This window comes from Ornithinimicrobium jinqii (assembly GCF_045032595.1).
Taxonomy (GTDB): domain Bacteria; phylum Actinomycetota; class Actinomycetes; order Actinomycetales; family Dermatophilaceae; genus Ornithinicoccus.
The window spans coordinates 1-57671 of record NZ_JBJFZS010000001.1; the positions used below are offsets into that span (position 1 = coordinate 1).

The following is a 57671-nucleotide window of genomic DNA, read 5'->3' on the forward strand; positions in this document are numbered from 1 at the left end:
AAGGTAGCGTCAGGCACGTCGAGGTCTTCCGGATGGGCTGTGTGAGAACTCCCATCATCGGAAGGCCTCGACACTCATCCCGGTACCGACGCGCCAGCCCTCCCTACACCCTGATCTGTGAAGAGCCCTCAAAGACCTTCATTAATGACCCGATGTAGTCATTCATATTGGCAGTGACAAATTCCCCGACGGGCACGCCCAGCAGTGCAGATACCGACTTGGGCGCACGTTGCGAGTGAAGTTCTCTCTCGAAGTGCGGTACGACGCTCCGTGGCATCCAGTGCTGGCCCTCAGACAGCACGACTGAGTGTGAGTTGAGGAGAAGTCCGGCGTACCTCTTTGATCTCGCGATCTCTTCGCTGACCGCTTCAGGCAGGAGATCGAGGCGAATCGGGGAACGCAGTGATGCCCTCCCCGACCGTGCGCTCTCCGCGATTCCAAGGACGGCGTTGACGTCGAGCCGGAAGGTCGGGACCTTCTGCGAGGTGTGCACGGACACCAGCACACCCCGCGCGTAGATGTCGCGGAGGTCGCGCTCGAGCGGGGACGACGGCCGGACGGCCAAGATGCTGGTCCGGCCGCCCGCAGCTGCCGGGGCGTCAGCCAGGTCCTCCTGCTCCTCGTCCGCCGCTCCCTGGGTGTCGATGGGGAACAACGCCCACGGCGCCGACGGATCCTCTGCGGCAACCACGCCGAGGCTCGGTTCGTGCACGCCATCGACGTTCGCCGGGACACCCTCCTGCGCAGCGGGCTCGTCCTCGGCCCGCACACCCTCGACGAACCGGTTCCACCGGGCCGCCAACTCCGCGACGACCTCAGGCTCAACCTTCCCGAATACCGGCTGCTCCATCTCGCGAACACGACCCACGTCCGTCGACAGGTCCCACACCCGCACGAACCACTCGTCGACCGCCACCCCCATGTCCTGGTCGACATCGACGATCGCGGTGAAGGCCAGAGGGGACCCTGACCGCCCGGATCGACCGATCGCCAGACGGTATGCCCCGTCGGCCTGCCCGGCGTCCGCCAGAACCACGCTCGGGAAGCGGCTGTCGCCCCACGGCGCCGCCAGGACTCGTATGCCCGACCCGGTCGTCTGGAGCAGCGCTTCTTCCACCGCGAGCGCAACCTCGAGTCCGCGAACGAACCCGCTCCTGAGGACGATGACGACCTGCAGCGCGGTGTCGCGGAGCAGGTTGACGAGGTCGTGCTGGTGAACGCCCTCGGCGTCCACGACGGCGATCGCCTTCTCGGCCCGACCGAGGACCTCTCGCAGCGCATCCGCCGGTGGCGCAGCACCGGTCCCATCCTCAGCGACGTCGCCGATGAACCTGCTCTCGCGCACTCCTGGTCAGCCGTCCGCCAGGAGCGACGACCGCTCCCCCGACCACGACACCGCCAGCACGTCCCGCGCGCGGGTCGCGGCCACATACAGCAATGAGCGCTCCCTCAGCATCGCGTCCTGCAGGTCCGCCTCGCTCGTCTCGTAGTCCTTCATTCCCGCCGGCACGGCACCCTCCCGCACCCCGAAGAGCAGGACACGTGCGAACTCGGTGCCCTTGGCGCGGTGCATGGTCATCACCACGGGACGGCCCGCCCTGATCGACTCCCGGTCCACCGCGCGCACCTCAACGCCGCGCTCGGCCAGCCCGTTGACGACCCGGTCCCGCTGGAAGCGGTCGCGCACGAGCACGGCCACCGTCTCGGGCACCACCCCGTCCTCCGAGGTCCATCCGCCCACGAGCTCGGCAGCCTGGTCGAGCTCATCCGTCAGCGTGGCGCACGGCAGCACGCGCGGCACCGGCCCGGAGCGCGCCGAGCGATAGTCGTCGTGCTTCTCCTCCTCGCCCTCGAGGTCGCTGTAGTCCGCGCCGTCGAGGACACCCATCGCCCATCGGAGGTTCTGCTGGGTGGTGCGGTAGTTCAGCGTGAGCCGCCGTGACCGTCCGCGCGTCTCGATCCCGTAGTGCGACAGGGTGATCTTCTGCCCGTAAATCCGCTGGTGAGAGTCCTCGGCGATGAACAGGTCGTCGTCCCCCGGCGCGACGAGCGCGCGCAGCAGCTGCCAGTGTCCTGGCCCGAGGTCCTGCCCCTCGTCCACGAGGACGTGGTCGTAGGGCCTGGCGGCGTCCCCCCGCAGGTCGAGGTATGCCGCCGCGACGCTGGCGGCCTCCGCGAAGTCCAGGGTGCCGTGCGCCCGGGCCGCGGCACGGTAGCGCTCGACGACCGCCCACACCGCGGCGCGCTGTCCACGGCTCAGCGAGACACCACGTCCACGCCGCGGCACCCGGAAGTACTCGGCAGCGCTCGTGATCCGCCGCGGCAGCACCACGGTCGTGTACTCCGCCGCCATGAACGCGGGGCTGCGCAGATGCTCGGGCAGTTCGGCCCCGACCGCCTCTATCGCCTCCCGCCACGCGTCGTTGCCGGTCCGCTGGAGGACATCGACGGTGTCCGCCCCGAGGACCAGGCCCGCAGCCTGACCGACGTCACGCCCCGCCTCGACCAGGACGGAGCGCGCCAGCGAGTCGATGCCGGCCAGCCGCACGCCCGCCTCGCCCAACCCACCGGCGATGGTCACGTCCGGGTCCAGCCGTCCAAGGTCACGCTCCAGCGCCGCGGCCAGGTTGGTCGTGAAGGTGGTGAGCAGCACCCGCGCCATCGGACGGCGTCGCGCGAGCGCCCGGGCCCGGTGCAGCACGACCACGGTCTTGCCCGTGCCTGCCCCGCCGGTCACCTTGGCGGGTCCCTTGTACGCCCGGTCGACGAACTGCTGCTGCAGCGGGTGCAGGAAGATCCGCCACGCGGCGAAGTCGCTGTCCTCCACCACGCGGCGCAGCTCCTCGTCGTCCTCGATCCACGCGAACGACAGCCGCCCGGCCGGGTGCTGCAGACCGCGCAGCAGGCGCTCCTCGTCGCTCCCGCTCATGTCGACCTCGGTGTCGAGGCCCAGCTTGCTGCGCACCTCTTCGACCGGGGTCCCGGCGCTGAGGTCGATGAGGGCCATCGCCTGCCACTCAGCGGGCGCGGCCTCGGCCAGCTCCAGCACGGCGTCCTCGTCGGTCACCGCCATCGCGCGGGTGGCGAAGTCCTCGTCCAGCCCGAGGTCGGTCAGGTGCTCGACGGTGATCCCGTATGCCGCCAGCAGCGCGGGCGCATCTGTTACCACCGGGGGCGGGGACGGGGTCGCGACAACCTGGGCCGGTGGTGGCGCCGAAGTCGAGGGCGTAGCGGCCGGCTGCGGGGTCTCACCCGCTGCCGGCTCCACCGTGCGGATCTCCGCGATGCCCGAGATCGGGTTCACCCGCAGCATCGTGCGCTCGGCGACCCGGATCGCCTCGTCGTGCGGCCAGATGCCGTGGAAGACGTAGGTGCTGGTCTCCGCCGTCGTGATCTTGAAGAGCACGGCGCGGTAGCCCTGGTCGACCCGCCCCGTGCGCACGCGCTCGTCGGCGGCGTTGGAGATCGGCTCGATGTGCAGTCCGGGCCGGGTGTCGTCCTCGGACAGCTTCTCAAGGAAGGCGTAGGCCTTCTTCTTCATCACGGGCTCGAGCGGCCGCTCCTGCTTGGCCATGACGATCGTGGGCATCAGCGTCCTTCCGTGGCGGCGAGCGCCGCTGCGATCATCTCGGGGTCGGGGAGGACCACGGTCCAGGCCTCGGCGCGCAGGTCGGCCTCGGCCTCCGGGTTGCTCTCCAGGAGCACGACGATGCGCTGCTCGGTCCACACCATGTCGGCGGGCACGCCGTCCGCGAGCTCGACGCCGACCTCGGGCGCTGCCACGCCCAGGGACGCGAGGCTGACCGCGAGCTCCCTCTCCTGCGGGGTGAGCTGGCCCTCCAGCGACGCCCACTCCCCCACGAGCAGGTGCTCGTCGCTGTCGACCGTGGGCGCCTGCACGACCGCCTTCCCCACGGCGGTCCGGGCGGTCACGACGACGTTGGACGGTCCCGACGCCAGAGCATTCCCCAGACGCAACCACTCCCGCCACGACTCCTTGTGGGTGGCGCCGGCCACCGCTGCGTCCCGGTCGTCGACCATCACCACCGTCTCGACACCCGTCCCGAACCGGCTGAGGACGACGAGATGGTCACGGCGCCACACGAGCCCGGAACCATCACCTAGGACGGGCTCTCCGTCAAGGAGCTCGGCCGCGACCTCCGCCAGCGGCCGGTCGGCGGGCATTGCCACCCCCTCCGACTCAGGCGCGAGGACGAGTCCCAGCGCCCCGCCGAGAGCCGAGCGCGGAGCGTCGTCGTAGGGCCGCTGCAGCCGTCCCAGCAGCATCGACAGCGGCCCGCCCCGCAACTCGTCGACGGCGCCCTGGCCGATCCCCGACCCCGGCGAGCCGGCCGGCTGAGCCAGCAGCTCGGCCACCACGTCCTGCCGCAGCCAGTCCGGGCCCGGCCCATGGCCGACCGTGGCCTGCAGGTCATCGTGCGTCACGGCGAGCACGTGCACGCCCTGGTCCCGCAGGGCCGACCGTTTCACCGCGTCGTCGCCGATCCGGTTGTGCGCCGGGCTCGCGTGATAGGTCCAGCCGTCGGCGAAGACCGCGACGGGGGCGACGTTCGGGTCGTCGGTGCGCAGCACGAAGTCGGGCTTGCAGCCGTGCATCAGCACCTGGGGCGAGACACGCCATACCCGGTCCTGGCCCAGCCCGGTGATCGTCAGCTCGTTGCCGGTCGGTCCGGGCTTCTCCTTCACGGTAGCCCCGGCGGCGGCGAGGCGGTCGGCGAGCACCCGGCGGAAGAGCAGCTCGAGCACGGACTCTGCGTCGGTGCTGCCCACCGGTCCGTCATCGACCTTCCACCGCATCACGTCGGCGTCGAGGTCCAGGGAAGTCTCGTCCTCGGTCAGGCCGAGCACCCCGCGCAGGTGCCGCTCGGCGGAGACCCGGGACAGGTGCTCGACCCCCAGCCCGCGGGAGTAGGGCAGGAGGCACCGGTAGCAGGAGAGCCGCCCCTCGTCCCGGCATGGGCACTGCTCGACCACGGCGTACGCCTTGACCAGCAGGCGCCACACCCGTTCCGGAGAGGCGAGGTCAGCGAGGTATCCCGTGCCACCCGGCACGAGGTCGTGCAGCAGCAGTGCGTCACGCACCTCACCCGGTGATCCGCCCGGCACGGGCGTGGGCACCGTCTCCACCTGCAGGTGATCCGGCGCGCCGCCGATCTCCTCGCGCAGCCCGAGCAGCAAGGACGCGGCGAGGCTGGGTACGGCGAAGGAGTCCCCCAGCGTCGCCGAGACGGGCAGGGTGACGACGACGCCCTGGGTGCGCAGCTCGCGGGTCAGGGCCACCGTGCGGGTGTCTTCGGCATCGGCACCCCGGTAGCGGCACCAGGGGCGGTGCTCGTCGCGGCTGTTGTGGTCCGCGGTGGTGTCCAGACGCCCGCACCCGGCGCAGACGCGGAAGAGGGACGTGGCCACCGGCCGACCGGCGACCTGCCCGTTGACGACGGCGCCCCGCGACCGGTTGCCGACGTTGACCCACCGCAGGTCCACCCGGCGGTGGTGCGCCACCCCGAAGTCGCCCCCGGCCACCTTCCACTGGCGCGTGATCGACGCGGGGTCGAGGTCGGCGGCCGGCACGACGGTGAAGGTCGCCCGGGTGCGCTCGTCGCGCTTGTCGTCGATGAGGTCACGGTCGCGCCGCACCTCGGAGTAGACGTGCGTCAGCCGCACGACGTCAAAGCGCTGGCTGGTGTCCGCCAGCTGCACGCTGCCGCAGCGCGGGCAGGCGCTCGGGCCCGCGACGCCCTCGGCGTCGACCGCGTAGCCGCACTGTGCGCACCAGACCCAGGACCTCACGTCGGCCCCGTCCTGCCCCAGGTCGATCCCGTCGATCCGCATGGCCAGGCCGCGGGTGTAGAAGGTGGCGCCGGGCGCGAGCTCGCGCAGGGCCTGGGCCGAGGCGCGCTGCACGGTCTCGCCCTCGGACTCGTACTGCCCGGTCTCCGGGTCCACCCAGGTGACCCGCGCCTCGAGCGTGACGATGTCGTCGAGCAGGGTGTAGTTGGGCAGGATCCCCCGCTCCTCCAGCGCGCTGACCCAGTGCTGGTGGCGGAGCCTGGACAGGTCCTTGCGGGTGAGCCGCTCCGCCGCGACCGCCGAGCGGTAGTCGCGCTTGTCGTCGTCGGACGCGGCAGGGCTCTCGGCCGTCGCGCGCAGGCCCGGCAGCGCCTCCTCGATCTCGCCGCGCCGGCGCTCCAGCGCCTCCTCCGACGCCGCCCACTCCTGGCTCGCCCGGTGCACGAGGCCCGCCAGGGAGTCCCCGCCCGCCTCGTCACGCTCGGGGCCGGCCCAGGCTCGCAGACCCGCGACGACGTCGGGGTCCAGCCCGTCGAACGCACCGAGGAAGCTCGCCAGGTAGTGCTCGGACCGTCCCTCCGCCTCGGCGACCACGTCCCCGAAGAAGGTCCCCGGACCCGAGGACCGCAGGGCGTCGACCGCACGCTTGGGCATGCTGCGCTCGCCGCTGCGGGCGACGGCGTCGACGATGGAGGCGAGGTACTGCCGGCGCAGGATCTCCTCGGCGTCCAGGTACGTGGCCGGGGGACGCACCTGCCCGTTGATGACGGACAGCGGGTTGCCGAGCCGTGGCAGCTGGTCGCCGCGGCCGGTGACGAAAGCGAGGTTGAGGGCGTTGCCGGTGAGGCGCCCGGCGCGCCCGACCCGCTGGAGGTACTTGGCGACGGAGTCGGGCAGCGAGGCGAGCATGACCGTCGACAGGTCGCCGATGTCGATCCCCATCTCCAGCGTCGGGGTCGCGACGAGGACGTTGGGCGCGTCGGGCGTTGGCCGGGAGGCCTTGAAGCCGTCCTCGATCTCGCGCCGCTCGTCGTCCTCCAGCAGCCCGGTGTGCTCACGGGCGACGACCCGCCGCATGTCGGCGGAGGCGTAGAGCCTGCGGTAGAAGTTGTCCTCCCTCGGTGCCGCGTGCTGGCGCCCGGAGCACCGCACGACCGTGCAGGGAGCACCGTCAAGCTGGGCCACCACCTCGGGTGCGGCGGGGGTGTGGTCGCGGCAGAGGTCGCAGACCAGCAGCGACCTGGCACCGTTAAGGGCACCGACGTCGGCGGCCTCGATCACCACGTTGCCGGGGGCGATGCCGTATGCCGTCGCCTTGCTCTGCGTCTCGGTGGCGGTGAGCACGTCCTGGGCCGCGAGGGCCGCCAGCAGCTGCTCGGCCAGCTTCGCCCCGTGCTGGGGGTTGACGCCCAGGCACTTGACGGCCCATCGGGCGTACCAGCTCTGCGGGGACCGGACGGGGTCCAGGAGCAGCTCCTGCTTGCCCGTGACCGCCGGTCCGACCCGCGGGAAGGCGGGCGCGGAGCGTCCCTTGGGGAAGGCGGGCATCCCGCCCTTGGGGCGGCCGCCCCAGATCCGGTAGCGGCTCCCGTCCTCCCGGACGTACTTGCGCAGCCAGTCGTGGTCGATGCCGCCCCGGTGCCGCACGTGCTCGAGCGTCCCCCGGACCCAGGCGGCGAGGTCCGCGGCGGCGACCTGCGCGACGGGGAGCAGCTCCTGCTCGTCCCGGTCCAGCACGGACCGGGCGATCGACACCAGTCGGCTGGTGGGGCCCGCCGCGACGGAGACGACGATGGACCCGGTGGCCTCGAGGGTTCGCCCGAAGGCCGACTGCAGGCCGACCTCGAGGGACGCGTCGAGCAGGAGCCGCTTTTTGACGCGGTCGCGGTCCCGGCCCGACACCAACTTCAGGGTCGATGCCGACCAGAACCGGTCGAACGGCTCGAGACGCAGGCAGTCCGGCGGCACCAGCCGGTAGCGACGGAAGGGATCGTCCCCCGCGTCGTTCAGCACGTCGTCGACCAGGCTCTCCAGGGTCGTGGGCGCAGTCCCGACCGAGGACCGCAACGACGCGCGCAGGGTCATCGAGTGCGACCGCGCCTGCACGAACCCCGCCCGGTGCGCGGCGTCCTGGACCGAGTCGGTGAAGACGAGCGACTTCTTCTCGCGGGCGTCCAGGGCAGGGTTGCCGAAGAGCACGGACAGCGTCACCGACAGCAGCGTCGCGACGGCGCTGCCGAGGAAGCGGATCCCGTCGGCCTGCTGGCAGGACGGGCAGTCGTCGGCGCGGGTCCGCTCGTCGGCGTCCCGGCCGGTGCGGGTCAGGACCGGCAGCACCCGCCCCGCCCGCAGCTCGGGGTCGTCCTCGTCCGGGCGCCGGTCCAGCAGCCGGCGGCCGGTGACCGAGAGCCAGCGCAGCCCCTCGACCGCTCCCTCGGGGCCTGCCTCCAGGGCTGCCCGCTCGTCCTCCGCGGGGGCGTGCAGCAGCGCCCGGAAACGGCCCTCGCGCGCCATGTGGTCGGCGCGGATGCGCGTGTCCTCGGCCGTCAGGTCGTCCCCGACGGCGGCGAGCGTGACGCCCCAGCCGGAGCGTCCGCAGTGCCGGCAGTAGACCGCCGGGAAGGTCTGCCCCACGCGGTCGTCCTCGCTACCGACCCAGGCGCCGTCGTCGCTCCAGTGGAAGGCGGGCACGGCCGAGGCCACCCGGTCGATGCGGGTGAGCTCGCGCACCCAGAAGTTGAGCTCCACCCCCAGCGCGTCCCGACCAGACTCGGCCCGAGCGTGGGAGAGCGCGGCAATCACGGCCTCCACGGCGCTGACACGCAGGGCGTGCAGGCGCCCGTCAGGATCGGGGCGGAAGACGGCGGCCACCAGGGCGTCGTAGCCGACCGCGTCTCCGGCGACCTCCACCAGGGCTCGGACATCGGGATGCACCCGCACCAGGTCGAGCGGGTCCACGTCACCCACCGGGCCCTCGTGCAGCGCGGCCAGGACGACGTCCGTCAGCGACGCGGGATCCTCCCGCAACAAGTTGGCGCGATCCACGAGGTCGGCGAGCTCTGGCTCGGAGAGGTCGTCAAGCACGCGGTGCTGCACCTGGGCCTTGCCCGTCCCCTCATGGGCACCGGCCGCCCACTCCTCGGCCGTGAGGCGGCTCTCGGTGACCACCGCGCCGGGGTCGAACTGCTCGCCGAACACGGTTTGCGCGAAGGACAGCATGACCGCCGGGTCGCCCTCGTCACCGAGCGTCGCCGACGTGGCCACCGGCGTCAGCCGGCCGAGCGGTCGCGCGCGGTCGGCATCCGTGAGGTCCGGATGGTTGTCCGGCCAGTGGCTCTTGAGGGCGATCCCGAGCCGCCGCAGCAGCATGGCGACGTCGGTGCCCTGGGCGCCGTCGTAGGTGTGGAACTCGTCGAGGACGAGGTAGGTGAGGGACAGTGCGCTCTGCTGCCACAGGCTCTGGTCCTCCGCACGCAGCAGGAGCTGGTCGAGCATCTTGTAGTTGGTGAGCAGGATGTCCGGGGCGCTGTCGCGGATGACGGCCCGGTCGGTGATGAGACCGGCGGGCGACACGGTGGTGCGGGTGCCGGCCTGGTTGCCGGTGTACACAGCCGCCGTGACCGAGGAAAGCGCGGGGTCGGTGGTGAGGAGCGCGGTCAGCCTCTTCGCCTGGTCGTCGGCCAGCGCGTTCATCGGGTAGAGGATGATCGCCTTCGTGCCCCGCACCCCGTCCCGCTTGGCCCGGAGCACGTGGTCGAGGATCGGGTGCAGGAACGCCTCGGTCTTCCCCGAGCCCGTCCCGGTCGTCACGAGCGTCGGCAGCGGCCGCTCGCCTGCGCCGGTCCGGCCGAGGGAGGTCAGCCGCGCGTAGGCCTGGGCCTGGTGACGGTATGGCGCGAACGGGGGTCGCCACTCGAGGTGCCGCTCCCACCCCTCCTCCGCGGGCCGGAACGGCAGCCGCAGACGGAGGTACGGTCCTTTGAAGATGCCGTGCTGCGGGTCCTCGAGGAACTCCCGCAGCGCACGGCGCGGCTCCGCATCGGCGAGGGCAAAGGTCGTGGTGAGGTAGTCGACCAGACCGTCGGCCAGCTCACGAGCCTGCAGCGTCGGGAGGAGCTCGCTCACGCCATCACTCTCATCGCCGCCAGCCGCCGTTCGAACTCTGCGTATGCCGTCCGCATGTCAGCCTCGCGGTCCAGCGTGCCGAATGGCAGCTCGTAGGTGTATGCGACGCCGCTGCCTGGATGGACGGCAGTCCGCTCCTCCTCGCTGAGCCGGTCACCCCTGGCCCGCCACGTCGTCAGAACGCTGTTGGGCACGAGTCTGCCGTTGGCATCGTAGGTGTAGTCACGCTGGTCGTACCCGTGCAGGACGGCGAACTGCGTCCGATAGATCGTGCACAGGTCGCCGATCGGGACATCGAGCATCAACGCGACGAGCGCGTCGATCTCCACCTGTGCGTTCCGTCGGTCAACCGCTTTCCGTAAGGGCGTGTCCGAAGTCCACTCAGGCTCTACCGCACCCGCTGCGTGCTGACGCAGCACAGGGGCGTCATCGAGGAACGCACCCGTCCAGCAATCGTCCCACAGCGGTGCGTATGCGTCAGTCACACAGTTAAGGCGGAGGTTGCGGAGGAAAAGTCCATTGATGAGCGGATGACTCATGTCGACCATCGCCATGCGGTTGATGGTCCCCGCGCGAATCGTGGACTTTGGTGCGGCGCGCACCGCGAAGTCGCTGAGAAGTGAGCCTAGGACACCACTGACGCCGACCAGATCCCTCGTGCCGTCGGAAGAACCCGCTGAGAAGATGCCGTCCACGTGGGCCGCTCCGGGCGGAATGATGGCAGGGATCAGCGTTCGCTCCCCCGTGTTGGCAGCCATACATCGCCAAGCGACCCGGTAGTGATCGCGCGCGGCGATCTCACCCTCTTCGCCCCAGTGCGTGTAGCGCGCGTCGTACTCAGCACGCGACCCGGTCGGCTTGTACGACGTCACGGGAAGGGCGTCCTTCGCGAGCTCCTCCAGGTCGACCGACGACCAGTCCTTGTTGCTTTTCAAACTCTTATTCGGAGACTTGTAGAAAGGCGTAAAAACGTGCAGATGCGGCCCCTGCAAGATGGCGTCATTCCATGTCCCCTCACGCCCCCATCGACTGACGAAACGGCCCTTTTGGCGATCTGTTTTTTCGTTCCACCCTGCGCTAAATTGCAGGCCTAGCGTGGCCATTCGGTTGTGCTGCGCCATTATTTCAATGGTTCGACTCGCAGCAACATTCACGGTGTAGACCATCCGAGATGCGGCAGGGGCGACCGATGCTTCCTCGAGTACTGCTTTCCACGTCGCAAGCACGTCGTCGGTGACGTGCTGAATCCGGCCGAGGTGGGGCCGCACGTCCCAGTGCCCGTCATGCTTGGACCCGGGCTGCGGACCGGACCCATCGTGGGAAAGAGACCTCAGGACGGTTTCGGGTTGGTAGAGACCGGCCGCCTGCAGGAAGTTCACCGACGTCTGCGGGGCCGCGTAGACGTGGACTCCGAAGGTGACCAGATTGTGGATCTCGAATAGCCGCATCTCGTTGATGAACTGCCAGTGGCGCCGAAGACGTGGATACGCCACGCTGCGAAGGAGCTGACCCTTCTCGTCGGTGAAGTGAGTCTCCGGATGCACGAGAGCTGACACCCCGTCCGCCGCGCCATGCTTCCACACCTGCGACATGAAGCAGCGGTAGAGATCGGGCCGCAGCCCGTCGAGGACGGGGTACGTCCCGACGTCACTGACGAACTCGCGCAGGCAGATGGTCTCCGCCTGACCGTCGACGAACAGGTCTCGGATAACTGGTCGAGCGAGTGTCGCCCGCTCCATCGCTTGACGTTCGTCCTCCGTAGGCCGGTGTGCCAGCTGCCACCACGGATCACCCTCCGCCAGGAGCGCGTCTGGGTCGACATCGGGTCGCACCCAGGGCGGGTTCCCGACCTGCAGGTCAAACCCTCCTCGCGAGAAAACGGTGGCGAAGTCCAGCTCCCAGTGGAAGAAACCCTGCTGCTGGGCGACCCGCTCGCAGACCTCGAGCCAAGGGTGTCGCTGCAGCACCTCCACCACCCGCACTGCGCCGCTGTAGATGCGGTCCTGCTCCTCGGCCTCACCCAGCTGGTCCCATTCGGTCAGGTCCTGGAAGGTGTCCATCCAGCCCCGCCTATGGTCTCTGGTGTCCTTGCCCAGCAGCATGGTGAGGGCGTCGAGCCACTCGTCGAGGGACGGCGGGTCGACCTCGGTCTCGGTGAGCGGCCAGAACCATAGGGCGCACCAGGCATCCATCACCCGGCGCAGCCTGCGGTAGGCACCGTCCTCGTCCGCCAACGACGTCTCGATCTGCTCACGGGTGACGGCGTGCCTCTCGGGCGCCTCCTCACGACCCCAGAGGTCGAGGCTGCGGCTGGACTCCTGCTCGGCGATGCGCAGCCGGCGGAGGCTGATCTGCCAGAGCTGCTCGGCGCGCTGGGTCAGGCCCAGGAGTCTGTCGGCCTGCTGCTTCGTCGGCTTGCGGCGCACGGAGGAGCGCCACGTCTTGAGGGCCCGCACCTCGTCGTCGGCGAGGTCGCGCACCGACTTCGGTACCTCGACCGCCGACCCCCAGCCCTGCGCCGGAAGCAGGAAGTGGTGCACCGCGGCGTTGACGGCGTCTCCGATGCCGCCGGTCTCCATCTCCTGTGCCAGGTCGGCAAGCGGGACGTCACGAGGGGTGGACGTGAGCCACGCCTTGGCTCGCACGTCCGCGCCAGGGTAGATGGCGTGCCGCGCACCCACGAGGGAGTTGCCCCGCCTCAGCCGGAGTCCGAACCACGGTGCCTGCAGACCCTCGACCATCGTGTCGAGCCACAGGGACACCTCGGCGAGCTCGACGGCGGTGGCGTTGAGGTCGACGCCGTAGACCTGGTGCAGGGCGATGTGCGCCTTGACCCGCTGCAGCTGACGCGGGTAGTCGTCGGGGTCGATCCGACGGTCGAGCTCCTCCTGGCGGCGGGTGAGGTACTCCCTCGCCAGCTGGTCGACGGCCTCGAGGGCGAACGCCCCGGAGCCCAGCGCCGGCTCGCAGACCGTCAGGCCGAGGATCTCGTCGGAGCTGGTGCGGGTGTCGTCCTGGTCGAGCAGCTCCTCCAGCGCCTGTTGCACGGTGAAGCGGGTGAGCACCTCCGGGGTGTAGTAGGAGGCCGACTGCTGCCGCTCCCGGCCGGCGAGGCGGAAGACGAACGACCCTTTGGGGTGGCGGACGGCACGCGCCTCCCCGGTGTCGGCGTCCACCTCGCGGACGAAGTCCTTGTCGTCGAGGTGGCCGGCCCGGTCGACCGGGACCACCCAGGACCCCTTGGCGGCGTCGCCGCCCTTGGCCACCTCGTACAGGTCCTCGGTGGCGAAGAAGCCGGTGTAGGACATGAGGCCCTCGTAGACGGCGCCGAGCTGGTTGATGCCGAGCTCGACGTAGGAGATGAAGCCGCGCTCGCGGCCCTTGCGCTCCTTGCTCAGCAAGAGGTGGCGCAGGACTCGCTGGACGGCGTCGTTGCCCAGGCCCACCTCGTCGATGAGCATTGTGGCCTGCGGGCGGAAGAGGTCGGCGCGCAGCGGGTCGAAGCGCAGGCCGTCCGCGCCGGCTGAGGAGCGCTCCTCGGGCGGCCGGTGCCCGGTGTCGACGAGCCGGGAGAGCCGGTGCAGCGACTCGTAGAGGTGCGTGCCCTGCCGAGAGCGCTGCTGATGCAGGTCGACCAGGGTCAGCTCCCGCAGCCGGTCCAGCCCGTAGCCGGCGTCGTACTCGCTCGCGCCGGCAGGGAGCACGCCCAGCTCGGGCGAGGCCTCGGCATACAGCAGGAAGAGGATCCGGTAGAGGTAGCGCAGCGACTGCACGGCCAGCGGCTGGGCCTGGTCTGCCGGGAGCGGCGGGAGGCCCTGCGCGCGGCGTCGGGCGACGACCTCGTTGGCGATGATCTCGATGGAGCGACGCACGCCCTCACGCAGGTCCTCGGACACCCCGACGGTGTGCTTGACCGACTCCTCCAGCACGGAGGACCACCACACCGAGCCGTCGGCGTCCGGGCCGAGGGAGCGTGCCTCCAGGCAGGTCAGTGCCCGGTCGATCTCTCCCCCGCGCTTGGCGTCGTTGCGCTCCGCGACCAGCAGGAGGTCGACGGCGAGGTAGCGGCCCTCGGGCCAGCGCTCCTGCTCGGCGAAGAGGCACCAGCGGCCGGCGAGCACCAGCACGAAGGCCGGGGCGTCGTCGCCGACGAACAGGGCGGAGAGCTGGCGGGCGACCGAGGTGACGGTCGTCCCGTCCTCGTGCTCGACGGGCTCGAGCAGGGAGTCCGCGTCCTTGGCGAGCACGTCCTCGACGGCAGAGACCGGCTTCGCCCGGAGGATGACCAGCGGTGCGGCACCGGTCAGGCCGGGGGACGAGACGGTGGTGACCGGCCCGTCGGTGGCGAGGACGAACTCACCCGTGCGGTAGCCGAGGACCTCGAGGAGGTCGGCATACAGCGACCTGACGTCACCGTCGTCAGCGGTGCCCTCCTCCCCCAGCGCACCGAGGCGCCGCTCCAGGTCGGCGCGGCGCTCGGTGAACCGGGAGCGCGCGGTGGGTGCCTCCTGCTCGTCCCAGTCCTTGCGGCGGGCCAGGACCTGGGCGTGGAAGGACTCGTTGCGGGCATCGGTCGTGAAGTGGTGCTCGCTGATCCAGTCCTCGCCGACGACGAAGGCGTCGCTGATGGCCATGTCAGCCCTCCTGCACGGGGTGGTCGGTAGGCACGACGACGAGCAGCGGGCGTACCAGCTGCCGGTCGGGAGCCCGCTCGGCAGCGAGCCGTTGCTCCTCGGCGACGCTGGTGCGGCGGGTGCGCACCTGGGACCGCTGGATGAGCGCGTCGGCCTCCTCGGTCCACGACTCGGCGCGGTGCACCCACTCGTCGACGCGGCGCCGGGTCTCGGCCTCGGCGGCGGAGAAGGTCGTGCCGAGCTGGTCCTGCGCCGCCTTCACGGCGGCGGGCATCAGGCGGTCGAGGTCGTCTGCCGCGGCGACCGCGCCGGGGTTGCTCCCTCCGCGGCGCACCCCGACAGCGGCGAGCATGGCCTCCGCGCTCTCGTGCGGGGTGACGGGGGCGAACTCCGGCTTCCCGGTCGGGAAGTCCACCTGCAGCCAGGCGGAGCTGACGGTGTGGCCGGAGCGGTTGGTGAGCGAGCCGAGGAGCAGGATCGCGGGGGCGTCGACGGTGCCCCGCACGGCGAAGACCTGGTTGCGCCCCAGGGTGGCCAGCGCGCGGTCGCTGACCCAGTCAAGGACCGGGTGGAGGGGGGCGAGGTAGTGGGCCTCGGGCCAGGACGAGTCGGAGGCGTCGCTGAGCGCGCCGGCCAGCAGCGCCTGGCCCTTGGCCTTGGTGGTGGCCAGCCGGAGGGTGTCGGTGACGCGTCGGTCGCGCAGGTAGGACTGCGGCAGCACTTCCAGGCGCCGTCGCAGGTCGGACGGCGGCGCCAGCTCCACGATCTGGTCGTGGGTGTGCTCGCGCCAGCGCACTCCCCCGCCCTGGTCGGCCAGCGGCTGCTGGGGCTGCGCGTAGACCTCGAGAAGGGCCTCCTTGAGGAAGTCGGAGGGCGCGGCATACAGGCGGTCGTTCGTGGGGGTCGTGGTGGAGGCGGGCGCGGGGGCCTTGCCGCCGAGGGCCTGCAGGCGGGCCAGCAGTCCGGCGACGTCGTCCCGGGCGGCGACCTCGTCGGGGGTGGCGACGACGTCGTCGAGGTCGCTGCGTCCGGCGAGGACCTCGCGGATCCGGCTCTCCTCGGCCTCCACGTCGTACTGCCCCATCAGGCTCGCGACGTCGCCGAGGGCGGTGTGCGCCTCGTGCTCCTTCTCCACCAGGCGGGTGAGCACCTTCAGGTCACCCGAGAAGCGGGGGTGGGAGGGCTCGAGGAGCAGGGCGGTGATCTGCGGGCGGTGGCGCTGCCCGTAGCGGTCGATGCGGCCGTTGCGCTGCTCGAGCCGGATGAGCGACCACGGGATGTCGTAGTGGACGAGCTCGTGGCACTGTAGGTGCAAGTTGACGCCCTCGGAGGCGACGTCGCCGGTGATGAGCACGCGGATCGGCGAGGTCGTCTGCTTGAAGCTCTCGACGATGCCCTGCTGGTCCTGGTCGGACAGGCCACCGTGGAGGATCGCGACGGCGTCGGCGGGGAGCTTGAGGTCGCGACGGACGCGCTCGGCGAGCCAGTGCAGGGTGGCGATGCGCTCGGCGAAGACGACCACCCGGTCCGGGCTGTCCGGGGCGACACCGACGCCCCTGAGGTGGGCGAGGAGGGCTGCATACTTGCCGCCCGCCTCGGTGCGGCTGCGCTGGTTGACGTCGCGAAGGCGCTTTAGGGCCTCGATCTCCACGGCCTCGGCGGGGTGCTGCGCGTCGAGGCGGGCGATGCGCTGGCGGAGGGTCTCCTCGAGGGCGGCCGGGGAGGAGAGGAACGCCTTGGCCAGGGTCCAGGGGAAGAGCCCGGAGCCCTTGGAGTGCGGGCTCTTCCCGCCGACGGGGTGCAGCCAGGTGTCCGCAAGCTCGTGCGCGACGTCGTCCTCGGCGGGCGAGGCGGGCACAAGGACGTTGCGCGGCTCGAGGCGTTCGGCCCACGCGGTGCCGACGACGCGGGCGACCTCGGGGCTGTGACGGTGGCGGCGGAGCACGAGACGCCGCACCTCGTCCTCGACCAGCGAGCCGTCCGGCCGGACGGCGGTGGGCTCGAGCAGCCGGATGAGCTCGGCGAAGGACTCGGCCTTGCCGTTGTGCGGGGTTGCCGAGGCCAGGATCAGGGCGTCGGTCTGCGGGGCCAGGGTGGTCGCGAGCTTGTTGTTCTGGGTGGCCGAGTTGGTGATGTTGTGCGACTCGTCGATGACGACCGCGTCCCAGCGGTGCTTCTTCAGGTGCGCGACGTAGCGCTCGCTCTTGAGCGTGTCGATGGAGATGATCGCGCGCTTGTAGAGCGAGAACGGGTTGCGGGTGGCGGGCAGCTGCTGGCGCACCCGCTGGATGCCGACGGAGTCGAGACGGACGAACGGGAGCGCGAACCGGGTCCACATCTCGTGCTGCATCTGCTCCAGGACGTGCCGCGGCGTGACGATGAGGATGCGCTCGCCGCGGCCGCGGCGGACGAGCTCGGAGAGGATCATGCCGATCTCGAGGGTCTTGCCGAGGCCGACGGCGTCGGCGAGCAGGATGCGCGGGCGGAGGTTGGCGGGGTCGAGGGCGCGGCGCACCGCCTCTTGCTGGTAGTCCAGCGGGTCGGCCAGCGCCTGGGCGGAGACGGTCACCGAGGGGTCGTCGACGGGGAGCGGTGTCTTGCGGAGCGTCGACTCCAGCCAGAGGAGAGAGCGGCGGTAGCCCGGGGAGTCGTCGCCCACGACCTTCGCCTCGGCCGGGTCGAGGACCTCGATGTCGTCGAGCGACTCGTAGAACATGGCCGGCGCGTCCTTGACGAGCTCGGTAAGCCCGCGGACGGAGATGAGGGCCCCGTCGGTGGCCTGCTCGACGTTGGTGACCAGCCACTCCTCGTCGCGGACGACGACGACTGACCCTGGCGCCACTGCCAGCGTGGACGTGGCACTCACTCGCTCAGGCCTGCCATGCTCTTCTCAATAACAGTCACAGTCCCCCACCGTACATAAGGCCCGGCACTTCGCTGACGTCGCCGTCGTCTGGGGCGTAGGTCCTCGAAGCTGCGACACGGACACGACTAGGTAGGGTCTTCTCATGGATTTTCTCCTAGAGTCGATCGGGATGGCCACTCAGTCGTTCAACTCCCGGGTCCAGACCCGGGGGACCAACGATCCAGAAGCCTTCAGCCGCGTGGAGGAGATTATAGACACCCTTGAGCATCAGACAACACCGGAACTAAACGTCCAGGGTGGTGCCGACCCACGCCTCGTTCATCTGGCCTGCGAGGAGCTGGCCCGTAGCCCACTTCATTCCGTCGGCCAAGGACGGCGTTTGGCGCAGGCGCTCTGGCGATATGTCGTCGCGTCCCTTCCTGGCGCCTTCTACGATTCATACACGGATCCAGGCGAAAAGGACGCCTGGCCATCGTTGGAGGGCTTAGTTGAGTTGTTTTCGACCTCAGAGGACTCACCGCTCTTAGCTATGCACCTCCCGGTCATCCCCGAATGGCCACACCCGCTCTCTAAAGATTCGGCGGCAAGCGAGCGTGCAGACCGTGCTTATCGCGCGCTCCACGAGTGGGGTCCGATTGAGGTAGAGATCAATCACTACGATCTGGACCACCAAGGTTCCCTCAGCACGGCTGAGCGTGTCACTACCGAAGCGCTCGCTTTCTCGGCAGCGGCTGCGGGACCTTACCTTGAGCGTAAACTTCTCCGGAGATGGGAATCTTTTCGTTTATACCATGAAGATCCGTCAATCCTGGCACGGGACATCCCACCCGTGGTCGAATGGCCTACGCCGCCCCCCCTGCCGCTCATCGATCGAACTTTGACGATAGCCAGTCGCCTTATTGAGCAGCATAAGGATTATCGTCTTGCCGCATCGCTCATCTCTTCCCGACAATCGCTCGAGATGCACATCTCGAACGATCAAGCACGTCGTCTTGCCTCGCTGCACGACGACGTCATCAAGATTCGCTACGACCACCTCATCCAGGAGCGCGCTGATGCTTCCCCACCCCTGCGCCAACGTCCTACGCGTCGCCAGCGCGTCAAGCGCATAGCCTCGATTCCTCTCGAATCGAAGTTATTGTTGAACGAGTCGCACAAGGGAAGGAACAAGGCTAGTCAACTGCTCCAGGCACAATCATCGTCTGCGCTCCACGAGCAAGCGATGGCGCTGGCATCGGACCCAAGGACTTCGCCAGCCGAACTATGGCTCCTGCATTTGAAAGAAGACACGGACATCAACGCTGCTCTCGCTACGAATAGTAGCGCACCAGAGGGCCTGGTTGAAGCCATCGTTCAGGAGCGCGGCCACTACGGATCACATCCCGTTCCCCACAACCTTTCCTCGAAGATCTCGGAGCACCCCCAATTGGTCCCGATAATCATGGTTTCGGCGCGAGACCCTGAACTGATCGCACGCTGCGTGGATCTTTACAGCGACCGAGTCTCCTACGGCCAGCTCGCCGCGCTCGCCCTGCGCACTCTCGATATGGTTCATGCGGACGCACGTCGAGTGATCGACGCGCTACTGAAGGTTGGCCCCATCGGCTCGCTGTCCCTCGTTCTCACGCGCATGGATCGTGAATTGGAGGGTGACAGCATCGACCTGGACGACATCTCCCGGGCCTTGAGAGCATTCATGGGCAGTCCGGAGGCAATAACGTCCTTTACACCGTCAACCGACTTGCACCGAGTGGCCCAAGACGCCTCTGTCCAAGCGCACGAAAGGACATCCACCAGCCTCACAGCATACTTGAATTACGTTCAACGCGTAAACTCACTGCATCAAGCTCGGAGGGCGACCTACTGGAATGGTGGCCCCCCTCCGTGGGACGAGCTCATTCCACTAGCCTCCGAGGGTCGGCTCGGACACGCGATGTTTTGCGTTCTGGCAGCCCTTGATACAGCCCCACCAGACTTCCTGCGGCTCTACGCGGTGAGCGATGGCACGTCAGGCCTCCAGCAGCCATCCGATTGGAAATCCCGCTCTTCCTCTACGTTTGGTCGTGGTTTGCCCATCGAAGACGCCGACGATGCCCGCCGTTGGCTGCAAGCCCTCTCGGAAAAGCCAATCCAACACGACGACGGATCGTCTGCAGCTAGGAAGAACATCTTGACATTATTGCTGTCAAACGGTCTTGATTTGGGACTAGCAGAGCCGGCGACGTTGCCAGAACTCGGTGACGCCGCCCTGCCGGCAGCAGTCCGCCGACTCTTCGGCGAACACGGGCCCGCCACAGACGATTTACTTGCGGTCGACCGCTGGATTAGGTCCGGGTGGGTCGATCGTCTGCAGGTGGCGGTGAGGACAGGCCGTCCGAACGCATTCGCCCTTTACCGTCCGATACTTGACGTGCTTCACCCCAGAAGAACAGAAGGTCGATTGCATGACCTTCCAGCTCCTATGGCTCGATGGCTCGATGACCGGTTGACATCTCTGCTCGCGGAAGGGATGATTGACGAGCAAGCCCGGATGGATGCATCTGTCTATCTTGGAATTTCGCGTGACTCGTTGGTCCAAGTTGTTACGCGTGTCACCAATGAGGCTCAGTGGAGGTTCGAAGAACTTGACTTGCTAGACTCAGAATCTGAAGGAGAATAATTCCTGAGGTTTGTTCAGCACTCGGTCGAATCGCCGGGAGCAAAGTTCCTGACCTACGGTGATCTGGCGGTCTTAAAAGGCTTCGGGCGAACGCCCCAATCGGGATGACCTGGCCGTCAGCCCGACCCCAGCCGGTGTTCCACCTGCGGCGGTGACGCAGGCCGTCCCTGCAGCCAGGTCTGTCGGTTCGAGTGCATCCGAAATCGGTGCCACAAGGGGTCCAGGAGGGTCCAGCCCAGTCGAGTGACGGTGCGACGAGCCCCTGCAGCCAGCCCTTTCGCTCGGTGGAGAGCTCCTCCGCCCCAGTCGCCCAAGTCGTCGAGTCCATCGAGCTCTACGACCAATACTCATCCTCACTCCACCTCAGCCTGACCCATGACAACCTTGCGAAGCGACGGCTGCAAGGGAGAGTTCACTACACGCCGGTGCCGCGGTCACTCAGGTCGAAACCCTGGCGGGGAGACCCCAACTCCCACGCGCGAACGCCTTGAGGATCCGTGCGTGCGTCTGGCGCGGAAGCTGCCGTACCCCCGGCTCCCCCAACGGTGTCCCCGGCCGGGCTGCAGCCTCCTGGAGCAGCTCGTCGACGCCCGACCGTGCGACGAGCAGAAGACCGTGGGTCGCACGCGTGCACACCACCGCGAGCCGTCCGAACGCCGAGTTGAACTCGTCCAGCGACTCCGCGCCGGACAGCGGATGGATCCCGATGGTCACCGCGTTGGTCTGCCCCTGCCACGAGTCGACGGTGGAGGCGACGAGGACACCCTCGGCCAGATCGTGCTTCTCGACCAGCGACTCGACGAGGCGGTGGGCGTCGTCAACCTGCTGGTTGCGCGTCGCGAGGATCGCGATGGCTGGGTCGCCGCCGTCGGCGTCCCGCAGGCCCCACGTCCCCTGCTCCCCTGTTGGCCGCCCCTCTGCCATCCGTGCGCTGCTGAACCGGAGGTCGCCCGACAGCGCAGCCTCGACGATCTCGCCGACAACGGCGAGTAGGTCGGGGTCCACGTCTGGCGCCTCCGGGTCTGGCAGTCCGGACACCTCGAGGAGAGTGGGGACCCCGGTGGCGATCGCACCCCATACCTCCCCTGGCTCGTCGTCCACGCCCAGCACCTCCATCGCCCGGTCCCCAGGCGCCATCACGCAGGTGAGGTGTTGCCAGTCGGTGTAGAACGCGCGCCAGAGGGCGAGCTGCTCGGCCCGGGGTCGCCAGACCGTCGGCAGCTCGCGCGTCCACGTGTCGCTGTCGGCGGGGAAGGTGTCGGGCCAGGCGCGGTAAGGGTTGTAGCCGGGGTCTCCGCGCCACGGGTTGGCGTCGCCGTCGATCGGGGGCAGCTGGCCGACGTCACCCACGCCGACCGCCACCGGTGCGACGGGCTCGATGCGCCCGTAGAGGTAGCGCGGCATCTGCCAGGCCTCGTCGACGAAGAGGACGTCGAACGCGGTGTCCCCGTTGGCCGCCGGACCGAGCCTGGCCAGGAGCCGGTCGTGCTCGCTCGGCACCCCGAGGCGGTGCGCCGTGGAGAGGACGACGCGCGCGGTGTCGGGGACGTCCTGGGACTTGTGCACGACGGTGACGGTGTCCCACACGTGCTGAGGCACGCCGCCGAGCTTCTTCTCGGCGCTGAAGAGGCAGACGACGTCCTTGCCGAGGGCCTCGCCGAGGCCGTGGGCGAGCGGGTAGAGCTGCTTGTTGGCGGACGCCGCCACCGCGACCCGGCTGCAGTGCGGCGACCCCAGCACCTCAGTGACCATGCGCTTGAGCGCGTGGGACTTGCCTGCGCCGGCCGCCGCCCGCAGCAGGATCCGCCTGTATGCCGTGGCTCCCCGCACGGTGCCGAGCAGAGCCTCGAGCGCGTCCGTCACGACGTCCTCGTTGAGGCGGGCTGCCGCGTCGTGGTGCTCGGCCTCCCCCGCGACCACCTGAGGCGGGGTGAACGTGAGCGCCATCAGTCGAGATCGTCCATCGTCAGGGCCTCCCGGCCGTCGGGGGCCGCCTCGTCGACATCCTCCGCGCCGGCCTCCTCGACGCCGATCACGTCGAACTCGTCGAGGTCGATCACCGGTGGCCACACCTGCGGGTTGAGCTGACCGTTGGCGCGCTTCTCGGCGAGGTCGTCGGCATACTCCGCCTCGCCCAGCTCGTGCGTGCGGCAGCACCACGCGTGGGAGTCCGGGTCCTCCAGGTATGACGTCTCCGTGCAGGAGGACTTCGGCGCGGAAGTCTCGTCCTTGCCCGGCCGTCCCACGGACACGTCCTTGTTGTAGGCGCCGAGACCGAGCCACACACCGTCGGCGATGACCAGCTCGTCACCGATCCCGAGACCCGGGCGCCGGATCTTAGGTGTCCACTCATACTCGCCGGGCCTCTCCGTCACCGTCAGGGGGCCGGCGTGCGCGCCGGACAGCTTGAACCCGCCCTTGTTGATCTTGACGGTGACTGCGGGGTCGTCAAGACAAGCGTCGCCGTTGTGGGTGACGAGGACGACCTTCTGACCGTCCTTGACCGCACGCCCGTCGATCCGCAGCACGAGCGGTGAGGTGGAGGCGACGACAGCGCGGCTCAGCTCCCGCTTCCCGGCGTCGACCGCCCTGTCGCGCGCGACGTCCGGGTCCGTGAGAACGGCGAGGACGTCGCCGCACGACCGGTCCTTCTCGAGCATCTCGACCTGCCGGTTCCGCCACCACCAGTAGACGCGACCGAAGCGGACGAGGTCGGACGCGCGCAGGCGGAGGCGGCGACGCCATACCTCTTGGGCATCTCCCTCGACCGCCCGGTGAGCCTCGCGGAGCGCCGAGTCCGGGAGCCCGTCGAGGACGGCAAGGGCGTCCTCCACGACCTGGGCCTTGTAGGTGAGTTCCTCCAGCACCAGTCGCCGGGCGACCTCGGGGTCAGCCCGCAGCGCGTTATGAACCGCGTCGGAGGTGGCGTTGGTGAGCCGGGCGCCCGGGGTGTGCGGTGACGCCGCGACCGCGTCCGAGATGGCGCGGTGGTCCGCCGATCGGGCGGTGGCCCAGCGCACGAGGTAGTCGAGGCGGCCGGCCTCGAAGCGGGGGCCACCGGGGATGACGTGGTTGGAGAGGACGTCCACCAGGTAGACCAGGGGGCAGCGCAGCCGCATGGCGCGGGCGCGGTCCTCCTCCAGGAGGAAGCTCACGGCCAGCCGCTGACGGTCGGTGAGTGCGGCCGGGATGGTCGCCTCGGCCCCGCCGAAGGTGAGGGGGGTCCGGCCCTGCTCGACGTCACGCTGCCAGCGGATCCGACTCAGCTCGACGCCGGCGAGCGAGTCCGCGATGGAGACCAGGACGTCTCCGGTCGTGCGGTCGGGCACGACGAGGTGGACGGGGCTGGGCGCGACAGGGTCCTGGCGTGCGGTCTCGCGCATCGCCGCCTCGAGCTGCTCGCCGAGTATCTCCATGACGCGCAAACGGGTCTGCGGCGACTGCGCGTCCTGGAAGAAGGTGTGGCGCCACGTCTCGGCGCCGGGCGCTCGGACGCCGATACCGTGGACGCCGAGGGCGGCAGAGTCGGACTTGGCCAGGACGACGTCGACGGTGCCCGGCTGGCCGGCCTGGTCGACTCGACGTCGTGCGCTCCAGCGGGAGGTGCCCTCGGTCGTGGCGGCGACCTGGTTGACCAGCGAGCGCGGGACACGGTCGCCGGCGGTGCCGCCCTCGACGAGGGGGAGCACGCCGACCCGGGCGGACCTTGGGACCCCGATCTCCACCAGCAGGTCGGCGGGATCCTCAGAGGTGCGGAGCTGGTGACGACAGAAGCTGAAGAGCGAGCAGGCCGCGCAGGTGGATGGGTCGTAGGTGGCGGTCAGGTGGGTGACCTGGTCGGCGTCCCACGTCGCGCCGTCCGCCATCTCCATGAGGCGCCTGCGCTCCTGCGCGCGGGCGCGCACCTCGGCCCGGTGGTCGTCGAGCTGCTCCACCACCGCCATCGGCTGCAGGAAGCTGTTGCGGGGGACGGCGAGCGCGCCATAGCGGTGCACCTCCATGCCCGAGGGGAGGAGCGACCAGGCCGCGAGCGACTCAGCGCCGAGGGCCACCTGGAGGAAGCCCTTGAGCATGCGGGCGTCGGTGATGCGCGAACGGACGCGCTCGTAGTCCTTGGCATCTCCCACGATGAGCCAACTGCCGACGGGACCGGCGTCCGGGTCGCCCTCGACGCGTCGGGGCACGATCACCGCAAAGTCGGGCTTGACGGGTGTGCTGGTGTCGTCCTCGAACCCGACGTAAGGCACGGCGAGGCCGGTGAGCATCGTCGAGACCCCCTCGTCGACAGCCATCTGGTGTGCCTGAGCGAGGGCGGCTGCGGTGGCGGCGACCTGGACCTTGGCGTCGCCGCGGCGGACCGAGTCGGGGCGGGGCAGGCCGACCGCCCCCACCGTCGTGGTGAGGAGCGGCGAGACGAAGTCGTCCGAGCGAACGAGCCGCTCGAAAGTCATCGCCCGCATCCAACGTGCCTCGGGGATGCCGGCGGTGGTGTCCGGGTGCCCGAGTGCCTGGGCGAGTGCACGGCGGGACTGCCCGGTGATGAGAGGGTCGGTGCTGCGGAACCGCTCGCAGGCGGCGTGCGTGGAGGCGGCGACGGCGCTGCTGCCGCCGCCGGTCGTGAGCGAGGTCATGGCCCCCTCTCCCTTCAGATCCTGCGAGTGGCTACACCCGAGGGAATGGAACGTAGCCAACCCCGGTCGACAGGAAGTACAGCACAGGGTATTGATGGGGGTTGGGGTACGGGCCGATCGACGAGGAAGGGCCACGGATGTTCCTGGCTTTCTTGCACGGTATTGGGCAGGGCGACCTGCAGGAGAACTGGCGGGAGGCCTTGGATGAGTCACTGCTGGAGTGCGGTTGTCCGGAACTCGATGACGTCGAGGTCTTCAGCCCTCAGTACAGCGGTTCGCTCCTCACTGGCAAGCTGTCCCTGGTGCAGGAACCTATCGATCGACTCACGTCCGACCAGCTCATCCCGGGGCTGGACCTCCCTGCCGTGAGGAACTGACGTGTCCGTCATGGCCTGGGTCGACTTTGGCCATCAGCACAGAGACGACATGGATCGGCTGCTGGACGCGTTCCGAGACGAGGCCACCGTGGACGAGCTCGGCATCGGCACGATCCGCGACACTTTCGCCAACGTATTGTTCCCGGGGACGTCCACCCTGCACACCCGCGCTCGTTATCTGCTCTTCGTGCCGTGGCTGGTGACGTCCGTCGCCGCCCAGCGGCTGTCCCTGGAACGAGCCAACGCCGAGCTCCGCCACCGCGAGACGGGGCTCATCGAGGCCCTCATCGCGGGCGACCCCACCGGTGAGGGGGTCATCGGCAAGGTGGCGCGCGCCTCGTTGAAGCGCATGCCGAGCGAGGTCTACTGGGGAGCACTTGGGCGATACCGGATCAGGCGGTGTGACGACGGTCCGCAGCAGCACTTCCGTGCGGTCACGTCGGCGGCCGTGCTGCCGCAGGACGAGGAGGATGAGAGGCCGCGCCACCTGCACGACCCGCACTTCTGCCAGCTGCCCCCCGTCCCGGACGATCTGGAGACGGTCGCGACCTTTGACCTCACCGCCGACGAGGCGGACTTCCTGAACGAGCGCATCCAGGCCACGTGCCAAGGCAGCTACCTGGCCTGGTTGCTTCTTCATCGCACCCCGGGAGACACTGCCCACGCCTGGGACGAGCCCCTCACAGAAGGCCTCGACGGAGAGCCTGCCCGCGTTGTCGCCCACGCACAGCGTCTTCATCACCTCTACGAGGGTGCTCCGTTGCTCTACAACCTGCTTCTCGCCCGCAACGCCGGGTGGGACGAGGGGGTCGACGCCTACGAGCACCGTCTGACCGAGTGGGGGGCGTCCGAAGGGGTCGCGGGGGCGGCGAGCGGGTGGGACCAGAAGGACTTCTGGGCCCTGGTGCTCGATGGACGCCGCGTCAACGCCGGCACCCGAGACTTCGTGAACGCCTGGGTCCACCTGGTGCGCGACGACAAGGGGGCAGCATGGCGAAGCGCAGCAGCCGCCGGTCTGATCGAGGAGCGTGAGAAGCGCCTCAAGCGGTCACGATCACGCTTCGTCAACACCGACGCGCTCGAGCTGTGGCAGGGCGGTGCTGGTGTCGGCGGCCTCTCCTACCGCTGGCGCAGCGCGCGCACCCTCATCAACGACATCCGCCGCGGACAAAGACGCTGATGCTGGAGCCCACCGGACGGCATCTCTTCGTTGACGGCCTGCGACCCCCGCCCGGTTACAGGGTCGACCTCGCCGTCGGTACGACATACACCCTCGGCCTGGGCACGTTGCTCCTCCCGCCGCTGGCCATGGCGGCGCACGACCGGACGACGACCAACATGGGCGGGGAGGAGGACGAAGGACAACCGACAAGCATCGCGCTGCTCGAGGCCGTTCGTCGTCTTGCCGGCCGGACAACGGTCTTCTGCCACACGGGTGGGATTCACGTGCCGGGCCACTACCGGCGAATCCTGACCTTCGCCGAGGACTCCGTGGTTGAGGTACTGCCGAGCGCGCCCGGACGAACCTTCCATCCGAAGCTGTGGGCCCTCCGCTTCACCGACGGACGCAGCCACCGGCACCGCCTCCTCGTGCTCAGTCGCAACCTCACGGCTGACACGTCCTGGGACACGATCCTCCAGCTCGAGGAGGACGAGAAGGGCAGGATCGACGGCGCGCCCGCAGCCGACTTCCTCCAGCACCTACCAGGACTGGCTCGGACGTCGCTCCCCGGGGATCGGGCCGAACAGCTCAGAGACCTCGCTGACACGCTCCGAGACACCCGGTTCGCCGTGCCCAGCCCGTTCACGCACGGAGAGCTGTGGCCGCTCGGTGCCGGCACCGAGCATGGGTGGCCCATCCCCCGAGGTGCGGGCAGCTCAGTCGTGATCTCTCCCTTCCTGGACCGCACGACCGTGGACCGAGTCCCGAAGGCCACCCGCTCGGTCTTCGTCTCCCGACCGGACACCTTCGAAGAGCTGGGCGGTGCCGCCTTCGAGACTCGACAGACGCTGGTCCTCGACCCGCTCGCCGAGCAGGAGCAGGCCGACGATCGCCCTGAGGAGGGTGCGCCCTGGGAGGTGCGCTCGGGACTGCACGCCAAGACCTTCGTCTGGGACTACGACGGCAGCGGTTGGTGCCTCACCGGGTCGGCGAACGCCACGACCGCGGCCTTTGGCGGCAACGTCGAGTTCAGCGTGCTGCTGCGCGGCCCTCGTGGGAGATGCGGGGTCGACGCGCTCCTGCCGATCGCGCCGCAGAAGGGTGAGGTGACACTCGCCCGGGTGCTCACCCCGTTCGCGATCGCCAACCTTGAGCCTCGTCCCGATGTGGCGCGGGGGGCTGAGCTCGACATCGCCGCCTACCACGCCGCGCTGGCGACGGCCGGTCCGGTGCTGACCGCGCAGCAGGATGGGCAGGACGAGCGGTATGACGTGAGGCTCAGCTTCACCGGGTCAGTTCCCGAGCCGCCGGGTCCCACGACGGTGCGAATCCTCAGCCGCACCGCCGCCCAGCATGCCAGGGCGATCGATGCTGCACCCACCTGGACGGACATCCCTCTCGCGGACCTGACGCCGTTCATCGCCATCAGCACACAGGTCGCACTGCCCGGTTCTGAACCCGTCCGCGTCGAGTGCGTTCTCAAGGCCGAGCTCGAGGGCGTCGCCCAGGATCGCGCAGCGCACATCCTTCGTGGCCTGCTGTCGTCGGAGCAGGACGTGCTCCGCTACCTCGCCTACCTGCTGGACGACTCTGGAGGTGCTGGCCTGGGGCTCGACGGCACCGGGGAGGGCGAGGGCGAGCCGGGCACCGCCGGACCGACGCGCCCGACCTACGACGGTCTCGCGCTCCTCGAGACCCTCGTCCGCGCGGCGGGCAGAGGCGACGAGTCGCTCTCCCGGGTCCACGCCCTGATGAAAGACCTCCGAGATGAGAACGGGAGGTCCCCAGTAATCTCCGCCGACTTCCTCGCTGTCTGGGAGTCGGTCTGGGCAGCCGTAGACGTGGAAGGACAGGCGAGGACATGACGGACACCGTGGTGGCCCGGGACGCGATGCGAGGGCTGAAGGACTTCCAGCGCAGGTCCGTGGACAACGCCTTCGAACGGCTGTGGGGCTCCGAGGACCCGGTCTCGCGGTTCCTCGTGGCCGACGAGGTAGGTCTCGGCAAGACCCTGGTGGCGCGGGGACTTGTCGCCCGGACGATCGAGCACCTGCAACGGCGCGGGGAGAAGCGGATCGACATCGTCTACATCTGCTCCAACCGGCAGATCGCCCAGCAGAACCTCCGTCGGCTGCACGACGGGGTGAACATCCGGATCCCTCACGCCGACCGGCTGACCTTGCTGCCGAAGGTGCTGCATAAGATGAACGAGCGGAGCGATGACGGCTCCGCCATCAACATCATCTCGCTCACCCCAGCAACGTCGTTCGACCTCCGCAGCAGTGGGGGCGTGGCCGGCGAGCGAGCCTTGCTGCACGTGCTGCTGGAGGGGGCCTGGGGGCGCGAGGCCGTGTCGTCACCGAAGTGGGGCAGGTTCTTCCAGGGTGGCGCGAGCGAAAGGCGGATGAGGTGGGAGCACCGATGGGGGGTCGACCGGTCCACACTCACCGAAGACCTGGTGAGGACCTTCCGCGACGGCCTGACCTCCGCAACGTTCGGTCGTGACGCCGTCCCGCTGGTGGATGCGCTCCGCGACGGGGTGGATCAGTTCGATCGCCGGAAGCACAGGAGACTGACCAATCGGGCTTCCACCCGTCGGTATGCCCTGCTTGGTCAGCTCCGTCGAGTCCTGGCTGAAGCCTGCGTGGGGCACCTCGACCCGGACCTCGTCATCCTCGACGAGTTCCAGCGCTTCGGGTCGCTCCTCCACGGCAGCGACGACGCCGCGATCCTCGCCCGCCACCTCCTGGGTGACGAGCGCATCGATGCCGCGAGCCCGCATACCCAGACCCGGGTCCTCCTGCTCTCGGCCACGCCCTTCAAGATGTACACGCTGCCCGACGAGCCAGAGGGCGACGACCACTACAAGGACTTCACCCGGACGGTCTCCTTCCTCGCCGGTCCAGAGCACGCCGACACCGTCCGTCGCTCCCTCAAGGACATGCGCACGGCGCTGCTAGTGGGGGACAGCGAGCGGGCTGTGGCTGCCAAGGATGTGGCCGAGGGTGAGCTGCGGCGGGTGATGTCCAGGACCGAACGACTGGCCGTGTCCTCCTCCCGTGACGGCATGCTCTCCGCCTTTGACGCGCTGGACGTCACCCTGACCCCGGACGATGTCCGTGACTATGTCGGACAGGCTCGGGTCGCCCGAGCTCTCGGTACCGGGGACATGCTCGAGTTCTGGCGCAGCACCCCCTACGCCCTCGAGCTGATGGACCAGTACCAGGTCAAGAAGAAGATCAAGCAAGACCTCGACGCGGGGGCTCCTCTCCTCAGCGATCTGTTGCTGAGTCGGATCCGGCACGAGGACATTGGCACGTACGCCGCGGTGGACCCGGGCAACCCGAAGCTGCGCTGGCTGACCCGGGACGTGGTCGATAGCGGGGCCTGGCGTGTCGCGTGGCTGCCGCCGGCTCTGCCCTACTACTCGCCCGACGGGGCGTACGCCCAGCCGAACCTGCGCGACTTCACCAAGCGGCTGATCTTCTCCTCGTGGGCCGTTGCGCCGAAGGGGATCGCCACCATGCTGAGCTACGAGGTGGAGAGGCTGCTCGTCGAAGGCAGCCCGGGCGCGGCCCAGCGCGACTACTTCGGCGCGAGGAGGACGGGCCTGCTGGCCTTCAACCGCTCCGACGGTCGGCTCTCCGGCATGCCGGTGCTGGGGTTGATGTATCCGAGCCGTGTCCTCGCCGAGTTCGGTGACCCGCTGGCGGTCGCTCGAGACCTGGGAGCGACACTGCCTCTGGACCGGGTGGCCCTGCACCAGGAGGTCCGAGGGCGAGTGGAGAGGGCGCTGGAGCGTCTCCCTGCTGGCTCGGCCGCGGGCACGATGCCTTCCGGTGCGTGGTTCTGGGCCGCACCACTGCTCCTGGATCGCGTGGGCGGTCACACGTCACGCGTCGGCGACCTACCGTTCGGCGCCATCGAGGCTGGAGACGGCGAGGACGGGTCCACCGTGTTCCGCGCCCACCTGGACGAGGCCACGGGACTGGACCCCGACCAGCTGGGCGCCAGACCCCCTGAGCTCGTCGACGTCCTCACCGAGCTGGCCATCGCCGGCCCTGGGGTCTGCTCCCTGCGGGCGCTTCAGCGAGTGCTGAGTTCACCTGGCGAGGACTCCGCCGGCCTGCAGGGAGCCGCCTCGAGCTGGGCGTGGGCACTGCGCAACCTCTTCAACACGCCAGAGATCATGGCCATGCTGCAGGCGGGTGAGTCCACATACTGGCGGCAGGTGCTCCAGCACTGCGTGGACGGCAACCTGCAGGCGGTGCTCGACGAGTATGCCGAGGTGCTCGTAGCCTCTCTTTCGCTGCGTCACGAGCCGCTGGACAAGCAGCTCGAGCAGCTCGTCTCTGCTTTCGCCGACGGGTCTGGTTTGCGCGCCGCCTCGCAGGCGGTGGACCACTTTGGCCCCGAGTACGACGGCCATGTGCGGCGTGACCGCATCCGTAGCCACTTTGCGGTGCGCTACGGCCGGCACGCGGCGGAGGACGACAAGACGATGTTGCGCGAGTCCCGTGTGCGTGACGCCTTCAACTCGCCGTTCTGGCCGTTCGTCCTCGCCTCCACCTCCGTCGGGCAGGAGGGGCTGGACTTCCACCACTACTCCCACTCCGTCGTGCACTGGAACCTGCCGAGCAACCCTGTCGACATGGAGCAGCGCGAGGGACGGGTCCACCGCTACCGCGGTCACGCCGTCCGGAAGAACGTCGCGCGGACGTTCGGCGCGAGGCGGGAGGTCGTGGAGAGCCACAACCCCTGGGAGGCACTCTTCAGGCTCGCGACCGCCTCCCGTGATGCCGAGGACTCCGAAATCGTGCCGGACTGGGTGTTCCCGGCCGATGGTGGGGCGACCATCGAGCGTTACGTGCCTTCGCTGCCGATGAGCCGGGAACGTCAGCACTACCGTCGGTTGCTGCGGACCATGGGTGCCTACCGCTTGACGCTGGGCCATCCGCGACAATCCGATCTCCTCGCCTATGTAGGAACGCACTCTGACCTCGCACTTGATCTGGCGCCGTAACTAATCGGCGGCAGCGATCAGTCGAAACAGGACGAGAGCAGCTAAAGACTGCACAACTGAAGGGTGACGATTCGACGACCGGTATCTGCACCGCCACCCACACGTCCAGCCAGTGTGCTGCATGTCCTAGTATGGCCATGGGGTACTTTGGGGAAGTCATCTCTCAAGTGCTCCACCGTCCCGTCGCGGCCACCTCAAGAAGGATCCCGAAATGCGCTTCTCACTCCTCGCCACCTCGCTCGCAAGCCTCTTGGTGGTGTCCGGATGCGGCACCGACCCCGAGACCAGCACGGAACCGACGACGTCAGCGGCAGCAGCGGAAGAGCCCGCGGCCGAGACGTCCGCCGCCGAGACGACCACGTCGGCCGAGGAAGCGACAGAGACGGCCGAGGAGACCACCGAGGAGACGGAGTCGACCGAGCCAGAAGACAGCGGGGAGGCCGCCTTCGGAGAGCGCCTTGAGGTCAGCGACAACCTGGCGATCACGATCAGCGAACCCGAGGAGTTCACTCCGAGCTACCCCGAGATGCTGATGGAGGAGTGGGACAAGTTCATCAAGATGGATGTCGTCGCGGAGAACACAGGGGATGAGCCTCTCGAAGCCTTCTCGATCAACGCCCGAGCCACCAGCGGAAGCCGCGAAGCGGAGGCCATCTTCGATACGGAGAGCGGAATTGACATGCCGACGGCTATTATCCAGCCCGGTCGGGAGCTCGAGTTCACTATCGGGTTTGGAGTGGTTAATGGAGAACCCTTCGACCTGACGATCGAGGACATGATGGACTTCACGGGCCAGGGCGTGACGATCTCGACCACTATCGAGTAAGTCTGCATCGCGGTTGGCTGGGCGGCATCCGCGCGCCGGGTTGGCCGGATGGGGTGTCCAACCTCCCCGACGCTTGTCATCGCAACGCGCCTGGCCACCACGCCCGACCACGTGCGTTGAGCAGGCCGCCCTGGCACTTGTCTTTCCGGAGCCTACGCCGCCCGGAACTGCGCAAGGCCAAGAAGCGCTCGGCCGCCGCGGGCTCCACACGTCCACCGTGGCGCGGGGACGCGCTCCATGTTCGCCACACCTCCAGCCCACGAAGGAGCCCGATTACGTGACTAGCTAGAAGGATGAAGTCCGCGTCACTACGGCCAACTGCCCCCCTCGGCCGCAGCAACCCGCGCCCGCGTCGCACCGGAGCCCCCACTCGCCAAGCACCTCGTAAGGGGCGCACCGGTAGGTCGTCGAGTCGTCGACCACCACGCCCGGTCCTGCGGGAGCGGTCCGGCCAACTCGCCGGGACGCTCTCGGATGGCCAGCAGCAGGTCATGGTCATCGCCCGCGCGTTCATGAGCCAGCCCAAGGTGCTCCTCCTGCGAGGGCACGGCCCTGCTCGTCGAGCAGAACGCCCGGGCGGCGTTCACGGTCGCCTCGCGCGGCTACGTCCTCACCCGCGGAGAGGTCGTCGTCGAGGACGATGCTGCGGCGCTGCAGAAGGACGAGCGGGTGCGGGCGGCATACCTGGGTCAGTAGGTCTTGGCCGGTGCTGCCTCTCCGCTGGTCCTCGTTCACGAGCTGCCGAGTGCGACGTCAAACAGCTGCCTACTCAAGAGGGCGTCAGGGGTGGTCGATCTCAGACGATCGCGCAGGCAGCCCCAGGGGCAACTCCGCCCAGGGCTGCCGGCGCCGGGACCGTGCCCTACGGACCGGGCACCTGGGCGATGGTGATCGGCCCCACGACCGTGAAGGAGTCGGGTCCAAGGTCGAACCGGGAGACGACGACGCAGTCGACCGACCGGTCGGCCAGCCCGGACTTCACGCCGAACGACCTCACCGGGGTCCCCGCTCGTTCCCAACTTAGTACTACGCAACGTAGTGGACAAGGGATCACCCGGGCCGCTCGAGGCCTACGCGGTCCTGTCGGCCTTCGCGAGCGCCTCCGCCAGCTACCACACGCGTGACCGTGCCGGGTATGGGTACTTCTGCCCATACCCGCTTCCCCTCGGACGAGCGACGCTGGGACGACGTGGGCGCGCTCGACGACCGTCGGCGTGCCCGGGGCTCTGGAGGTGGAGTCATGGCCAACGTGACCGTCGTCGTGACGACCGGCCGGCCCCTACTTCGCCGTCCTGCGGGTGCGCACCAGCCCGCTCGAGGGCATCACACTGCCGTGAGGACGCCATGATCGACGCCACGCTGACGATGGTCGGACCGCACGGCCCGGTCCGCGGCGGCCGGTCCGGCCCCGTGCGCGGGGGCGGGGCCATCCCCGTGCTCGACGTGCGGCATACCCTCGTCTCGCCCTTCGACCCGGTGACCGAGCAGCGCACAGGCAAGCGACGCCACAGCACCGTCGTGGTCCTCAAGGAGGTGGACCGCGCCACCCCCGCCCTGCTCGCCGCGTGGGGGCGCAACGAAGTGCTGACGACGGGGAGGCTGGACGTGTTCGGCGCGGACGGGCTCGGCCGCCGCACGACCGCCTACACGATCGAGCTGCGGCACGCGTTCGTCGTCGGCGTCTCGCTCCTGACGGCGGACGCCCCGATGCCGCGCGAGGAGGGTCTCGTTCGGCTACGCGGAGATCACCTGGACCTGGGTGGACGGGCGGATCACCACGACGGACGAGTGGGCCAGCCCACAGTGACGGCGCCCGGCGCGTCCGGCATCTAGCGCGGGGCCGCCCCACGGGTCTACCGTCGCAAGAGCGGGCCCGCGGGGCACGCGGCAGGCGGTGGCCCTCCCTCCGCCGAGGCAGAGGGGTGTGCCATGTCCGACCCGACCATCGACATCCCCACCGACGGGACCCTGCTCCACGCCGTCGTCGACGCCGGGCGGCTGGTCGCCGTCGAGGACGCGCTGGCCGGTCTGCTGGACACGTTGACCCGGACCGTGTGGGCGGAGGTCAAGGACCGGCTGGGAGCGCTCGTCCGCGGGCTGGGCGGCCGGGAGCTGGCAGAGGGCGTGAGCCTCTACGACATCGACCTGCGCCTCTGTGACGACTGGACCCGCACCGTGCAGCGGCGCGGCACAGGGTCGCTGGCGGTCACGGTCGTCTCGGGACGCAACACGGTCATCGCGACCTCGACGACGCCCACCGCGCTGGGGTCGTGGGCCGACCCGCGGTTCTCCCTCGACTTCGGCGCCATGGCCACCGTCGTGCTGTCCGTGCCGCCTGCGCTCGGTGCCGTCCACGTCACCGCCGTCGAGGACGTGCGCGTCCTCGTGCAGAGGGTCGACTCCCAGAACTTCGCCGGCGACGTCGCCGTGGGGCTGCTGCGGCTCGCCGAGGCGCTGACCGACCTCAGCGTCGAGGGCGTCCTGCAGCAGGCGCTGGACTCGGTGGACCTCACCGGCCGGGCCGACGCGGTGCTCGCGCCGCTCAACGAACGGATCGACGCACTCGCGGCCGACGGCTACGCCTACCAGGAGCTGCTCGCCGGGGACGCGGCGAGCCTGGCGAGGCAGCTGGCGGACGCGTACGGCATACCCGACGCGGCGCAGCTGCTCCGGTCCGCGGGCGCGCCCGCGGACACCCAGGCCCTCCTGCTCGTGGGCCGGCGCCCCGACCGCAGCGGTGTCGTCGAGGGCGAGATCGCCTGGCCCGCGGCGCAAGGCGCACCGGTGGACCGGCGCCTGGCGGCGGCCCTGGACCGCATCACGTCCACCTTCCTCTCGGACACCTCGTTGACGCTGGTGCGGGAGCGGGTGTCCTCGCCCGTCGGGCGGTCCGCATGGTTGCTGCAGACCCGCGACGCGCTCCCCGCCCGGCGGGTCACGAGCGACGTCGTCGTCGCCGACGCGGCCGCGCTCGCACCGATGGCGAGCGCGGCGACGGCGGCCGTGCAGCGGCCCACCACGAGCAGCAGCGTGTGGGACTCCGCGGGTCCCGCCCCAGAGCTGCCCCCGCAGGTGGGCCCGGTGCTCTTCGACGCCGCGGACCTGTCCGAGGCGCTGGGCGGGCGCGGCGCCTACGAGCTCCTCATGGACTCCTTCCGGCGGGGGCCGGTGCAGTTCGACGTGACCTGCACCAACCCCTCCGGCACCCCGTCGGGGCGCACGACGGTGATGTGGTGGGACGACGACGAGGCGGGCTGGTCGCGCCGCCGCTACCGCGTCGAGGGTGTGGAGACGGACACCCCGCTCACCGTGGGCTGCGCGCTCGGCCCCGACTGGGTCTGGCGTGGCGGCAGCGTGGGCGCGGTCGACGCGGTGAACTGGGACGGACGCGTGACGGTCCGCCCGGCGAGGGACCTTGCGGACGAGCTCTCCAGCGCCGACGTGCAGGCCAGCGTCAGGCTCGCGGACGGCTCGCGCCGCACCGTCAGCCTGGAGGTGCTCGAGCGCGCGGGCGTCCTCGGGTCGCACGGGGGCGCGGACCAGCGCGGCATCATCGTCGTCGGCGGCCGGCCGGGTGAGCGGGTGTCGCTGAACCCGCAGCCCCTCCCGCCGAGGGAGCGGCTGGCCGAGCTCCGGCGTGCGGGCGGTGAGCGCTCCATCATCATCGTGGGCGGGCGGCCGGGTGAGGACGTCTCCCTCAACCCTCAGCCGCTCCCGCCGAGGGAGGAGCGCACCGTGAGGCAGTGGGTGCGCACCGGGCTGCGCCGTGGGGCAGGGCAGCTCCGGGGCGAGGGGTCGCTCACCGAGAGGTTCGGCTCGATCGTCGACACGGTGCGCGGGACCGTCCGTGGCGGGGTCACCGACCGGACGTCCACCCGCGACCAGGTCTCCGACGCCGTCCGCGAGCGACGACACGGCGGCATCGCCGGCGGGGCGAGGGACGTGATCGGGACGGTCGACGCGTTCGGCTCCCTGACGCTGCCCGCGCTCGACGTCGGGGACCTCGCTGTGCCCGACGTCCACGACCCGGTCGGCTACGGCACGGTGCGCGGGATCGACTTCCGGGTGCGGGTGGACTGAGCCGTCGGTCCCGCCAGCGACGGTCAGTCGAGGACGACGAGCGAGCCATCATCCGCTGCGGGCACGGCGCTGCGGTCGATGTTGCTGTCGAGGGTCACGAATCGACCGCGGTGGGCGACCGCCAGGGCCAACAGATAGGTGTCGGTCACCTGCCGGTGGCCCAGGAGGCGGGTGGCGTCGATCGCGTCGTCGGTCAGCGAGACGTCGCAGGGCCAGAACTCATGCGCCTCGCTCGCGAGGCTGCTGCGAAGGACCTGCACGGCGTGTGCGACCGGGACCGGGTTCGGGTACCGCGGTTGGCTGAGAATCCTGACGAAGCCGTTCTGCGTCAGCGCGCAGGACGCCCAGCCGTCGTCGTCCGTGTCCTGGGCGAACCACCGGTGAACTCGCTCGTGGTAGACGTGATCCGGATCCATCAGGGCGAGCAGCACGCCGACGTCCAGGAGGGCCCGGGTCACACGCCCTCCTCGTCCCTGAGCTCGTTGACGAGCTCGTTGGAGACGACACCGCCGCGGGAGGGGAGGACGGCAAACCCGTGCCTGGAGCTCTGGTTCCCCTGACCCGCACCGGTCATGGAGCGTCGCGCCAGCTCGGAGAGGACCTGTCCCACGGTCCGGCCCTCTCTCCTGGCCAGCTCCTTAGCTGCCCTGAGGACATCGTCGTCGATCGTCAGCGTCGTGCGCATGCATCTGATGCTAGTGCATCATATCGAAGCGCACCTGCCCCGAGAGACCCACGGAACGCCTCGGCCCTCCCGGCACGGTCGCTGGGAGGGCCGAGACACGACGGGTTACCGATGACTACTCCCCGCGCGGATCACCCACGAAGTCTCCGCGCTCGCGGATGTTCTCGATGACCGACAGGTCGGCCGTCTCCCAGGATCCGTCTGCGACAGACTCGAGCAGCTCGTAGCCGGTCACGCTCGCCGTCTTGGAGATGTAGCCGGCCGACTTCTGCCCGATCCCGCCGCGCAGCTCGAAGAGCACCGAGGCCGACCCAAGCAGACCGTAGGCGTTGCGGGCGATGCCGGGCGTCTCGGTGCTCGGGTAGCGGGTGATGTTGGCGTAGCCGTAGTTGTCGACCGCCTGCAGCATCACCGATGCGGCACGCTGGGAGTCGGTGATCGTCTCCGCGAACTCGTCTGCAATGCCGAGCTCGGCGGCCGTGTCCACCGCGTTGGGCCACATGATCGAGCCCGTGATCATCCGGCCGTCGTCGTCGACGTAGGTCCCCTGATGGTGGTAGTCCACCATCAGCACCGGCTGCAGCTCGTCCCACAGGGTGCGCATGGCGATCGCCTCGGGCACCTCGTTCAGCTCGTCCTCGCCCGCGACGTAGGGGTTGTCGTAGGGAGAGGCGCCGTAGGAGTGGTAGCGGTTGATGTCGTAGCCGCGGCCAGCCTGCCAGAAGTCGCACCCGCCATCGCAGGTCGGGTCGTAGTTCTGCCGCCACGGGGTCGCGTTGCCCCGGGAGTCGGTCACGTCCCCGTCGAAGCCGTCGACGTTGACGCGGGGCACGATGGTGACCGTGAGGGCGTCGCGGATCGCCTGCGTCTGCGGGCTGTTGTTGCCCGCGACCTGGTGGATCAGGTCCATCATGCCGCGGCTGACCATGAACTCGTTGCCGTGCTGGTTGGCGATGAACATCACCGACGTCGGCCCGTCGCCGATCGTGACCACCGGGATGTCGCGGCCCAGGTTGCTCTGGAGCGGGGCGGGCTCGAGCTCGATGGCTCCCCGGTCCTCGAGCTTCTGCAGGCCTGCCCACATCTGTTCGTATGACGCGACTCCGCTCAGGCTGCTCCCCTCGCCCCAAGGGCCGCCAGGGGTGGTCTCCGGCGGCTCGGCCTGGGCGGCCGTCCCCTGCGCCCCCACGACGGCCGCAGCCAGGACGAGCGAGCTGAGGGCGGCAGGAATCCGGCGTCTTGATCTCATGTCGTCACTCTCCAGAGTTGTGCCCGGCGTGACCTGGTGGCCACGCTCCTTGTGGGCCCCTGTCACGCTAGGCCGGTCCCGGTCAAGACGGGGTTTGGCGCAGGTCAAGACTTCGTCTTGACGGATGCGGGACGCCCCTCCGACTACTGTGCAGCCGGTGAGCCAGCGCGGATCAGACAAGACCGCACGCCGCCGCAGGCGACAGCAGCGCTCCGGCCAGCCGCCGCTCCAGCTCGTGGGCGGCCCCGTCGCCGGATGGCGGCCACCCCCACCCACCCGGACCCTCCCGGCCGAGCTCGACGGGCCGGGCTCGCTCCCGGAGGCGGTCAGGCTCGCCGCTGCGGAAGCGGACCCGCTCTTCCTGCTCGGTCTGGCCAGCACGGTGCTGGCCAGCATCGACCCGCGCCTGCAGGAGCCGGACGACCCGGAGCGGGACGACCCGGACGACGAGGACCTCCTCCCCGACCTCGACCTCGTCCGCGCGCTGCTCGCTGCGGACGCCTGGGAGATGCACCTGCTGTGCCGGGTCATGGCCTCTGTCACCCGCTACCGCGAGATCGGTGAGCTGGTGCGCGCGAGCCAGCCCGACCGCATACCCGCTCCTGCCTGGGTCCACCGGCTCGACGACCTCGCTGTGAGCCGCGCCCTCCTGTCGAGCGAGCCACTGGGACTCTCGGAGAACGTGGTCCTCGAGCTGCACCTTCCCGGCGGTGGGTCGGCGTGCCTGATCGCGCAGGTCGACCACACGCTGCACGGTGCCGTGACCGACGCCTACGTCGCGCCGATCTCGGAGCGGGACTACGTCCGCATCGCCGAAGAGTCCGAGGGTGACCTCCTCACCACCGAGACGATCGACCCCGGCGATGCGCGCGCCCGGCTCGAACCCGCCATCAGAAGCTTCCTCGCGGGCCGGCCCCGGGAGGAGTCCGACAGCTGGCCCGGCAGCCTTCCGCTCATGGAGCGCGTGCTGCGCGACCTGCCGTTCGACCCGGAGGCGGACGGGGGCGCTGCGGGCATGTCGATGGACGAGCGCGACGAACGCCGGGATGCGCTCGTCGAGGAGTTCATGACCAGCGAGCACTTCGTGCTCGACCGGTTCGGGCACGAGGCCGACACGGCCCACGTCCTGGCCTGGGTCCACGAGCTGCACCTGGGCACGGGCCTGCTGCAGGTCTCCCCCGACACCGTGCGCCGCGTCATGCTCGACCTGTGGGCCGACCTGTCGCTGGGGCTGTCGGACACGACCCGCGCAGCGATGCCGGAGGTGCTGCGCGGATGGGCCCGCTTCGTGCACCACCGCACCGGCGTCGACCCCGCGCTCACCGAGGACGTCCTGGCGACCGTCGACCTGCTCGAGCCGCAGTTCCGCGCCATGATGGCGGGGCAGGAGGGGCCGACGAGCACCGCGGAGCTGTTCCACCACCTCCTCGGCTCTGGCCTTGACGACGGCTACCCCGACCCCGACGACGTCGAGCCCGACCCGCTGCCGGACGAGCCGCTCGTCCTGCCGGAGCTCTCGCCAGCCGAGCGGGCCCTGGTCGGGGAGGTGCTCGCGCTGGCCGAGCCGGTCACCCTCGAGCTCTTCGGCCTCGAGGCGCGCACCGCCCTGCGGCGCACGGCCGCTCGGCTCATGGCCACCGACCCCGCCCTCTTCACCCGCGGGCGGAGCATCCCGCGCACCGCGGCGGCGCTCACCTGGGTGGTGGTCGTCACCAACGACCTGGTCGGGAGGTATGGGGTGTGCTCGGTCGGCGAGCTGCTCGCCGCCTTCGGGGTCACGGGCTCGGTCGCCGAGCGGGGCACCCGGATGCTTCAGGAGCTCGGGTGGGACGACGCCGACGATGCGTCCTCATGCCTGCTGCACCTCGACCTCACTGTGTCGAGCAAGCGGCAGGAGTATCTGGGCGAGTGAGGCATCAGGGGCCGGCTGAACCCTGCAAGACGCCGCTCCTGGAATCAGTCGGTGAGCATGGCCGCCTCAGCCCGACGCACCCCACCGCCGGACCAGGTCCCGCCAGTCTCCCCACCGTGGGTAGAGCAACGCGGGGTCCAGCTCCCCCTCGCGGTACACCTTGCCCCAGTGCGGGCGGGCCGCGAACGGCGCGAGCCTCGTCTCCAGCTCGGGCAGCACGGCAGCGACGGCCGCGGGGTCGAGGTGCCAGGTGAAGTGCAGGCCGACCACGTCCGTCCCGTGGGCGCCGCTGAGCCACAGGTCGTCGGCGGCCACCGTGCGGATCTCGCACACCTGCAGCACCGGCGTCAGCCGGTCGGCCATCCCGCGCAGCTCCTCGATCGCCCCCACCGCCTGCCGCCGCGGGACGAGCCACTCGCTCTGGATCTCCCGGCCGGCGGACGGTACGTGGTCGGCACGGAAGTGCGGGAGCCGGGTCCACCACGGGCCGGGCACACCGCCCTGCTCGGTGGCAGGGGCGGGGTCGACACAGGGTATGGGGTGGCGCTGACCCTCCGCGAGCCGTCCCCCGAGCGCCCCGGCCGGGTCGGGACTGGTCGGCCGGTCGCCCCGGCGCTTGACCCACACCTGGTCCAGCACGTCGGGCGAGGTCCACGTCGTGAAGAGCGAGACGCTGCAGCCCAGCGCGGTGACGGCGTCGAGGTCGGCGAGCACACGGTCAAGGGGCACCTGCTCGACCACGGTCTGGGCGACCTCGTAGGACGGTTCGACCGCCAGCTCCAGGGCCGCGACCACGCCCAGCCGGCCGAGGCTCACCACCGCGCCGGGAAGGTCGGGGTGGTCTGGACCCAGGCGGCGCAGCTCACCGTCCCAGCCCACGACCTCCAGCGCCCGCACCTGCGTCGCCAGCGAGCCGGTGTCGTCCCCCGAGCCGTGCGTGCCGGTGGCGACCGCACCGGCGACCGTGATGTGCGACAGCGACGCGAGGTTGGCCAGCGCGAGGCCGGCCCGGTCCAGCGCGGGGCAGAGCTCGGCGTAGCGCACCCCGCCCTCGACCCGCACGACGCTGCGGTCGCTGTCCACCTCGACCGACCGGGGCAGGGACGCGGTCGAGACCTGCACCCCGGTGGTGTCGGCGACCCGGCTGAACGAGTGCCGCGACCCCAGCGCCCGTGGTGACTCGAGGGTCGGCAGCAGCTGCTGGAGCTCCGCGATGGAGACGGGCTCGACCAGGCCCGTGGCGGCATACACGAGGTTGCCGCCCCAGTTGGTGCGGGGGCTCACCCCGCTACTCCGAGCACCGGACCCAGCCACCGGACCCGCCGCACCCACTGCTCCTGTCGGCGCCGGGCCATCGTCACGCCGTCGACGCGGGACGGCGGGCGGAAGACCTGCTCGCGGGCGCGCACGCCCTCACGCGGGTGGGTTCTCGCTCCTGAGTCGGCGCTGCAGGCTGTCGACGTCCGGCAGGGCGGAGAAGCCGGTGAACGTCCCCTCCTCGGCGATCTCCCACGCGACGCCGAGCCACCCGCCCCAGGCGGCGCGGGCCAGCGTGCCCCCCACGCTGATGCGGCGCACCCCCCAGCTCGGCGGCCTCGGCGACCGCGGTGACCTGCGCGATCGTCCCCAGGCGCGGCGCGTAGAGGCAGCCGGCGCCCACCACGGCATACGCCTGCCGCCGGTGGACCGTCTCGGCGAGATCAGGGCGACCCACGACGAACCCCTCCGAGCGCGCGGTGAGCAGCACGCCGGTGCAGCTGTCGTCGATGGCCCGGCGAGCGGCGGCGACGCCCTCCGGGGCGACGGCATACCCGCCCTCGAAGTCGGCGTTGACCGGCACCCGGACCGCCGCGGCGACGGCGCTCAGGTGGGCGAGCGCCTCCTCGAGGGTGACGTGGTTGTCGAGGTGGCCGGCGTCCCACGGGGTCGGCATCACGAAGCAGTCGCGCTCGTGCAGGCAGTGGAACTCGGTGACCCGTTCGTGCTGGACGTCCATGTCGCACCTCGTCTGTGGCCTGGCTCCAGCGTAGACCTGGTGACGAGGACCGACGCGGACGTTCCGGCGAGGTCGCTCTCGCCGACGGCCGCATCCTGCGCACGAGGATCTCCCGCCCGGTCAGGGCTTCGCACACCTACGGCGCGAGTCTTCTTCCCACCCATCCTGACCGACCGGCTCGACGTGACTGCAGAAGAGTTCTGGGCCTGCGTCACTGGTGCACCAGCTCATCACCGTCGCTGCTCTTCCGGAGGATCCGGTTGCGAGGATGACCAAGGACGAGGCAGTGGCTGCCCTGACGCGCGTGCGGTCGGGAGAGTCGGAGTCCTGACGGGGCCGTCGAGCACCGTCAGCGTCTGTAGGCCGGTTGTCGAGATCTGCTCGTCCCAGTCGTGAGGTCGTCACAGTTACCCTGGCTCCGCAGAGCCGACAAGTACTACACTGGCTCGTAGATGGCCTGGTGCGTCTCGTCATCTCCAACCCCGGCGGGTGCGGGTCCCCAGGAGAGGGAGACGCCATGTCCTACTCCAAGATCTTGGTCCCGATCGCGCCCGGCCACGGCGATGAGGCAGGGCGGGCGATGGAGGTGGCGCGCTCGCTGCTGTCCCCCGACGGCAGCATCACCGTCATCGCGGTGCTCGAGGAGCTCCCCGGCTACCTGACGGCCGAGGTCTACACGCTGGAGCCGACGGTCGAGGAGAGCCAGCGGGCCATCGCCAAGGAAATGGTCGACGAGTTCGACGCCCCGGACGTGGAGGTCGTCATCCGGGCCGGACATGCGGCCCGCACCATCCTGGACCTGGCGAAGGAGAGCGCCCACGACTGCATCGTGATCGCCTCGTCACAACCCGGCTGGCAGCACTTCCTGCTCGGCTCGACCGCCTCGGGCGTGGTGCGCCACGCCCACTGCTCGGTGCACGTGCTTCGCACCGCGGACGCCTCCTGACCTGAAGCCACGACCTGCGCGGTCGTGCCGGTCGGCCAGCGCCGGTGAGGGCGCCAGTCGCTATTGTGATGAAGGTCACGCGACATGGAAGGTGCCCGCCATGACCGAGAACCTGCCCGTCCTCACCGTCCTGCCACCGCTGATCGCCATCGTCCTGGTGATCGCCACCCGCAAGGTGCTCCTCAGCCTCGGTGCGGGCGTGCTGGCCAGCGCCCTGCTGGTGACCGACCTGTCCCCCCTGCCGGCCCTGCGCCTGGTCTGGGACGCCTTCTCCGGGATCTTCTGGGAGGAGGGGGCGGTCAACACCTACTACGTCTACATCCTGATCTTCACCCTGCTGCTCGGCATCATCGCCGCCCTGGTCATGATGGCGGGCGGGAGCACGGCCTTCGCCGACTGGGCGCTGGAGCGGATCCGCACCCGCCGCGGCGCGACCATCCTCCCGGCCGTGCTGGGCATCGTCATCTTCATCGACGACTACTTCAACGCCCTCGCCGTCGGCCAGGTGTCCCGACCGGTGACCGACCGCATGCACGTGGCGCGGGCCAAGCTCGCCTACCTCATCGACTCGACGTCGGCACCGGTCGCCGTCCTGGCACCCTTCTCCAGCTGGGGCGCCAGCATCATCGGCATCATGGCGCCGATCGTCGCAGGATCGGCGCTGGCCGTCAGCGACGTCGAGGCCTTCCTCGGGGCGGCCCTCATGAACTACTACGCGATCACCGCCGTCCTGCTCGTCTGGATCGTCGTGCTGCTGCAGCTCGACCTGGGGCCGATGCGCAAGGAGGAGCGGCGCGCGATCCGCGAGGGCCGCACCTACGACGCCACCGAGGAGGTGCCCGGCGAGCTGGCCGAGGACCTGCCCGTGCACGAGCCGGGCGCCAAGCGGGCGCTGGTGGTGCCCTTCCTCGTCCTGGTCGCCGGCGTCCTGACGGGCATCGTCTGGACCGGCTACCAGGCGGGCGGCAGCTGGGCCGTCCTGGACCTGCTGGCCAACACCGCGGTCACGGACGCCCTGCTCTACGGCGGCCTGCTGGGCACCGCCACCGCGCTCTACTACTACGTGCGCTACACCACCTCCAACCCCCGCTTCTCCGCCGCCACCCTCGGCAGGGGCGTGTGGGAGGGGATCTCGTCCATGCTCCCGGCCGTCTACATCCTGCTCCTCGCCTGGATGCTGGGCTCCCTCATCGGCGAGCTCGGCACCGGCGAGTACCTCGGTGGGCTCGTCGAGCGCACCGACCTGCCGGCGGCCTGGCTGATCCCGCTCATGTTCGTCCTGGCGGGGGCGATGGCCTTCTCCACGGGCACCTCGTGGGGCTCCTTCGGGATCCTCCTGCCGATCGCCGGTCAGATCATGAACACCGTCGAGGGCGGGCCCGAGCTGCTCCTGCCGGCCTTCGGCGCCGTCCTGGCCGGCGCCGTCTGGGGCGACCACTGCTCCCCCATCAGCGACACGACCATCCTGTCCAGCACCGGCGCGGGCTGCAACGTCATCACGCACGTCACCACGCAGCTGCCCTACGCCATCGTCGGCGCCGTCGTCGCACTGCTCGGGTATGTCGTGTTCGCGCTCACCCTGAGCCCCTGGCTCGGCCTGGTGGCGGTCGCGGTCGGCCTCGCGGTCGTGGCGGTCCTGGGCAAGGTGGTCTCCACCCGCCTCGAGGAGGAGATCCCCGAGCACGAGCAGGCGGACATCAAGGCACGGGCCGCCTCACGGTGAGGGTGTCCACCCGGGCGTGAGCGGGCGGGGTCCTGGCTTAGGGTCGACCACGTGGAGAACTACCTGCGCTACCCGCACCTGCACCACGACCTCATCACCTTCGTCGGCGCCGACGACGTGTGGATCGCGCCGGTCCACGGCGGCCGCGCCTGGCGACTGACGCACGACGCGGTGCCGGTCACCCACCCCCGGTTCTCGCCGGACGGCGCGCACGTCGCGTTCGTCTCGCACCGGGACGGCCACCCCGAGGCGTATGCGGTGCCCGTCGCCGAGGGCGGTCCGCCCCGGCGGCTGACCTGGTGGGGTGCCAAGAGCACCCGCGTCCTGGGCTGGGAAGGCCCGGACCGGGTGCTGGTCGCCTCCCACGCGGGGCAGCCCAACCTGCGTCATCTCGTCGTCCGCTCGGTCGGGCTCGACGGGTCGGTGCGGACGCCGCCCTGGGGCCCGGCCTGGGGGGTGTCGGTCCGGGAGGACGGCACGGTCGCGCTGGCGACACCAGGCAGCCGGCCACCGGCGCACTGGAAGCGCTACCGGGGCGGCACCGCCCCGCACCTGTGGCTCGGCCGCGGCGACCCCGCAGCAGGTCTGGAGTGGGAGCGCGTCCTGCGCGAGGAGACCGCCGGCATCGTCGACCCGATGTGGGTGGACGGCCGGCTGGTGTTCGTCTCCGACCGTGCCGCCCTCCTTCCCGGGACGGCTGAGGAGGCCGACCGGCAGGCCAACCTGTGGGTGTTCGCCGTCGGCGACGTGACCGCCGACAGCGTGCCGGAGCAGCTGACCGACCAGGGGCCGGACCTGGGCTACGTCCGGGACGGCGCCACCGACGGCCACCGGATCGTCTGGCACAGCCGCGGCCGGCTCTGGCTGCTGGACGGTCTCGACGCCAGCCCCCGCGAGGTGACGGTGAGCCTGCCGGGGGCGGGGGCGACGCCATACTCCCTCTCGCCCACCGCCCAGCTCGGCCCGTTGCGCCCCGACCACGGCGGCGACGCGAGCCTGGTGAGCTGGCACGGCGGCCTCCACTGGCTCGCGCACCGCGAGGGGCCCGCGCGGGCCCTGGTCGCGGACGGAGCGGTCCGGGCGCGGGAAGCAGGGTTCCTGGGGCGTACCGGCAGTGCCGTCGTCGTCACGGACGCCGACGGGGAGGACCGGCTGGAGGTGCACGACCTCGCCGGCAGCGCCGGCGAGGGTCCGCGCGTCGTCGCCTCCGGGCGGCTCGGTCGGGTGCTGCACCTGGTCAGCGACCCGGCGGGCGAGCGCGTGGCCACGGTCTCGCACGACGGCGCCGTCCGGCTCGTCGACCTGGGCGTCACGGACGCCGCCTCTGACGCCGGCGACGGCGCTGTGCGGGAGGTGGCGCTGTCCGACCAGGGCGAGGCACTCTCGCCGTCCTTCTCCCCCGACGGGCGTTACCTGCTGTGGTCGCAGCCGACGGAGGGCGAGTCGGGGCTGCACCGGCTGATGGTGGTCGACACCAGCGACCCGGCCACCCACCCGGTGGCGCTGACCTCCGGCACGTTCCACGACCACGACCCGGCCTTCACCCGCGACGGCAAGCACGTGGTCTTCCTGTCCGAACGGACCTTCGACCCCGACTACGACGCCCACGAGTTCGCGCTGTCCTTCTCCGGCTCGACGCGCCCGTGGCTGATCCCGCTGGCCGCGGACCAGGCGCCCCCGTTCGGGCCGACCGCCCAGGGCTGGCGGCTGAGCGAGGCCGAGGACGACGCGAAGGGCAAGCACCACCCGGGTGAGGGAGGAGCGGGTGAGCCGGAGGACGACGAGAGGCCGCCCGCCTCCCCCGACCTGGACGCCGAGGGGGCCGAGCAGCGCGTCGTGCCGTTCCCGGTGCCGAGCGGTCGCTACCGCGCCCTGCGGGTGGTCAAGGACGGCGTCGTCTGGGTCCGCGAGGCCGGGGAGACCGGCGTGCTCGGCACCCGCCGCGCCGGGGTCACCGCCGAGCCCGGCACCGACAGCGTGGAGCTGTGGTCCTTCCCGAAGCGGGCCGTGGAGACGGTCGTCGACAAGGTGGGGACGGTCGAGGTGTCCGGCGACGGCGAACGGCTCGTGGTGCGGCACAAGGACACCGTCACCGTCACCCCGGCCGGCCGCAAGCCTGAGGAGGGCGACCCCTCGGTGGTCACGGTCGACCTCGGCCGGCTGCGCCGCGAGGTCTCGCCGCGGGAGCTGTGGCGGCAGATGTTCGAGGAGAACGGCCGGATCATGCGCGACCACTACTGGCGCGCGGACATGGACGGCGTCGACTGGGCCGGTGTGCTGAGGCGGTGGCGTCCGGTCCTGGAGGCGGTCGCCACCCACGACGACCTCGTCGACCTGCTCTGGGAGACGGTGGGCGAGCTCAACACCTCCCACGCCTACGTCATGCCCCCCGAGCGGCCCGACCCGCAGGTCGCCAGGCGCAGGCTGGGGCTGCTCGGCGCCGACCTGTCCCCCACGGACGAGGGCTGGCGCATCGAGCGGATCCTGCCGGGCGAGTCCAGCGAGCCCGAGGCTCGCTCGCCGCTGGAGGCCGCCGGTGTCGGTGCCCGGGCCGGCGACGTGGTCGTGGCCGTGGACGGCGCGCCGGTCGATGCGGCATACGGTCCCGCGACGCGGCTCCTCGGCGCGGCCGGCAAGCCGGTCGAGCTGACCCTGCGCCGGGACGGCACCGACCGTCGCGTGGTCGTGGTGCCGCTGCCCGACGAGGAGGTCCTGCGCTACCAGGACTGGGTGCGGTCGCGGCGGGAGTACGTGCGCGAGCGCTCCGGTGGGCGGCTGGGCTACGTCCACGTGCCCGACATGACGAGCTACGGCTGGGCGCAGCTGCACCGCGACCTGCGCCACGCGAGCGCACGCGAGGGCCTGGTCGTCGACGTGCGCTACAACCGGGGCGGCCACACCAGCCAGCTCGTCCTGGCCCGGCTGGTCGGCAAGGCGGTCGGCTGGGCGCCCGCCCGGCACCACGCGGTGCCCGGTCGCTACCCGGCGACCTCGCCGCGCGGGCCGGTCGTGCTCGTCGCCAACGAGTACTCCGGCTCCGACGGCGACATCGTCAACGCCGCCGGGCAGGCGATGGGGCTGGGCCCGGTCGTCGGCGTGCGCACGTGGGGCGGCGTGGTCGGCATCGACGGCCGCTTCGACCTCGTCGACGGCACCGCGATCACGCAGCCACGCTACGCGTTCTGGCTCCAGGGCAAGGGGTGGGGCGTGGAGAACCACGGCGTCGACCCGGACATCGAGGTCGAGCACACCCCGGGGCACTTCTTCGGGGAGGACGACCCGCAGCTCGACCGGGCGATGAGCGAGGCGTTGCGGATGCTCGAGGAGAAGCCGGCGCTCACCGCGCCAGGGCTGCCGGCACCGCGGGTGCGGCGGTAGGTCGTCGCCATAGGGTGAAGGTCCTCGACCCGCGCTCCCGGAGGTGCCATGTCCATCCTCGCCCAGCTCGCAGACGCCCTGCGCGACGGCAGCATCGAGGTCGTCGACCTCACCGCGCCGCTGTCCTCGCAGACCCCGCTCCTGGAGCTCCCGCCGAACTTCGGGCAGACCGCCCCGTTCCAGCTCGAGGAGATCAGTCGCTACGACGACCGCGGCCCGGCCTGGTACTGGAACAACTTCCGCACCGGCGAGCACACCGGGACCCACTTCGACGCGCCGCTGCACTGGGTGACGGGCCAGCACCTCGACGACATCTCCTCGGTCCCCGTGACGATGTTCGTGCGCCCCGCGGCGGTCCTGGACGTCACCGCCCAGGTCGAGGCCGACCCCGACTTGCTTCTCGAGCGCGCGCACGTCGACGCCTGGGTGGCCGAGCACGGCGAGCTGCCCAGCGGCGGCTGGCTGCTGTGCCGCACCGGCTGGTCGAGCCGCACCACCCAGCAGGACATGATCAACAACACCGAGACGGGCCCGACCAGCCCGGGTATGTCGCCGGAGTGCGCCCGGTGGGTCGCCGAGGAGACCGACCTCATCGGGATCGGCGTGGAGACCGTCGGCACCGACGCCGGGGCCGCCCACTCCTTCGACCCGGCCTTCCCCTGCCACAGCCTGCTGCTCGGCGCGGGCAAGTACGGCCTCGCCCAGCTGCAGAACCTCGACCGGCTGCCGCCCACCGGCGCGATGGTCGTCGCGCCGCCGCTGAAGATCGTCGACGGCTCGGGCTCGCCCGTGCGGGTGCTCGCCCTCGTCGAGCGCTGACGTGCTCGTCGCGGAGGCCGTCGGCCGGGCCCTCGTCGCCTGCGGCGTCGACCACGTCTTCGGCGTCGTCGGGTCGGGCAACTTCCACGTCACCAATGCCATGGTCGACGCGGGGGCCCGCTTCGTGGCGACCCGGCACGAGGCGGGTGGCGCGACGGCGGCGGACGGGTATGCCCGCACCTCGGGTCGCCCTGCCGCCGTCACCCTGCACCAGGGCTGCGGCTTCACCAACGCCCTCACCGGGATCACGGAGGCGGCCAAGAGCCGAACACCGCTCGTCGTGGTGGCGGCCGAGGTGCGGGAGCCGCGGTCCAACTTCTTCGTCGACCAGGAGGCGATGGCCCGTGCCGTCGGCGCGGTGCCGCACCGGGTCACCTCGGCCGCGGAGGCGGTCGCGCAGGCGGTGGCCGCCGTCGCCGAGGCGGTCCACGGCCGACGCACCGTCGTCCTCAACCTGCCGCTGACGGTGCAGGGCGAGGAGGTCGCCGACGACGCCCTGGGCAGCGTGGCGCTGCCGCCCGCACCTCCTGGGGTCGCGCCGTCCGCGTCTGACGTGGACCGTCTCGTGGCCGCACTGTCGGCCGCCGAGCGCCCGGTCTTCGTGGTCGGCCGGGGCGGCCGGTCGGCCGGGGCGCGGGACGCCCTCCGGACCCTGGGCGAGCGGTCCGGGGCCCTGCTGGCCACCTCCGCCGTGGCCAGGGGCCTCTTCTCCGCCGACCCGTGGCAGCTGGACGTCTCCGGCGGCTTCTCCTCCCCGCTCACCGCCGAGCTGGTGAGCGACGCCGACCTGATCGTCGGGTGGGGGTGCGCCCTCAACATGTGGACGATGCGCCACGGCCGGCTCATCGGCCCCGGCACGACCGTCGTCCAGGTCGACGACACGCCCGACGCGCTCGGCGCCCACCGGGACCTCGCGTTCGGCGTGGTCGGCGACGTGGCCGTGACCGCCCGGGCGGTGACCGACGCGCTCGGCGCGCCGCGCACGGCATACCGGAGCCCGGCGGTGCGCGACCGCCTGGCGCGGGAGCTGCGCTGGCGCGACGTCCCCTTCGAGGACGTGAGCGGCGCGGGGCGGATCGACCCGCGGACGCTGAGCATCGCGCTCGACGACCTGCTCCCGGCGCAGCGGGTGGTCGCCGTCGACTCGGGCAACTTCATGGGCTACCCGAGCATGTTCCTGCAGGTCCCCGACGAGCAGGGGTTCTGCTTCACCCAGGCCTTCCAGTCGGTCGGGCTCGGGCTCGCCACGGCGATCGGGGCCGCCCTGGCGCGGCCCGACCGGCTGCCGGTCGCGGCGCTGGGCGACGGCGGGGCCCTGATGGGTGCCAGCGAGCTGGAGACGCTCGTGCGCCTGGGGCTGCCGATGCTCGTCGTGGTCTACGACGACGAGGCCTACGGGGCCGAGGTGCACCACTTCGGGCCGGACGGGCACGACCTGTCGACCGTGCGCTTCCCGCCCACCGACCTCGCGGCCGTCGGTCGCGGCTTCGGCATGGAGTCGGTCACGGTGCGGTCGCCGGAGGACCTGGACGCCGTCCGGGCCTGGGTCGCCTCCGGACCGACCGGACCGATGCTCGTGCAGGCGAAGGTGACCCGGGACGAGCCGGCGTGGTGGCTCGAGGAGGCGTTCCGCGGGCACTGATCGGCGCCTGCGGAGGGTCTCACCCCGGTACTGTGCTGACGTGCGCCAGATCCTGGATCTCATCTCCGCCCTGGAGGTGGCCGGCGTGTCCTACGTGGTCGTGGGGGGCGTCGCCGTCGTGCTGCGAGGGCACGCGCGGATGACGGTCGACCTGGACCTGGCGCTCGACCTTGCGGCAGACAACGTCCTAGCCACCATGGACGTCCTGCGTGAGGCTGGCCTGATGCCCCGCCTGCCCGTGCCGGCCGAGCAGTTCGCCGATCCGGAGGTGCGTCGCACCTGGGTCGAGCAGCGCAACCTCGTCGCCTTCTCGATGCACGACCCGGAGGACGCGCTGCGGGAGGTTGATCTCCTGGCGACGACCCCGGTCCCGTTCTCTGCTCTGCTGGCGGGATCGGACGTCCTCCGCGTCGACGGCGTCCCCGTCCGGGTGGCGTCCGTCGAGCACCTGATCGCGATGAAACGGGCCTCCGGCCGGCCGCAGGACCTCGCGGACATCGACGTGTTGTCCGAACTGGTCAGCGCTCCTATCGTGGACGACGATGACCGCCACGACACCTGAGGACATCTGGCACGGGACGTCGGACGCACGTGCCGTCATCCGGGCGCGGGCGGCCACCACGCCGGGCCAACGGCTCGCCTGGCTCGAGGAGAGCCTGCTGCTGGCCCTGGCTTCCGGGGCCCTGGCCCGCGACCGCGCGCAACGGCAGAGCGCGGCCGACGCCTGGGCGAGAACTCCCCGGCGCCGAGACTGAGGCTCGAGGGGACGCTCTATCCGCCGAGGTCCCTCCCCGTCGTCGTAGCGCGCGCACCAGGTCTTGACGCCTCCGGGTGTCCCAGCCGACGGCCCCCGTCATCCAGCTGGTCGACCACGCCGGCGGTGGCGGCCAGGACCTCCGCCAGCACGGGGTCCACAGCCGCAGGTGTATGCCGCTCGTCAACCTCCTTGCCAGCACGATCGTGCCTCTGGGCCCCTTCACAATGACCTCTCCTCGGTCCACCTCGACCCAGTGAGGCACTGTCGTGCCGGTCGCTGCTCCCCACACACACCGCGGACCGGAGACCGCTACTCCGCCCGCGTCACCAGGACGGCCACCATCACCCGGTTGTCCACACCCAGCTTGTCCTGGATCGACGACAGCTGCGCCTTGACCGTGCTGGGGCTGACGAAGAGACGCTCGGCGATCTCGGCGTTCGACAGCCCCTCGGCCACCAGTGCTGCGACCGCGCCCTCGCGGGCGGTCAGCCGGGCCAGGGCCCACTGGGCGCTCAGCCGCTCCGGGGCGGTCGACGAGTCGTGCAGGTGCTGCATGAACTGCCGTGCCGTGCGCTTGGAGACCGCACCCTCCCCGGCCGCGACGGCGAGGACGTGCTGGACCAGGTCGTCGGGCGACTCGGTCTTGAGCAGGAAGCCGCTGGCGCCGGCGACCGCAGCGCGGAAGGGCTCGTCGACGGAGTCGAAGGTCGTCAGGACGATGACCTCGGGCGGGTCGGGCAGGGCCCGCACGAGGCTCGTCGCGGTCAGACCGTCCATCCGCTGCATCCGCACGTCCATGAGCACGACGTCGGGACGGTGGCGCTGAACCGCCTCGACGGCCTGGTCGCCGTCCGGCACGGAGGCGACGACCTCGACGCGCCCCCCGCTGCCCCGGGACAGGATCATCCGCAGCCCGGAGCACACCATCGGGTCGTCGTCGACGAGCAGGACCCGCACCGGCCTGTCAGGACCCTGCCGACGCTCGGCGGACGCGACGTCGCTCACCCCTTCTCCCCCGTCCACGGCAGGGTGACCTCGACCGTGAACCGGCCGTCCTCCTCGGGCTGAACGACCTCGCCGCCCAGGATCTCCACGCGCTCCACGATCCCCCGCAGGCCCGCGCCGGCCGCACCGGGCACCGTGGTCGCGAGGACGGCGTTCGACGCCTGGATACGCACCCCGTCCCCCGGGCCACCGGTGACCTTGAGCCGCAGCAGCTCGCTGGGTGCGTGCTTGCGGGCGTTGGTGAGCAGCTCTTGGACGATGCGGTAGACCGAGTGCGCCAGCACCGGGTCGGCGTCGTCGGCGCCCTTGAGGAACACGGTGGACGCGACCGGCACGCCGGAGTTGGCCATGTCGTCGATGACGGACGCCAGCTGGGACAGCGAGCTGACGGCCACCGGTGAGAGGGGCCCGTCGCCCGAGCCGGACGCCGGGTCGCGTAGGACGCCCACGAGCGAGCGGAGGTCGTCCATCGCGCGCTGGGCGTTCTCCCGCACGTAGCGGGCGCTGTCGCGCAGCTCTGGGTCGCTGCCGGCCGCCACCTCGATGCCGCCGGAGTGCAGCACCAGCAGCGAGAGCCGGTGCCCGATGACGTCGTGCACCTCGCGGGCGATCAGGTCGCGCTCGGCCTGCCGTGAGAGCTCGGCCGACAGCGCTCCGGTGGTGGCGCGCTCGGCCTCGACCTCCTGCCGGGTGTCGTCGAGCTGGTGCCGGGCCCGGAGCCAGAAGCCGACGACCACCGGCAGCACGACCACCACGAGATAGACGACGCTCGCGGTGTAGACGTTGAACGGCGTCGGGACGCCGTTGGCGGTGGCCGGCGAGGCGAAGAGCCGCACCACCGAGGCCAGGCCGGTGGGGCCCAACGAGTCGCGGACGAACCACGCCGTCCCGCCGAGCACGTAGAGGAAGGCGAGCGTCTCAGCCTCGTTGCGCTCCCTCTCGCGGACCAGGACCTGCGGCAGCACGAGGGCCATGACGGGCCCGATCGGAAGGAGGAGCTGCAGCAGCCCCAGGCCCCAGGCCGTGTTGGTGAGGTCCGTGCGGCGCCGGAGCAGCAGGAGAGGCGCCCCCAGCGCCACCAGCGTCGACAGCCCCTGCACGGCGTCGGCGGCCCCGCCGACGGGCCCCGTCCACCCCCACAGCTTGTTGCGCTCCTCCGCCGCGGCGACCCCGAGGATGGTGACGAACAGCGCGAGCACCATCAGGACCGCCGTGCGGACCCAGTAGCTCACCTCCGCCGTCCATGCGGCACCCCGTGCCACCGTCGCTGCTCCCATGCCCCGCACCCTAGGTCGCCGCACCGACACACCTCATCGGCCGAGCGGCCCGCGCCGGCACTCCATACCTGCCCGACCGGCCAGACCACCCTGCCCGGTCGGCCGATGTGCCGGACCGCCCTGTCGGGTGGACTGCATCCGTCAGATCCCGCGAGCACACCACAAGGAGGCTCACCATGAGCAACCACCAGCAGCCCACTCCCCCGCCGCCCCCGCCCGGGGGCTGCCTCCCCCAGGGACAGGCGTACGGATCTCCCCCTGTCCAGGAGAGACAGAAGAAGAGCTGGTTCGCCCGGCACAAGATCCTCACCGGGATCCTCGGCGTGCTTGTGCTCTTCATGGTCGTCGGCGCGCTCGGAGGGGGCGACGTGGAGTTGCCGGGCGCCCCCCAGAACCCGGCCGCGAGCGCGAGCTCCGCCGAGGAAGGCACGGGCTCGTCGGCCAGCTCGCAGGGATCGACGGCCGACGAGTCCGCTGCCGAGGAGGCGCCTGCCGAGCCCCAGGTCGGTGACGTCGTCACCGTCGGGGACTTTGCGGTCACCGTGACGGGCACCGAGGGCGGCCTCGCAGGGATCGGGGACGCGACCTTCGGCGAGGGGGCGCAGGGCCAGTTCGTCAAGGTCTGGGTCACCGTCGAGAACACCGGCGACAGCGCCGAGTACTTCTTCGACAGCGACCAGAGCCTCGTGGACGACCAGGACCGGCAGCACTCCACGTCCTCCTCGTCGTGGCTGCTGGACGAGGAGAGCCTCTTCCTGGCCGAGATCAACCCCGGGAACACGATCGAGGGCGTGCTCCTCTACGACATCCCGGCCGACGCCGTTCCGACCGCGGTCGACCTGCAGGCCGGCTGGCTCAGCAGCAGCGTGCGGGTGTCACTGGAGGGCTGAGCACCACCACGAGCCGGGGCTCGGTCGCCGCAGGGGGGCGGCCGAGCCCCTCGACGTTCGGCTCAGCCGCGGTGCGCCACGTCCACGGCCCGCGCCCAGGACGCCACGTCCTCCGGGAGCTCCGGCGAGACCACGCCCGGCCCGAGCAGCCCCACCGCCTGGGGCGCAGGCACCCGCACGCCGCTCCCCCTCTCGAGGAACCGCCCGGCGACCAGGCCGCGTGCGCAGTGCTGCCCGCCGCTGGTGAAGACCTGCTCGAGGTAGACCACGCGCTCGTCCCACCCGAGCACCCGCGTGGTGATCTCGAAGCGCTGCCCGAGCCGCATCGAGCGTCGGTAGCTCACCGTCTGCGCCGCGACGACCGGGTACCACCTCTTCGCCCGCAGCAGCGGGTAGCCGTCGAGGTCGGCGATGTAGTTGCTCCGCGCCACGTCCATCATCTGCAGGTAGACGCCGTTGTTGACGTGCAGGTAGAAGTCGAGGTCGGCCGGCCGCACCCGCATCGTCGTTCCCGACGGGTCGAGCAGGCCCTGGCCGGGGACCGGACGGCGCGGGCGGAGGCTGGTGCGGAGGAGCTGGATCTGGCGGGCCACGGCGTCACGGTACCCGTGGCAGCACCACATACCCCCTCCTGCCCACCGCAACGTCGTGCAGGCCCGAGAACGCTGACCCAGCAGCCTCGACTGCTGTCGGGCGAGCGGGACGGTTCGGACCGGAGCTACCCGACCAGTGCTGCCGCCTCGACTCGCATCTTCGCTCCCGCGAGCATCTCGTCGAGGAACTCCCCGTGCGAGTTGGCCTCCATGGTGGCCAGGCGCTTGCCCACGCCCGGGACGTTCATGTGCCACTCACCCTGCCCGGTCAGCAGCGTGCCACCCTCCCGGGGCTCGAAGGTGAAGGTCCACAGCGGATTCTCCGGGCCGAAGTGCACCTTCGCCACGATGCGCTCGCCCGGGACCACATCGACGAGCTCGAGGGTGCCCTCCACGTGGATGGGGCCCGCGAACGAGTAGAGGCGGGCGGTCGTGCCGACACCGTCCGGCGTCAGGTTCTCCTCCCGGACCGCCACGTCCGGCGCCCCCGTCCAGAACGTACCGATGGCGAGGACATCGGCGAACACCCGCTCCACGGGGGCGTCGATGGTGACGGAGCGCGTGAGCGTACCTCCTCGCTTTCCCCCCTTCGGGAGCTGCGCGGGCTCAGGCGCCACACCCTCCGCACCCGCCTTGATGTTGGCGAGGAACGCCAGGAAGTCGCCCGTGGTGATCTTGGCGGTGAGGCTCTCGAGCGGCCGGCCGACGACGGGCACGTCGTAGCTCCACTCGACGACCGACCGGAAGTCGGTGTCGCCGTCGTCCTGCGGCACGAGGGTGAAGGTGAACACCGGGCCCGCGGACGACTTCGCGACGATCCGCTGGTTCGGGACCACCTCGGTGAATTCCACGTGGCCCTCGTAGTGCAGGAACAGCATTCGCACGTACCACTCGGCGTGGCTGCCCACGCCCTCAGGCGTCAGGACCACATCCCGGACCGCGACATCGGGGTGGCAGGCCCACAACTTCCCGACATCCTTCACAAAGTCGTATACCTGCTCCACCGGGGCGTGGATCGTGATCGCGTCTTCGAACCTTGCCATCGTTCCATCTCCTTCGATGAACGGTGGGCGGCCTGCCGGTGCCCCGACGGAGTACGGTCGGGTCGTCCTACGGCCAAGTTTACTCCGTAGTGACGACCCGCGGAGGAGTCCGACTGAACGCGTGCTGACCCAGGTCGTCGCTCCGCCAGCACAAAGGCCGGTGTGACGCATCTCATAGCCCTCGTGGGGCGACCGAGTTCTACGCTGGAATCAGCACGAGGAGTTGGGCACGATGACTGCTCACACATCGAAAGACGGTTCTCCGCGGGGGGCGGGAGCCGAGACGGGCCGGCGAACCACGGACCGGCGGACGGTCTTTCTCAGCTACTGCCGCCACGACGAAACTCTTGCCGCGAGCATCGGTCGGGACCTGACCGACATGGGCGTCGACGTCTGGCGCGACGAACGGCTCAGCGGTGGCCAAGCCTGGTGGGACACCATCCTCGAGTCGATCCGAGGCGCTGATGCAGTCCTGTTCGTGCTCAGCGGAAAGTCGTTGGACTCCGTCCCCTGCGGTCGCGAGCTCGACTATGCGCGCTCGTTGGGAAAGCCGATGCTCCCCGTTCGCATCGACCGCACGGCGCCCGGGGTGGCCCCTCCGTTCTTGGCCAGCCTGGAGTGGATCGACTACTCCGACGACGACCGGGCTGCTGTCATCCGGCTGATGCGTGCGGTCAACGCCCTCCCACCGGCACCCGAGCTTCCCGACACCCTGCCGGAGCCGCCTGCGGTACCCCTGAGCTACACCACCAACCTCGCGGCGCTGGTGCACCAGGCCGAGGATCTCAGCCTGAACGAGCAGCACTCTCTGATCTTCGACCTGCGGGAGGGCCTGGACGACGAGTCGCACCGCGACGAGTGCGCCCAGCTGCTGAGGCAGCTGCGGTCCCGCCGGGAGCTCCTGGCCTCCGTGGCCCGGCAGATCGACGAGGCGCTCGCCGAGCACGGGTCCGCCGGAGGCGGCGTGCGCCGGCAGGCACCCGACCGCGACCCAGCTCCAGAGAAGGCCCCGCCGCTGCCTCCGCCTGAAGGACCGCCGGTGACTCCGAGCCGGCCGGTGACTCCGGAGGGGTGGACCTCCTCGCCCGTTCAGCCCCGCCGGAGATCCCGACGGCTGGGCCCGATCCTCATAGCCCTCGTCGTGGGCCTGCTCCTCGTCCCGGCCATCATCGTCATCGGCGCCCTTCTCCAGTCGACCGACGCGGACACCTACGGCGACGACGCGACCCTCGACGCTCTCTGGGACAGCTGCGCCGCCGGCAATCTCGCCGCCTGCGACACGCTGTACGACGACTCCCCCGGGGGCAGCGGCTACCAGCAGTTCGGCTCCACCTGCGGAGGCACCAGCGAGGCGACGGCAGGCTCGTGCAGCAGCATCCCGACCCCCGATCCTCCTGACCCCGAGCCAACTCCGGACCCACCTGCCCCGGAACCACCTGCCCCCGAGCCCGCTCCCGACCCACCTGACGATGCCGTCCTCGACGAGCTGTGGGACGGATGTGCCAGCGGTGACCTCGCGGCATGCGACTCTCTCTACCTCCAGGCGGAGCCGGGCAGTGACT

The 57671-nt window shown here is 70.6% G+C and carries 36 protein-coding genes (1 of these 36 running past the window's edge); 19 read left to right on the forward strand and 17 right to left on the reverse strand.

Annotated elements, in window-relative coordinates; all coding sequences use genetic code 11:
• Positions 1 to 103: 103 nt before the first annotated feature.
• Genes ACI3ET_RS00005 through ACI3ET_RS00025 form a run of 5 tightly spaced genes read right to left on the reverse strand, consistent with a single transcriptional unit; the run spans position 104 to position 17412 of the window.
• Positions 104 to 1345, reverse strand: a complete 1242-nt coding sequence (locus tag ACI3ET_RS00005) for a hypothetical protein (protein ID WP_405030835.1) — start codon at positions 1343 to 1345, stop codon at positions 104 to 106.
• 6 nt (positions 1346 to 1351) lie between these two features.
• A complete protein-coding gene (locus tag ACI3ET_RS00010) occupies positions 1352 to 3589 on the reverse strand; it encodes a 3'-5' exonuclease (RefSeq protein WP_405030836.1) in 2238 nt (745 codons plus the stop codon).
• Entirely contained in the window at positions 3589 to 9936 is a 6348-nt protein-coding gene (locus ACI3ET_RS00015; protein WP_405030837.1) for a DEAD/DEAH box helicase, read from the reverse strand. Before ACI3ET_RS00015 ends, ACI3ET_RS00010 begins: the two co-directional genes overlap by 1 nt.
• Entirely contained in the window at positions 9933 to 14570 is a 4638-nt protein-coding gene (locus ACI3ET_RS00020) for a class I SAM-dependent DNA methyltransferase (protein WP_405030838.1), read from the reverse strand. Before ACI3ET_RS00020 ends, ACI3ET_RS00015 begins: the two co-directional genes overlap by 4 nt.
• A 1-nt stretch (position 14571) precedes the next feature.
• Complete coding sequence (locus tag ACI3ET_RS00025; RefSeq protein WP_405030839.1) at positions 14572 to 17412, reverse strand: SNF2-related protein; 2841 nt, start codon at positions 17410 to 17412, stop codon at positions 14572 to 14574.
• A gap of 166 nt (positions 17413 to 17578) precedes the next feature.
• On the opposite strand from ACI3ET_RS00025, the gene ACI3ET_RS00030 reads away from it, so the two are divergent.
• A complete protein-coding gene (locus ACI3ET_RS00030) occupies positions 17579 to 20095 on the forward strand; it encodes a hypothetical protein (RefSeq protein ID WP_405030840.1) in 2517 nt (838 codons plus the stop codon).
• Between the two features lie 438 nt (positions 20096 to 20533).
• On the opposite strand, the gene ACI3ET_RS00035 is transcribed toward ACI3ET_RS00030, so the two are convergent.
• The gene (locus ACI3ET_RS00035; RefSeq protein ID WP_405030841.1) at positions 20534 to 22042 is read right to left on the reverse strand and encodes a hypothetical protein; all 1509 of its coding nucleotides are present in this window, start codon (positions 22040 to 22042) and stop codon (positions 20534 to 20536) included.
• Positions 22042 to 24726 (reverse strand): hypothetical protein, encoded by a 2685-nt coding sequence (locus tag ACI3ET_RS00040; RefSeq protein WP_405030842.1) that lies wholly within the window; start codon positions 24724 to 24726, stop codon positions 22042 to 22044. Before ACI3ET_RS00040 ends, ACI3ET_RS00035 begins: the two co-directional genes overlap by 1 nt.
• 137 nt (positions 24727 to 24863) lie before the next feature.
• Between ACI3ET_RS00040 and ACI3ET_RS00045 the strand changes: the two genes are divergently transcribed.
• From ACI3ET_RS00045 to ACI3ET_RS00065, 5 genes are all read left to right on the forward strand, one after another.
• Positions 24864 to 25103 (forward strand): hypothetical protein, encoded by a 240-nt coding sequence (locus ACI3ET_RS00045; RefSeq protein ID WP_405030843.1) that lies wholly within the window; start codon positions 24864 to 24866, stop codon positions 25101 to 25103.
• Between the two features lie 10 nt (positions 25104 to 25113).
• On the forward strand, positions 25114 to 26283 hold the full coding sequence (locus ACI3ET_RS00050; protein WP_405030844.1) for a DUF6361 family protein: 1170 nt from the start codon (positions 25114 to 25116) through the stop codon (positions 26281 to 26283).
• Complete coding sequence (locus tag ACI3ET_RS00055; protein ID WP_405030845.1) at positions 26283 to 28130, forward strand: phospholipase D family protein; 1848 nt, start codon at positions 26283 to 26285, stop codon at positions 28128 to 28130. Before ACI3ET_RS00050 ends, ACI3ET_RS00055 begins: the two co-directional genes overlap by 1 nt.
• Positions 28127 to 31288, forward strand: a complete 3162-nt coding sequence (locus ACI3ET_RS00060) for a helicase-related protein (protein WP_405030846.1) — start codon at positions 28127 to 28129, stop codon at positions 31286 to 31288. Before ACI3ET_RS00055 ends, ACI3ET_RS00060 begins: the two co-directional genes overlap by 4 nt.
• Before the next feature lie 211 nt (positions 31289 to 31499).
• On the forward strand, positions 31500 to 32114 hold the full coding sequence (locus tag ACI3ET_RS00065) for a hypothetical protein (RefSeq protein ID WP_405030847.1): 615 nt from the start codon (positions 31500 to 31502) through the stop codon (positions 32112 to 32114).
• 862 nt (positions 32115 to 32976) lie between these two features.
• On the opposite strand, the gene ACI3ET_RS00070 is transcribed toward ACI3ET_RS00065, so the two are convergent.
• Positions 32977 to 33111, reverse strand: coding sequence for a hypothetical protein (locus tag ACI3ET_RS00070; protein WP_405030848.1), 135 nt, complete (start codon positions 33109 to 33111; stop codon positions 32977 to 32979).
• A gap of 347 nt (positions 33112 to 33458) precedes the next feature.
• Between ACI3ET_RS00070 and ACI3ET_RS00075 the strand changes: the two genes are divergently transcribed.
• Positions 33459 to 33947, forward strand: a complete 489-nt coding sequence (locus tag ACI3ET_RS00075; protein WP_405030849.1) for a type VI secretion system tube protein Hcp — start codon at positions 33459 to 33461, stop codon at positions 33945 to 33947.
• Positions 33948 to 34043: 96 nt separating this feature from the next.
• The gene (locus ACI3ET_RS00080; protein WP_405030850.1) at positions 34044 to 36194 is read left to right on the forward strand and encodes a hypothetical protein; all 2151 of its coding nucleotides are present in this window, start codon (positions 34044 to 34046) and stop codon (positions 36192 to 36194) included.
• Positions 36195 to 36217: 23 nt separating this feature from the next.
• Here the strand turns inward: ACI3ET_RS00080 and ACI3ET_RS00085 are convergent, their stop codons facing one another.
• The 3 genes from ACI3ET_RS00085 to ACI3ET_RS00095 all read right to left on the reverse strand — a co-directional run bounded on the left by ACI3ET_RS00085 (position 36218) and on the right by ACI3ET_RS00095 (position 38128).
• Positions 36218 to 36652: a TA system VapC family ribonuclease toxin gene (locus tag ACI3ET_RS00085; RefSeq protein WP_405030851.1), complete on the reverse strand. Its 435-nt coding sequence runs from the start codon at positions 36650 to 36652 to the stop codon at positions 36218 to 36220.
• Positions 36649 to 36879, reverse strand: a complete 231-nt coding sequence (locus tag ACI3ET_RS00090) for a hypothetical protein (RefSeq protein WP_405030852.1) — start codon at positions 36877 to 36879, stop codon at positions 36649 to 36651. Before ACI3ET_RS00090 ends, ACI3ET_RS00085 begins: the two co-directional genes overlap by 4 nt.
• 115 nt (positions 36880 to 36994) lie before the next feature.
• Positions 36995 to 38128 carry a M14 family zinc carboxypeptidase gene (locus ACI3ET_RS00095; protein WP_405030853.1) on the reverse strand — a complete coding sequence of 378 codons (1134 nt, stop codon included), beginning with the start codon at positions 38126 to 38128 and terminating at the stop codon, positions 36995 to 36997.
• A 157-nt stretch (positions 38129 to 38285) separates the two neighbouring features.
• Here ACI3ET_RS00095 and ACI3ET_RS00100 point away from each other — a divergent pair, with 157 nt between their 5' ends.
• The gene (locus tag ACI3ET_RS00100) at positions 38286 to 40040 is read left to right on the forward strand and encodes a hypothetical protein (RefSeq protein ID WP_405030854.1); all 1755 of its coding nucleotides are present in this window, start codon (positions 38286 to 38288) and stop codon (positions 40038 to 40040) included.
• Positions 40041 to 40106: 66 nt separating this feature from the next.
• Here the strand turns inward: ACI3ET_RS00100 and ACI3ET_RS00105 are convergent, their stop codons facing one another.
• Entirely contained in the window at positions 40107 to 41324 is a 1218-nt protein-coding gene (locus ACI3ET_RS00105; protein WP_405030855.1) for an FAD-binding protein, read from the reverse strand.
• A gap of 73 nt (positions 41325 to 41397) precedes the next feature.
• Positions 41398 to 42036 (reverse strand): isocitrate lyase/phosphoenolpyruvate mutase family protein, encoded by a 639-nt coding sequence (locus tag ACI3ET_RS00110; protein WP_405030856.1) that lies wholly within the window; start codon positions 42034 to 42036, stop codon positions 41398 to 41400.
• Positions 42037 to 42553: 517 nt separating this feature from the next.
• On the opposite strand from ACI3ET_RS00110, the gene ACI3ET_RS00115 reads away from it, so the two are divergent.
• The 8 genes from ACI3ET_RS00115 (at position 42554) to ACI3ET_RS00150 (ending at position 51558) form a co-directional block, all read left to right on the forward strand.
• Positions 42554 to 42982: a universal stress protein gene (locus ACI3ET_RS00115; RefSeq protein WP_405030857.1), complete on the forward strand. Its 429-nt coding sequence runs from the start codon at positions 42554 to 42556 to the stop codon at positions 42980 to 42982.
• A 100-nt stretch (positions 42983 to 43082) separates the two neighbouring features.
• Entirely contained in the window at positions 43083 to 44705 is a 1623-nt protein-coding gene (locus ACI3ET_RS00120; protein WP_405030858.1) for a Na+/H+ antiporter NhaC family protein, read from the forward strand.
• Positions 44706 to 44756: 51 nt separating this feature from the next.
• Complete coding sequence (locus tag ACI3ET_RS00125) at positions 44757 to 48083, forward strand: S41 family peptidase (protein WP_405030859.1); 3327 nt, start codon at positions 44757 to 44759, stop codon at positions 48081 to 48083.
• Positions 48084 to 48131: 48 nt separating this feature from the next.
• On the forward strand, positions 48132 to 48902 hold the full coding sequence (locus ACI3ET_RS00130; protein ID WP_405030860.1) for a cyclase family protein: 771 nt from the start codon (positions 48132 to 48134) through the stop codon (positions 48900 to 48902).
• 1 nt (position 48903) lies between these two features.
• A complete protein-coding gene (locus ACI3ET_RS00135) occupies positions 48904 to 50544 on the forward strand; it encodes a thiamine pyrophosphate-binding protein (protein WP_405030861.1) in 1641 nt (546 codons plus the stop codon).
• A 40-nt stretch (positions 50545 to 50584) separates the two neighbouring features.
• Entirely contained in the window at positions 50585 to 51106 is a 522-nt protein-coding gene (locus ACI3ET_RS00140) for a hypothetical protein (RefSeq protein WP_405030862.1), read from the forward strand.
• Positions 51087 to 51299, forward strand: coding sequence for a hypothetical protein (locus ACI3ET_RS00145; protein WP_405030863.1), 213 nt, complete (start codon positions 51087 to 51089; stop codon positions 51297 to 51299). Before ACI3ET_RS00140 ends, ACI3ET_RS00145 begins: the two co-directional genes overlap by 20 nt.
• Before the next feature lie 76 nt (positions 51300 to 51375).
• Positions 51376 to 51558, forward strand: a complete 183-nt coding sequence (locus ACI3ET_RS00150) for a hypothetical protein (protein WP_405030864.1) — start codon at positions 51376 to 51378, stop codon at positions 51556 to 51558.
• 52 nt (positions 51559 to 51610) lie between these two features.
• Here the strand turns inward: ACI3ET_RS00150 and ACI3ET_RS00155 are convergent, their stop codons facing one another.
• Complete coding sequence (locus ACI3ET_RS00155) at positions 51611 to 52306, reverse strand: response regulator transcription factor (protein WP_405030865.1); 696 nt, start codon at positions 52304 to 52306, stop codon at positions 51611 to 51613.
• A complete protein-coding gene (locus tag ACI3ET_RS00160) occupies positions 52303 to 53583 on the reverse strand; it encodes a sensor histidine kinase (protein ID WP_405030866.1) in 1281 nt (426 codons plus the stop codon). Before ACI3ET_RS00160 ends, ACI3ET_RS00155 begins: the two co-directional genes overlap by 4 nt.
• A 176-nt stretch (positions 53584 to 53759) precedes the next feature.
• Between ACI3ET_RS00160 and ACI3ET_RS00165 the strand changes: the two genes are divergently transcribed.
• The gene (locus ACI3ET_RS00165) at positions 53760 to 54473 is read left to right on the forward strand and encodes a DUF4352 domain-containing protein (RefSeq protein ID WP_405030867.1); all 714 of its coding nucleotides are present in this window, start codon (positions 53760 to 53762) and stop codon (positions 54471 to 54473) included.
• 62 nt (positions 54474 to 54535) lie between these two features.
• Here ACI3ET_RS00165 and ACI3ET_RS00170 read toward each other — a convergent pair whose 3' ends face one another.
• Both ACI3ET_RS00170 and ACI3ET_RS00175 read right to left on the reverse strand, forming a co-directional pair.
• Entirely contained in the window at positions 54536 to 55066 is a 531-nt protein-coding gene (locus tag ACI3ET_RS00170) for an acyl-CoA thioesterase (RefSeq protein ID WP_405030868.1), read from the reverse strand.
• A 125-nt stretch (positions 55067 to 55191) separates the two neighbouring features.
• The gene (locus ACI3ET_RS00175) at positions 55192 to 56109 is read right to left on the reverse strand and encodes an SRPBCC family protein (protein ID WP_405030869.1); all 918 of its coding nucleotides are present in this window, start codon (positions 56107 to 56109) and stop codon (positions 55192 to 55194) included.
• Positions 56110 to 56341: 232 nt separating this feature from the next.
• Here ACI3ET_RS00175 and ACI3ET_RS00180 point away from each other — a divergent pair, with 232 nt between their 5' ends.
• A protein-coding gene (locus tag ACI3ET_RS00180; RefSeq protein ID WP_405030870.1) for a toll/interleukin-1 receptor domain-containing protein crosses the window boundary here: on the forward strand, positions 56342 to 57671 show its 5' portion. Its footprint extends 257 nt past the window's final position; the window shows 1330 of its 1587 coding nt (coding positions 1-1330); the start codon lies at positions 56342 to 56344; its stop codon lies off the right edge, out of view.

Excerpts from the sequence above, each read along its gene's own strand:
- ACI3ET_RS00010 (WP_405030836.1), bottom strand. The coding sequence starts at position 3,589 with ATGCCCACGATCGTCATGGCCAAGCAGGAGCGGCCGCTCGAGCCCGTG.
- ACI3ET_RS00020 (WP_405030838.1), bottom strand. The coding sequence starts at position 14,570 with ATGGCCATCAGCGACGCCTTCGTCGTCGGCGAGGACTGGATCAGCGAG.
- ACI3ET_RS00030 (WP_405030840.1), top strand. The coding sequence starts at position 17,579 with ATGGATTTTCTCCTAGAGTCGATCGGGATGGCCACTCAGTCGTTCAAC.
- ACI3ET_RS00035 (WP_405030841.1), bottom strand. The coding sequence starts at position 22,042 with ATGGCGCTCACGTTCACCCCGCCTCAGGTGGTCGCGGGGGAGGCCGAG.
- ACI3ET_RS00040 (WP_405030842.1), bottom strand. The coding sequence starts at position 24,726 with ATGACCTCGCTCACGACCGGCGGCGGCAGCAGCGCCGTCGCCGCCTCC.
- ACI3ET_RS00045 (WP_405030843.1), top strand. The coding sequence starts at position 24,864 with ATGTTCCTGGCTTTCTTGCACGGTATTGGGCAGGGCGACCTGCAGGAG.
- ACI3ET_RS00050 (WP_405030844.1), top strand. The coding sequence starts at position 25,114 with ATGGCCTGGGTCGACTTTGGCCATCAGCACAGAGACGACATGGATCGG.
- ACI3ET_RS00055 (WP_405030845.1), top strand. The coding sequence starts at position 26,283 with ATGCTGGAGCCCACCGGACGGCATCTCTTCGTTGACGGCCTGCGACCC.
- ACI3ET_RS00060 (WP_405030846.1), top strand. The coding sequence starts at position 28,127 with ATGACGGACACCGTGGTGGCCCGGGACGCGATGCGAGGGCTGAAGGAC.
- ACI3ET_RS00065 (WP_405030847.1), top strand. The coding sequence starts at position 31,500 with ATGCGCTTCTCACTCCTCGCCACCTCGCTCGCAAGCCTCTTGGTGGTG.
- ACI3ET_RS00075 (WP_405030849.1), top strand. The coding sequence starts at position 33,459 with ATGATCGACGCCACGCTGACGATGGTCGGACCGCACGGCCCGGTCCGC.
- ACI3ET_RS00080 (WP_405030850.1), top strand. The coding sequence starts at position 34,044 with ATGTCCGACCCGACCATCGACATCCCCACCGACGGGACCCTGCTCCAC.
- ACI3ET_RS00090 (WP_405030852.1), bottom strand. The coding sequence starts at position 36,879 with ATGCGCACGACGCTGACGATCGACGACGATGTCCTCAGGGCAGCTAAG.
- ACI3ET_RS00095 (WP_405030853.1), bottom strand. The coding sequence starts at position 38,128 with ATGAGATCAAGACGCCGGATTCCTGCCGCCCTCAGCTCGCTCGTCCTG.
- ACI3ET_RS00110 (WP_405030856.1), bottom strand. The coding sequence starts at position 42,036 with ATGGACGTCCAGCACGAACGGGTCACCGAGTTCCACTGCCTGCACGAG.
- ACI3ET_RS00115 (WP_405030857.1), top strand. The coding sequence starts at position 42,554 with ATGTCCTACTCCAAGATCTTGGTCCCGATCGCGCCCGGCCACGGCGAT.
- ACI3ET_RS00120 (WP_405030858.1), top strand. The coding sequence starts at position 43,083 with ATGACCGAGAACCTGCCCGTCCTCACCGTCCTGCCACCGCTGATCGCC.
- ACI3ET_RS00130 (WP_405030860.1), top strand. The coding sequence starts at position 48,132 with ATGTCCATCCTCGCCCAGCTCGCAGACGCCCTGCGCGACGGCAGCATC.
- ACI3ET_RS00145 (WP_405030863.1), top strand. The coding sequence starts at position 51,087 with ATGACCGCCACGACACCTGAGGACATCTGGCACGGGACGTCGGACGCA.
- ACI3ET_RS00160 (WP_405030866.1), bottom strand. The coding sequence starts at position 53,583 with ATGGGAGCAGCGACGGTGGCACGGGGTGCCGCATGGACGGCGGAGGTG.
- ACI3ET_RS00165 (WP_405030867.1), top strand. The coding sequence starts at position 53,760 with ATGAGCAACCACCAGCAGCCCACTCCCCCGCCGCCCCCGCCCGGGGGC.
- ACI3ET_RS00175 (WP_405030869.1), bottom strand. The coding sequence starts at position 56,109 with ATGGCAAGGTTCGAAGACGCGATCACGATCCACGCCCCGGTGGAGCAG.